Below are 57671 nucleotides of genomic sequence, written 5' to 3'. Positions count from 1 at the left end.
CGACCGTGTTTGCCGCCGGCGCCGCGCAAGCCGGTGTTGTCGATTTGGGCATCGGTGGCGCCAATTTGTATTCCCTCAGTAACTTCAGCGCGTCCGGAAGCGATGTCGAAGGCGGCGTGCTGGTGGCCGGCAATCTGACGGCATCGAACTATTCGGTCAATGACAAGAACAAGGATGCCTACGTCACGCATGGCAACACCGGCTATGCGCTGGTGGTTGGCGGCAACCTGAACTACAGCTCCGGCTCGATCAAGAACGGCAATTACTATGTGGGCGGCAGCACGACGACGAGCAGCGTGGGCCTGAACACGGCTAGCAAGACCACGGTGTCGCCCGTGTCGTTCGCCACGACATCGGCGCAGCTGAAAAACACCTCGACCTCGCTGGCCAACGTGGCAGCGACGGGCAGCAGCTCGGTGGCCTATGGCGGCATGACCCTGAAGGGCGGCACGGGCAATGTGCAAGTGTTCGACCTGACTTCCGCGGCGCTGGGCTCGGTGAACAACTTCAAGTTCAGCAATCTGCACACGAACGACACCCTGATCCTCAATATCAGCGGCACGAATGTGAACCTGTCCGGTGGCTACGGCGATTTCAGCAAATACAATGTGCTGTACAACTTCTATGAAGCGCAAACCATCACCTTGAACGGCGTGGGCCTGTACGGCAGCGTCCTGGCGCCGCTGGCGACCCTGGCCGGCGGTAATGGCCAGATCAACGGCAGCGTCGTGGTGGGGAACTGGGCCTCGAACATCCAGGTCAATGCGAACCATTATTTCAATGCCACCAATGTGTCCGGTTATGTGTCGGCCGTGCCGGAACCGGAAACCTATGCGATGCTGCTGGCAGGCCTGGGCATGATCGGCTTCATGGCGCGCCGCCGCAAGAACAAGACGGCTGCATAGGCGTTCGCGCTGTTCAGAAAACCGCCTGTCGAGGCGGTTTTTTTTCGTCCGCTGGCGGCATGGCCACCGCCGCCAGCACCATGTGCGCGATCAGGGCTTCCGCATCCTCATAGTCCTTGCGCGTGAGCTGCTTGCGTTCCAGCACCAGGGCCATCTGCGCCGAAAAATCCGCATACGATTGGGTCATGGCCCAGATGGCGAACATCAGGTGCGTGGCGTTGACGGGCGCGATCCGGCCGGCGGCGATCCACGCTTCGAAGACGGCGATATCCTTGCGCAGCAGGGGCACGACCCGGTCGCGTATCTGCGCGCCGTACAGGGGCGCGCCATTGATCACTTCCAGCGCATACACGCGCGAGGCCCATGGCTGTTCGCGCGAAAAACGCAGCTTGGCGCCGATATACGCGCGCAGCACGTCGCGCGGCTCGTCGTGTTCATTGGCCAGCATGTCCATGCGCGCCAGCCAGTCGTCTAGCACGTCGTCGAGCACGCGCTGGTACAGCAGCTGCTTGGACGGGAAGTAATACATCAGGTTTTGCTTCGACAGGCCGGCTCGCTCGGCGATGGTGGCGATCGAGGCGCCCTCATAGCCGCATTCCGCGAACGCGCGCACGGCTTGCTCCAGGATGTCCGCTTCCAGGCGATCGCGGTTTTGCAAACGCCGGCCGCCGGCATTTTTCACGGAAAGGGCAGGGGATTTGTCGCTGGCCATGGCGGTTTCTTTAGCGTGGGCGTATCGATTGCAGGAATGCCTGCAGCACGGGGGTATCGGTGTAGGCCACGTTGAAGCGGAACCACACCGTCTCGGGCGCGCGCAGCATGAAAAATTCGTTCGGCGACAGCAGGATGCCCGCCTTCAAGGCCATGTCGGCGATGACCTTGCCATTCCATTCCGGCGTTTGCACGTCGGGCCAGCCTGCGCTGACGAACATGCCGCCGCGGGGCCGCGCCACGGGCGCCATGCCCGTTTGCGCCAGGCAGTCGATGCTGCGCTCGCGGGCCGCATCGAGTTGCGCCACGAGCCGTTCGACCATGCGCTTGTAGGGCCGCGCGGAGATGGCGTGGTAGACGGCGCGCTCGTTGATTTCCGACGTCGTCAGTCCCGCCAGCATTTTGACGCGCACCAGTTCGGCCACCAGCGGCGGCGAGGCGCAAATCGATCCCACGCGCAGCACGGGCGACAGAGTCTTGGAAAAACTGCCCACGCGGATCACGCGGCGCAAGCCGTCCATCGCCGCCAGCGACGCTTCGCCGCGCGCCGCCAGTTCGCGGTAGATATCGTCTTCCACCAGCCAGAAATCGAATTGTTCGGCCAGCGCCAGCAGGCGGTGCGCCTGCGCCTGGCTCAGGGAAGTACCGAGCGGATTTTGCAGCACCGTGTTGACGAACATGAGCTTCGGCTGGGTGCGCGCGGCTTCAACGGCCAGCGCATCGAGATCGAGGCCCGCTTCGCCGCGGTGGACGCCCACGGGGATGCAGCCATGGTGGCGTATCAGCGACTGCAGGTTGCTGTAGCCGGGGTCTTCCACCAGCACCGTGTCGCCCGGCTTGGTCAGGCTGCGCAGGATCAAGTCAAAAGCATGCGTGGCGCCGTGCGTCAGCAGGACCTGGTCCGGCTCGACCTGGAACAGCTCTTCCGACAGGCTGCTTGCCAGGTGCTGGCGCAGCGAGGGAAAGCCGAGAGGGTGGCCATAGCCGCGCAGGCGGCTGGCGGGAATGCGCATGGCCTGGCGCACGGCGTCGAGCACGGTCGCTTCGCCATACATCTCGGGCGGCAGCCAGCCCGCCCCCACGGGCAGCGCGTCGGACACGCCCGAATACAGGTCCGGCGTGAGGGCGTCGATGGCCGTGGGGCTGGCATGCACAGCCAATTGCGGCGAGGCGGCGATATCGTGGCGCGCGACGAAATAGCCGGAACCGCGTCGCGACGACAGCAAACCGAGGTTGACCAGGCGGTCATACGATTCGACGACGGTAAACGTCGACACGCCATTGCAGCGGGCGAACTGGCGCACGGACGGCATGCGCGTGCCGATGCGCAGGGCACGGCTGCCCACCATGACGCTGATGGCGATGACGATCTGCTCGACCAGGCCGCCCTTCTTCTGGCGGTCGATGTCCAGCACGGGCCAGCCGCTTGCTTGCTCGGGGGCATCGTCTGTGCTGTCGCTGTGCTTCACGGTGGCTCCTTATGCTGCCTTGCACAAAACTGTAGTGTTTTTCCGACCTGTACGGTTGGGATACTTTGCCGTTTGTGTATCTGTGCCATTGGGGATGGCCTGTCTATTATTACATCAGCTTTTTGCCAACTGGTAAATTATTTTACGCTTCGTCAAAAACGATCCTGGCCCCGCGCCAGCCCATTCCAAGGAGAAGGTCATGAACGAAACAAGGCCGGAATCGATGTCGGCATTCTGGATGCCGTTTACGAACAACCGCGATTTCAAGGCCAACCCGCGCCTGCTGGTATCGGCCGAAGGCATGTATTACAAGGATGTCGATGGCAACGCCATCCTCGATGGCACGGCAGGCCTGTGGTGCGTGCCGTGCGGCCATGCGCAGCCGAAAATCGTCGGCGCCATCCGCGAGATGGTGGGCCAGCTCGACTTCGCTCCCACCTTCCAGATGGGCCATCCGGCCGCCTTCGACCTGGCGGAAAAACTGATGGACTACACGGGCCACAAGTTCGGCCACGTGTTTTATACGAACTCCGGCTCCGAAGCCGTCGACACGGCGTTGAAGATCGTGCTGGCCTATCACAGGGCGCGCGGCGAGGGCGCCCGCACGCGCCTGATCGGCCGCGAACGCGGTTACCACGGCGTGGGCTTCGGCGGCATTTCCGTGGGCGGCATCGGCGGCAACCGCAAGACCTTCGGCCCCCTGCTGCCCGGCGTGGACCACCTGCCGCACACGCATAACCTCGACAAGAATGCCTACACGGTGGGCGAGCCCGAATACGGCACCCATCTGGCCGATGAACTGGAACGCATCGTCGCGCTGCACGACGCGTCGACGATCGCCGCCGTCATCGTCGAACCGGTGGCCGGTTCCACGGGCGTGCTGATCCCGCCGAAAGGCTATCTGAAACGCTTGCGCGAACTGTGCACCAAGCACGGCATCCTGTTGATTTTCGATGAAGTGATCACGGGTTTCGGCCGCATGACGACGCCGTTCGCCGCCGATTATTTCGACGTCGAGCCGGACCTGATGACGACGGCGAAGGGCCTGACCAACGGCATGGTGCCGATGGGGGCAGTGTTCAGCAAAAAATACATCCACGATGCCTTCATGGATGCGCCACCGGGCATCGAACTGTTCCACGGCTATACGTATTCCGGCCACCCGCTGGCCTGCGCCGCCTCGCTGGCCACCTTGCAGGTGTTCGAGGAGCAGGACATCCTGGGCCACGCGAAAGCGATGCAGGCGTACTGGAGCGACGCCGTGCACTCGCTGAAAGGCTTGCCGCACGTGATCGACCTGCGCAGCATCGGCCTGATCGCCGGCATCGAACTCGATCCCATCGCCGGCAAGCCGGGCACGCGCGCCTTCAGCGCCTTCAAGCAAGCCTTCGCCGACGGTGTGCTGATACGCACGACGGGCGACATCATCGCGCTGTCGCCGCCGCTGGTGCTGGAAAAACAGCATGTCGACGAGCTGTTCGGCAAGCTGGCCACGGTGCTGAAGAACCTTGATTAAGCCCCGGGGTCAGACCCGCCGGGTCTGACCCCAGAATTTGCCCTTGGGGTAAAGAGAGGAAATAACGTGAACCAAATTAACACACAGCTCGACACCATCACCCACTACATCAACGGCGCCAAAATCGACACCCAAAGCGGCCGCTACGGCGACGTCTACAACCCGGCCCTGGGCGAGCCTGTGGCGCGCGTGGCGCTGGGCACCGTGGAAGACGTGGACGCGGCCGTGCAGGCGGCGGCCACCGCCTTTCCCTCGTGGTCGGCCACGCCGCCGCTGACGCGCGCCAGGGTCCTGTTCCGCTACCTGCAGCTGTGCCAGCAGCACACGGACGAATTTGCCGCCATGCTCACGCGCGAGCATGGCAAGACCTTTGCCGATGCCCAGGGCGAGGTGGCGCGCGGCATCGAGATGGTGGAATTTGCCGTCGGCATACCGCAATTGCTGAAGGGCGAATTCACGGACCAGATTTCGCGCGGCATCGACGCCTGGTCCATGCGCCAGGCTCTCGGCGTGGTGGCCGGCATCACGCCGTTTAACTTTCCCGTGATGGTGCCGATGTGGATGTTCCCGGTGGCGATTGCCTGCGGCAATACCTTCGTCTTGAAACCGTCCGAGCGCGATCCGTCCGCGTCGCTGCTGCACGCGAAATTGCTCAAGGATGCAGGTTTACCCGACGGTGTCTTCAACGTGGTACAGGGAGACAAGGTGACGGTCGACGCCTTGCTCGACCACCCCGTGGTGCAGGCGATCAGCTTTGTCGGCTCGACGCCGATCGCCGAATACATCTATGCGCGCGGCAGCGCCAGCGGCAAGCGCGTGCAAGCCCTGGGCGGCGCGAAAAACCACATGGTGGTGATGCCCGACGCGGACATGGAGATGACGGTCGACGCGCTGATCGGCGCGGCCTACGGATCGGCGGGCGAGCGCTGCATGGCCATCTCCGTCGTCGTGGCCGTGGGCGACGCGGGCGACAAGTTGATCGATGCACTGGCAACGCGCACGGCCGCACTGAAAGTGCGCGACGGTATGGAAGATGGTGCGGAAATGGGACCGGTCGTGTCGCTGGCGGCCAAGCAGCGCATCGAAAAACTGATCGCCTCGGGCGTGGAGCAGGGCGCGACTTTGGTGGTCGATGGCCGCAACCACGTGGTGCCGGGCCGCGAGAACGGTTTCTTTGTCGGAGGCACCTTGTTCGACCATGTGACGCGCGACATGAGCATCTACAAGGAAGAAATTTTCGGCCCCGTGCTGTGCGTGCTGCGGTGTCCTGACGTGGTGCAGGCGGTGGAGCTGATCAACGCCAACGAGTATGGCAACGGCGTGGCCATCTACACGCGCGACGGCGGCGTGGCGCGCGAATTCGTGCGCCAGATCCAGGTCGGCATGGTGGGCGTCAACATCCCCTTGCCCGTGCCGATGGCCTTCAACAGTTTCGGCGGCTGGAAGCGCAGCATGTTCGGCGACCACCACGCGTATGGCCCCGAAGGCGTGCGTTTCTACACGCGCCACAAGGCCGTGATGCAGCGCTGGCCGAACACGGCAAGCGCTGGTGTGGAATTTGCTTTTCCCCAGATGAAGTAAGGGTTTCAGACGACAAATTGGCCGCACAGAAAAAGAGGAATACGCGATGATCGAGTCCTTGAGTTATTTACCGCATCCCGCCCTGCCCAACGAGGAATTGGCTGGCCATTTCACGGACCTGGCGCCGCCCCTGACGGCGCGCCAGGCCGTCATCGAAAGCGCCCGCTGCCTGTATTGCTACGACGCGCCGTGCAGCCGCATCTGTCCGTCGGAAATCGACGTGGCCAGCTTCATCCGCAATATCCACGACAAGAACATCAACGGCGCCGCCGCCGGCATCCTGAAACAGAACATCCTGGGCGGCAGCTGCGCCCGCGTATGCCCGACGGAAATCCTGTGCGAAGACGTCTGCGTGCGCAATCACGACGCCGAAGGCCAGCCCGTCAAGATCGGCCTCTTGCAGCGCTACGCCGTCGACCACATGCACTTTGCCAGCCACCCGTTCAAACGGGCGGCAAGCACGGGCAAGACTATCGCCATCGTCGGCGCGGGTCCGGCCGGCCTGTCGTGCGCACACCGCCTGGCCATGCTGGGCCACGACGTGGTGATCTTTGAGAAGGAAGACAAGGCGGGCGGCCTGAATGAATACGGCATCGCCAAGTACAAGCTGACGGACGATTTCGCGCAAAAGGAAATCGACTTCCTGCTCGATATCGGCGGCATCGCCATCCGATGTCCCCAGGCGCTGGGTGAAAACGTGCAGCTGCGCGACTTGCATGCGCAGTACGACGCCGTCTTCTTGGGCTTGGGCCTGGGCGCCAGCCGCAAACTGGGCTTGACGGGCGAGGACGCACCGGGCTTGCTGGCGGCCGTCGATTACATCGCCGCGTTGCGCCAGGCGGACGACCTGGCCGCGCTGCCCGTGCCGAAACGCGCCATCGTCATTGGCGCCGGCAATACGGCCATCGACATGGCCGTCCAGATTCAAAGGCTGGGCGCCGAGGAAGTCACCCTGGTCTACCGGCGCGGTTTCGACGCCATGACGGCCACCCATCATGAACAGGAGATCGCCAAGGCGAACCAGGTGCGCATGCTGACGTGGGCCCAGCCGCAGCAGGTGCTGCTCGATACTGCCGGCAAGGTGGCCGGCATGCGTTTCGAGAAAACGCGCATGCAGGGCACGCGCCTGGCGGGCACGGGCGAAACGTTCGACGTGGCGGCCGACGCCATCTTCAAGGCCATCGGCCAGAGCCTCGACACCGAGGTGCTGATTGACCCGATGGCGTCGTTGCTGAAACGCGAAGGCGACAAGATCGCCGTCGACGCGGGTTTCCGCACGGTGCTGCCGGGGATCTACGCGGGCGGCGACTGCGTGGCGCCGGGACAGGACTTGACGGTGCAGGCCGTCCAGCATGGCAAGCTGGCCGCACTGGCCATCCATTCCGATCTGTTCAATAAAGTGGAGGCTGCATAATGGCTGATCTCAGCATCGAATTTTGCGGCATCAAGGCGCCGAATCCCTTCTGGCTGGCGTCCGCACCGCCGACCGACAAGGCGTATAACGTGGTGCGCGCCTTCGAGGCGGGGTGGGGTGGCGTCGTGTGGAAAACGCTGGGTGAAGACCCTGCCGCCGTCAACGTCTCGTCGCGCTATTCCGCCCTGTACGGCAAGAACCGCGAAGTGGTGGGCTTCAATAATATCGAGCTGATTACCGACCGCTCTCTGGAGATCAACCTGCGCGAAATCACGCAGGTAAAAAAGGACTGGCCCGACCGCGCCATGATCGTCTCCCTGATGCTGCCTTGCGAAGAGCATTACTGGGCCGACATCCTGCCCAAGGTCGAGGCGACGGGGGCGGATGGCATCGAGCTCAATTTCGGCTGCCCGCACGGCATGCCGGAGCGCGGCATGGGCGCGGCCGTGGGCCAGGTGCCCGAGTACGTGCAGATGGTGACCGCCTGGTGCAAGAAACACAGCCGACTGCCCGTCATCGTCAAGCTCACGCCCAACATCACGGACGTGCGCATGCCGGCGCGCGCGGCCAAGGCGGGCGGCGCGGACGCCGTCTCGCTGATCAACACCATCAATTCCATCACCTCGCTGGACCTGGACCGCATGGTGGCCTTACCCATCGTGGGCGGCGCCAGCACGCACGGCGGCTATTGCGGGGCCGCCGTGAAACCCATCGCGCTGAACATGGTGGCGGAAATCGCCCGCGATCCGCAGACGCGGGGCTTGCCCATTTCCGGCATCGGCGGCATCGGCAACTGGCGCGACGCGGCCGAATTCCTCGCCCTGGGCGCCGGCTGCGTGCAGGTGTGCACGGCCGCCATGCTGCATGGTTTTCGCATCGTCGACGAGATGAAGGATGGCCTGTCGCGCTGGATGGACGAGAAGGGCTATGCACGCATCAGCGATTTTTCCGGCAAGGCCGTGGCCAACACGACGGACTGGAAATACCTGGACATGAATTACCAGGTGATCGCGCACATCAACCAGGATGACTGCATCAAATGCGGCAAGTGCTACGTGGCTTGCGAAGACACCTCGCACCAGTCGATTGCGCAGTTGATCGACGCCGCCGGCACGCGCACATATGAAGTGATCAAGGAGGAATGCGTGGGCTGCAACCTGTGCGAAATCACCTGTCCGGTGCAGGGCTGCATCACGATGGTGCCGCAGGCCACGGGCAAGCCGTACATGAACTGGACGCAGGATCCGCGCAACCCCAGGGCATTGGCGGAATCGGTATAGGGCACGTTTTTTGCGTACGCATATTTTATAAACAGTTGCCCAACTTTGCAGTAAGCTAGGCCGCAGCCGTTTTTAAAACGCCCAACCTCCCAACCGATGGAGCAACCCTGTGAACCACGACTATTCAGGCAACACGCAACTCTGGAATGAAGACCTGGCGCCCACCACGGCGGCGCAGCGCACCTGGCGCTGGTATCACTTCGCCGCGCTGTGGGTGGGCATGGTGATGTGCATTCCCGCCTACACCCTGTCGGCCAGCCTGATCGACAGCGGCATGTCCGGCTACCAGGCCGTGCTCACGGTATTTCTCGCCAACGCCATCGTGCTCCTGCCGATGCTGCTGATCGGCCATGCGGGCACCAAGTACGGCATCCCGTATGCCGTGCTGGCGCGCGCCTCGTTCGGCACCATGGGCGCGCGCCTGCCGGCCCTGATGCGCGCCATCGTCGCCTGCGGCTGGTACGGCATCCAGACCTGGTTCGGCGGGCAGATGATTTACACGCTGATGGGCGTGCTGATGGGGCATGAGCTGGGCGGCGAGAAGATCGCTGGCCTGGGCATCAACGGCAGCCAGCTGCTGTGCTTCCTGGCCTTCTGGGCCATCCAGTTCTATTACATCCTGCATGGCATGGAATCGATCCGCAAGCTGGAAACCTATACGGCACCCCTGAAAATCCTGATCTGCTTCGTGCTGCTGTACTGGGTGCACAGCAAGGCCGGCGGCGTGGCCAGCCTGCTGGACCAGCCATCGCAATTCATCCCCGGCGGTAAGAAGGCGGGCCAGTTCTGGAGCGTCTTCTGGCCGTCGCTCACCGCCATGGTGGGTTTCTGGGCCACCTTGGCATTGAACATTCCCGACTTCACGCGCTTTGCCAAGACGCAGCGCGACCAGATCGTGGGCCAGTCGGTCGGTTTGCCCGTGCCGATGGGTTTGCTGGCCATGCTGGCCGTGATCGTCACTGCCGGTTCGGTCGTCATGTACGGCAAGGCCATCTGGGACCCCGTCGACCTGGCCAGCCGCATGACGGGCGCCGCCGTGCTGATCGCCCTGATCATCCTCCTGATCGACACGGTCAGCGTCAACCTGGCGGCCAACCTGGTGGGGCCTGCGTACGACTTTTCCTCGCTGGCGCCGAAGCAGATTTCATACAAGATGGGCGGCTACATCACGGCCTTCATCGCCATCGTCATGATGCCGTGGAAGGTGCTCGAGTCGACACAGGGCTATATCTTCACGTGGCTGATCGGCTACTCGGCCCTGCTGGGCCCCATCGCCGGCATCCTCATCGTCGACTATTACTTTGTGCGCAAGACGCAGCTCGACGTCAGGCAGTTGTACCGCGACGACGGCGTCTACTCGTATGGCAATGGCTGGAACATGGCGGCGCTGATCGCATTTGTCATCGCCGTGCTGCCGAATATCCCGGGCTTTCTGAATGCGGCCTTTCCCACGGCGTTTCCCGGCGTGGGCGAAGGCTTCAAAACCATCTATACCTACGCCTGGTTCGTGGGCGTGGCCATCGCCGCAGTCGTCTACGGCGTCATGATGAAGGGCAAGGTAGCTGCGCTCGTACAGCAGGCGCCCCAGTCCTGATCTTTTCGAGAAGGAGACAAGATGACTACACTGATACGTGGCGGTACCGTCGTCAACGCCGACCGCGCGTTTCGCGCCGATGTGCTGATCGAGGGCGACACGATCGCCGCCGTCGGCGAGAACCTGCCCGTGCCGGCTGGCGCCACCGTGATCGACGCGGGCGGCCTGTACGTGATGCCGGGCGGGATAGATACGCACACGCACATGAACCTCCCTTTCATGGGCACGGTGACGTCCGACGATTTTTTCACGGGCACGGCGGCGGGCCTGGCCGGCGGCACCACCACCATCATGGACTTCGTCATTCCCGCGCCGAAGCAGTCGCTGATCGAGGCGTATCACCAGTGGCGCGCGTGGTCGGCCAAGGCGGCTGGCGACTATACCTTCCACGTGGCGATCACCTGGTGGAGCGAGCAGGTACATGAAGAGATGGGAGTGCTGGTGCGCGAGCATGGCGTGAACAGCTTCAAGCACTTCATGGCCTATAAAAACGCCATCATGGCCGACGATGAAACCTTGGTGAAAAGCTTTACCCGCTCGCTGGAACTGGGGGCGCTGCCCACCGTCCATGCGGAAAACGGCGAACTGGTTTTCCAGTTGCAGCAAGCCCTGCTCAAAAAAGGCATCACCGGGCCGCAGGCGCACCCGCTGTCGCGCCCTCCCGCCGTGGAAGCGGAGGCGGCCAACCGCGCCATCGCGATCGCCAACGTTTTGAATACCCCCGTGTACATCGTGCACGTCTCGTGCGCGGAGTCGCTCGACGCCATCACGCGCGCGCGCGCCAACGGGCAACGCGTATATGGCGAAGCGCTGGCGGGCCACCTGGTGATCGACGACAGCGTCTACCAGAGCGACGATTTCGACTACGTGGCGGGCCACGTCATGAGCCCGCCGTTCCGCGGCAAGCACCATCAATCGGCCCTGTGGCACGGCCTGCAAAGCGGCAACCTGCACACGACGGCCACCGATCACTGCACCTTTTGCGCCGAGCAGAAGGCGGCCGGCAAGAACGACTTTACGCGCATCCCGAACGGCTGCGGCGGCGTCGAGGAACGCATGGCCGTGGTGTGGGATGCTGGCGTCAATTCGGGCATGCTCACCCCCTCAGAATTCGTCAAGGTGTCATCGACCAATGCGGCGCAGATCTTCAATATGTATCCACGCAAGGGCGTCATCGCCGCAGGCAGCGATGCCGATATCGTGCTGTGGGACCCGCAAGGCACGCGCACCATTTCCGCCGCCACCCAGTTCGCCAAGGGAGGCTTCAATGTCTTCGAAGGTCGCACCGTGCGCGGCATCCCCAGCACCACGATTGCCGCCGGCAAGGTGGTGTTCCACCAGGGCGAACTGATGGCCGTCGAAGGGGCGGGGCGCTATATCGAACGCCCCGCCTTTTCCGCCACGACCGCATAAGGAGTTGACGATGGATGCATTGCGTATCAATGGCGAGCGCCTGTGGGCAGCGCTGATGGAGCTGGCGCGGATTGGCGCGACGGCGAAGGGCGGCGTCAAGCGCCTGGCCCTGACGGATCTCGACAAGGAAGGCCGCGACCTGGTGGTAGGCTGGGGCCGGGAGGCGGGCATGAGCATCACGATCGACCAGATCGGCAATGTGTTCATGCGCCGCGACGGCATGGACAATACCTTGCCGCCCGTGATGACGGGCAGCCACATCGACACGCAACCCACGGGCGGCAAGTTCGATGGCAATTACGGCGTGCTGGCGGGCCTGGAAGTGGTGCGTACCCTGAACGATCTGAAGATCAAGACGCAGGCACCGATCGAAGTGGCCTTCTGGACCAACGAGGAAGGCTCGCGCTTCGTGCCCGTGATGATGGGCTCGGGCGTGTTTTGCGGCGCCTTTTCGCTGGAGACCGCGTATGCGGCCAGGGACACGGAAGGCAAGACCGTGGGCGAGGAGCTGGCGCGCATCGGATACAAGGGCGAGCAGGTGCCGGGCGACCATCCGATCGGCGCCTATTTTGAAACGCATATCGAACAGGGCCCCGTGCTGGAAGACGCGGACAAGGTTATCGGCGTGGTGCCGGCCGTGATGGGGCTGTCTTGGTACGACTGCGTGGTGACGGGCATGGAAGCGCATGCGGGTCCCACGCCCATGGGTTTGCGCAAGGATGCGCTGCAGGTAGCCACCACCATCATGCAGGAAGTGGTGGCGATTGCCAACCGCTACCCGCCGTACGGGCGCGGTACGGTGGGCATGGTGCAGGTATTCCCGAACAGCCGCAACGTGATCCCCGGCGAGGTCAAATTCAGCATCGACCTGCGCAACGTGAACGACGAACTGCTCAACACCATGCATGGCGAGATCACGACCTTCATCGACGCCACACGCGAAAAAACAGGCTTGGGCATTTCACTGGAAAGGGTGTCCTACTATCCGCCATGCCCGTTTCACCCCGACTGTGTGGGCGCCGTGCGCAACGCCACGGCCAAACTCGGCTACTCGGTGATGGATGTGGTGTCCGGTGCCGGCCACGATGCCATCTACGCGGCCAGGCTGGCGCCGGCCGGCATGATCTTCGTGCCATGCAAGGACGGCATCAGCCACAATGAAATCGAAGACGCCAGGCCCGAGCACCTGGAAGCGGGCTGCAATGTGCTGCTGCACGCGATGCTGGAGCGGGCCGTGACCGTGTAGCCACGACCGCTATCCCTGCGGCTTGGGCTGGAAGTTGCGCAAAAACGCCAGCAGCGCGCGCGCCGCGATGTCGGCGTCGTCGGCCGTCATGGTTTCCAGCGGGTTGTGGCTGATGCCGCCATTGCCGCAGCGGGTAAACAGCATGGCCACGTCGGTGATGGCGGCCATGGCCATGGCGTCGTGGCCGGCGCCCGACAGCAGCGCATACGGTTCGATGCCGACGGATTCCACGGCTTGCGCCAGCTGCGCCATCAGCCACGGCGCGCACGGCGCCGCGCGCGCTGACAGCAGCAGTTCCAGCTGGTAGTCGATCTGGCGCCGCGCGCAGATGGCGGCGATGCCATCCAGAATGTCGTCGACGGCAGCCTGGCGCACGGCGTCAACGGCCGCGCGGATATCGAGCGACAGGATGCAGGCGCCGGCGATCACGTTGACGGAGCCGTTGGGCACCTGCAGCTGGCCCACGGTGCCCACCAGCGCTTCGCCCTGGCTGCAGCGCCGTTCCACCAGCAGGATGATTTCCGCGGCCGCGCTGGCCGCATCCTTGCGCATGGTCATGGGCGTGGTGCCCGCATGGCTGGCCACGCCCCCAAGACTGACCAGGTAGCGCGAGCTGCCGGCGATCGCCGTGACGATGCCCAGCGGCAGGTCGCGTTCGAGCAGCACGGGGCCCTGTTCGATGTGCACTTCCACATAGCCGAGCAAGTCTTCGGGAGCGCGCGCGATGGCGCCGATGGCGCTCGCCTCGTGGCCGGCGGCGGCCAGCGCGTCGCGCATGCTCACGCCGTCCGCATCCAGCTGCTCCAGCAGCGACACGTCGAACTTGCCTGTCACGGCCGTGCTGCCCAAAAACGTGCTCTTGAAGCGCACGCCTTCCTCTTCGGCGAAACCGACGACCTCGAAATGAAATGGCAGTTTTTCGCCCCGTTCGTGCAGGTGGCGCACGACGGCGATCGGCAGCACGATGCCCAGCCGGCCATCGTACTTGCCGCCGTTGCGCACGGTGTCGTAGTGCGATCCCGTCATCAGGGTCTTCGCGCCCGGTGCGTCGGACAGATAGCGGCCGACGACATTGCCGACGGCGTCGATGTGCACCTGCATGCCCGCGTCCCGCATCCAGTCGGCCAGCTGCGCGGCCGTTTTGCGGTGCGCCGGCGTCAGATAGGCGCAGGTCAGGTTGTAATCGCTGTCGCTCCAGCCGGCCAGCGTTTCCGCCTGCTGCATGATGGCGGGGCCGAAGTCCAGGCGCACGTCGAGCAGGTCGTTCAGGCGCAGTTCGGCGATGCGCTTGATCTGCCGCAGCGATTCGGCCAGTTCATCGGCGCGCCGGTTTTTCAGGCGCCGCGCAAACGTGGCGATGATGTCCTGGCGCGTCAGGCCCTCGCCCGTCGGACCCTTGACGGCCAGGATGAAGGGAAAGCCGAACTTGGCGTTGTATTCGCTGTTGAGGCGCTGCAGGGTGGCGAATTCATCAGGGCTGCACAGGTTCAGGCCCGACTTGGCCTGTTCGCGCGTCGATTCCGCCGTCAGCTGCCCGGCGATGGCGGCCTTGCCGGCCAGTTCCGGGTGGGCGCGTATCAGTCCCAGCTGCTCTTCGGGCGAGGCTTGCGCCAGCACGCGCTGCAGCTCCGTCTTGAGGGCCGTCAGGCTGGCAAACGGCCGGGCGGCGGCCGCGCGCTGGGCGATCCAGGGCGAGTGTTCGTAGATGCCATGCAGGTGCGCGATAAAATCGGCCTGGCTGCCGGCGTTCAGGTCTGAAAGGGTGGTCATGGTTTTCCGATCATGCAAGCGGTGATGATAGCGCCCCGTTCCTGCCTCCATTATATGCGCGCGTTGATAGCGGCTATCGCTGCACCAGCGCCTTGGCCGCTGCGCTGACCTGGTCGCGCAGCCATTTGTGTTCGGGCGCCTGGTGCACGCGCTGGTGCCACAGCTGGTAAAAGCGCATCGGCGGGAATTTCAAGGGCACGGTATACGTTTTCAGCGGCAGCGTCTTTTCATAGAAGCGCATGAATTGCCGGCCCGTGGTGAGCACCAGGTCAGTCTGCGTCAGCATGTAGGGGATCAGGCCGAAATACGCCGACTCCACCACCACGTTGCGCTGCAGGTTTTGCCGTTCGAGGAAGGAATCGATCACGCCGTGGTAGCCGGGCATCATCTGCGACGGTGCCACGTGGGGCAGGCTCAGGTAGTCGTCGAGCGTCATGGCGTCGCTGGCCGTACGGCGCGCATAGGCGTTTTCCGCATGCATGGCGCAGATGATGGGGTCTTCGAACAGCTTCGAGATGTGCAGGTGCGCGGGCGGCTCGTCCCAGTTGGCGATCACCAGGTCCAGGCCACCGTCGGAGAGCTGGCGGATATGGTCGATGCCCGGCCCCAGGCTGTGCAGCACGACGCGGCTTTTCGGCGAGCCGCGGCGCAGCAGGGCCACCACGTTGGGCAGGAACTGGCTGTCCAGGTAGTCGGGCGCGGCGATATGGAAGGTGCGCGCCTCTTCCTGCGCCACGAACGGCGTCTTCTTGACGAACAGGCTTTCCGTCTGGTCGAGGATGCGCTTGGCCGGATTGAGCAGGCTTTCGCCATGCTGGGTCGGCACCATGCCGCGCGCGCCGCGCACGAGCAGCGGGTCGCCCGTCAATTCGCGCAGCTTGCGCAAGGAGGCGGAAATCGAAGGCTGCGGCTGATTGAGTTTCAGGGCCACGCGCGAGACATTCTTTTCCACCAGCAGCAGGTAGAGGATGCGGATCAGGTGCAGGTCGAGGTGTTGCGGCAGGCTGGACATGTGGCGGCGGCTCTGTTGTATATCGATTTGAATATGTCAAATATACGATATTTTTCATGTGATGGGCGGTAAATCCGTTTATCTTGTGTAGATTGGCACGAATATGGGTTCGGTCTGACTAGAGGAAATTTATGGAAGTATTTGCCTATCTGATTCCGTACGGCCTTGAGTGGCTGAACCTGATCGCCCGCTGGCTGCACGTCATCACGGGCATCGCCTGGATCGGTGCTTCCTTTTATTTCGTCTGGCTCGACAATTCAATACGTCCACCCGCGCCCGGCTCCGAGCTGGCGAAGAAGGGCGTGTCGGGAGAATTGTGGGCCGTGCATGGCGGCGGCTTCTACAACCCGCAAAAATACCTGGTGGCGCCGACCGAACTGCCGAAGGAACTGCATTGGTTCAAGTGGGAAGCGTATTCCACCTGGCTGTCCGGCTTTGCGCTGCTCACCATCGCGTATTACTTCAATGCCCAGGCCATGATGATCGACAAGGCCGTGGCCGATATCTCCAGCGGCCAGGCCGTCGGCATCGGCATCGCCACCCTCGTCATCGGCTGGACCGTGTACGACCTGCTGTGCCGCTCGAAGCTGGCGCAATATGAACTGTGGTTCGGCGTGACGGTGTTCGCGCTGATCGTCGGCGCCGCGTACGTGCTCACGCATTTGCTCAGCGGGCGCGCCGCCTACATCCACGTGGGCGCCATGATCGGCACCATCATGGTGGCCAATGTGCTGATGCTGATCATTCCCGGCCAGCGCAAGATGGTCGAGGCCATGGCCGCCGGCAAGCTGCCCGATCCCAAACATGGCCTGAAAGCCAAGCAGCGCAGCGTGCATAACAATTATTTTACGTTACCGGTGCTGTTCATCATGATCAGCAACCACTACGCGATGACTTACCGTAACGATCACGCGTGGCTGGTGCTGGCGCTGATCATGGCGGCCGGCGTCTTCTTCCGCCACTTCTTCAACCTGCGCCACAAGGGAAGAGTCGAGTGGCGTTATCCTGCCTTCGGCGTGGCCCTGCTGGTGGCCGTGGCCGTGGCCATCGCGCCGAAAGCGCCCGTGGCCCTGGCGGCCGCGCCGGCGGCGGACCCGGCGGCGCAGTTCAAGAGCGTGCACGCCATCATCGCCCAGCGCTGCGCCACCTGCCATTCGGCCCAGCCCACGCAGCCGGGCTTCGCCACGGCGCCGGCCGGCATGATGCTGGATAATGAGACGCAAATCCGCCAGCACGCGGCGCAAATCTACAAGCAGGCCATCGAGCTGAAAGCCATGCCGATCGGGAACCTGACCAATATGACGGAGGCCGAGCGCAGCGAACTGGGCGCCTGGCTGCAACAGACCATGCAAGGAGCAAAATGACGACGCACGCAGAAAAAATCACGGCCTGGATCGACGAGCACTTCGACGAGGAGATCGCCTTTTTACAGAAGGTGGTGCAGCAGCCGACGGATACCCCGCCCGGCAATAACGCGCCCCATGCGGATCTGGTGGCGCAGCTGCTGCAGGCGTATGGCTGGAACGCGGAAAAGCACGCCGTGCCGGCGGACCAGGTCGAGGCGTACGGCATGCAGAGCATCACCAACCTGATCGTGCGCCGCCCGTATGCGGCAGGCGGGCCGACCGTGGCCCTGAATGCGCATGGCGACGTGGTGCCGCCCGGCGACAACTGGACGTATCCGCCGTACGGCGGCCAGATCGACGGCGGCTATATCTACGGCCGCGCGACGGCCGTGTCGAAAGGCGATTTCGCCACCTATGTGTTTGCCGCGCGCGCGCTCGAAGCGCTGGGCATTCCCCTGAAGGGGCAGCTGGAACTGCATTTTACCTACGACGAGGAATTCGGCGGCTTGCTGGGGCCGGGCTGGCTGCTGGAACAGCAGCTGACGAAGCCCGATTTCGTCATCGCCGCCGGTTTCAGCTACGGCATCGTCACGGCGCACAACGCCTGCCTGCAGCTGGAAATCACCGTGCACGGCAAGTCGGGCCACGGCTCGATGCCGGAGACGGGCCACGATGCGCTGCAGGCGGCCAACAAGATCCTCAACGCCATCTATGGCCAGCTGCCGGAGCTGAAAAAGATCAAATCGAACGTGGCCGGCATCGACTCGCCCACCATGCTGGTGGGACGCATCGACGGCGGCACGAACACGAATGTGGTGCCGGGCAAGGTCGTCATGAAGATGGACCGCCGCATGATTCCCGAAGAAGATCCGTTGGCGGTGGAAGCGCAGGTGCGCGCGCTGATCGAAGACGCGGTGCGCGGCGAGCCTGGCATCCGCATCGAGATCCGCCGCCTGCTGCTGTCGCATGCGCTGCGGCCCTTGCCCGGCTCCGAGCAGCTGGTCGGCAGCCTGCAAAAGAATGCGCAAGCCATCCTTGGCGAGACGATACCCGCCGTCGGCACGCCGCTGTATGCGGATGCGCGCCTATATGGCGAACGGGGCATCCCCGCCGTGCTGTATGGCGCCGGCCCGCGCACGGTGCCCGAGTCGAACGCGAAGAAGGCCGACGAGCGCCTGGCGCTCGATGATTTGCGCAAGGCCAGCAAGATCGTCGCCTTGACCTTGCTCGACTTCCTGGGCGAGAAATAGACCGGGCGCTTTGGCTTACAATGGGGCGGACACTCAACCTGTGAAGAAGAGCCCCATTGAATACCCGTTTTCTCGAAGCGTTTGTCTGGGCTGCGCGGCTGGGCAGCTTTCGCACGGCGGCCGACAAGCTGCACATCACGCAGGCAGCCATCTCGAACCGCATCGCCTCGCTGGAGCAGGACTTCGGCACGCGATTGTTCGACCGCGACGCGCGTGACATCCGCCTGACCTTCGCCGGGCGCAACCTGCTTGTGTACGCCGAGCGCATGCTGGAACTGTGCCGCGACATGTATGCGGCCAATTCCTCGCCCGCGCAGATCACGGGCGAAGTGCGCATCGGCGTCATCGAAACCATCGTGCATACCTGGCTGATCCCGTTCCTGCAGCGCGTGCAGGAGCGCTATCCGGGCATCGAGATTCAATTGACGTCGGAATCGACGCGCCGCCTGCACGAACAGCTGCAGCAGGGCGAACTCGATATCGCGCTGCAGACGGACATGCTGACGGGCGACCATATCCGCAGCACGGGCAGCGGCGCCATCGCCATGGGCTGGGCCGGCAGGGCCGCCGACTGGCCCGACACGGGCGTGCCGTTCACGGTGGCGCAACTGGCGCAGCATCCGATCATCACCATGAACCGCGGTTCGCAGCCGCATTCCGCCTTGAAGGCGCTGTGCCAGGACGAGGGCGTGCAGCTGGGCCGTGTCCACTGCGTCAGCTCGATTTCCGCCATCGTGCGCCTGGTCAAAGCGGGCTTCGGCATCGCCGTGCTGCCGCTGGCGCCCCTGCGCGAGGAAATCGAGCAAGGCAATATCGCGCTGATTCTCTGCGCCAGCAGCCTGGCGCCGCAGCGCATCGTCATCAGTTACAGCGAAGACATCACGACGGAAGCGATTCAATTGGTCGCCATGCTGGCATGCGAGGAGGCGGCCAGGTTCACGCTGGCGCTGGGCGAGGAATATGGTGCCGGGTGATGTCGGCTTACGCTGATGCTAAGCCGACCTACGATGCATATTAGTCGGGTAGGTAGGATTAGCGGCGGGACGCCGCGTAATCCGACAACATTGTTGGCCCCACCCACAAGAAAAACTTATCAGTCGCGTTCAGAATAACCCGTTTGCCAAGTGATGGCGTGCCACCTATTCTGGGTTGGCACTCCACTTACAACGCAAACGGAACCCTCATGACGACGTCCACCACCTTGCCCGGCATCCTGTTCGTCTGGACCAGCGCCGACCCGGAACACGAGCTTGATTTCAACCGCTGGTATGACCGCGAGCACGTGGAAGAGCGCGTGCGCATTCCCGGCTTCGTCAGCGGCACGCGCTACCAGAGCGTGCGCGGTCCCCGCAAATACCTGGGCCTGTACCGCACCGTGTCGCTCGCCGCCTTCCAGACGCCCGATTACTTCAAGGCCTTCGGCCAGCAGACGCCTTGGTCGCAGACGAATCTGCAGCGCATGGTCGACCCGATGCGCCGTGTCTGTGCCATCGAGGCGGAAACGGGCATGGGCACGGGCGCCTGGCTGGCCGTGCTGCGTATGGGCGCGCCGGCCATCGGCCAGGACGCGCAAGCGGTGGCCGGCTTGGCCACGCTGGGAACGACGCTGCTGCAGATCGACGGCGTCATTGCCACGCGCTTGCTCACGCCCGACGCCAGCCTGTCCGGCCCCCTGCCGGCGGAACGGACGGAGGCCCGCGTGCTCGATCCGATCTTCCTGATCGACGCATCGTCCGAAAGCGCCGCCATGGCGGCCGCGAATGCCGCCAGCGCGGCGCTGGGCCTGGACGCCGAACAGGCAGCCATCCTGCAGCTGTCCTGGCAGCTGCGCGAGGTGGACCTGCACGCTGCCTGACGCGCCGCAAGCGCATCTTGCCGGCACCGATAACACGAGACACGGGCCACGGCGCAGGGCAAAGCATCCTGCGCCGGGCCTGCAATAAAACTGACGAGAGAGGTAGGCTATGACCACATATACGAACGCCGCGCATCCGGCAGCCCAGGCACCGGGCGAGAAGGCCACGACGGCCAAGACGGGCCGCCTGGCCACGGCCAGCATGGTCGGCACGACCCTGGAATGGTATGACTTCACCGTCTACAACACCATGGCCGCGCTGATCTTCAATCACCTGTTCTTTCCTTCCTTCGATCCGCTGACGGGCACCATCCTGGCCTTTTCCACATATGCGGTCGGCTATATTTCGCGCCCCATCGGCGGCGTGATCTTCGGCCATTTGGGCGACAAGCTGGGACGCCGCTGGGTGCTGGTGGTGACCCTGATGCTGATGGGCGTGACGACGGGCTTGATGGGCCTCTTGCCCACGTACGCGACGGCCGGCATCTGGAGCCCCGTCCTGCTGGTGGCGCTGCGTTTCGTGCAGGGCATCGCTTTGGGCGGCGAATGGGCCGGTGCCGTGCTGATCTCCGTCGAACACGGTGCGCCGGACAAGCGTGGCCGCAACGCCTCGTGGACGCAGGTGGGGCCGTCGTTCGGCACCTTGCTGGCAACGGGCTGCATCGGCCTGATCACCTATCTGCTGCCGCATGAAGCGTTCATGGACTGGGGCTGGCGCATGCCGTTCATCGCCAGCCTGCTGCTGGTGGCGTTTGGCATGTGGATACGCAGCGGCATCGAGGAAACACCGCTGTTCAAGGAGCTCGACCAGCAGGATGCCAAGGCGGAAGCGCCGATCGGCGACGTGCTGCGCCTCTACTGGCGCCGTCTGCTGATCGCCGGCGGCGTGCGCATCGGCTCGGACGTGCTGTATGCGCTGGTGGTGGTGTTCACCCTGACGTATGTGACGACGGTGCTGCTTTTGTCATCGACCCTGGCGCTCACCGCCATCATGATCGGCACGGCTTGCAATGCGCTGTCGGTGCCGCTGTTTGGCGCCCTGTCGGACAAGATCGGCCGCCGCCCCGTGTATGCGCTGGGCGCAGCGCTGGGTCTCGTGTGGGCGTTTGCCTTCTTCACCTTGTTAGACACGGCCAGCCCGGCCGCCATCGTCACGGCCGTCGTCGTGGGCCTGGTCATCCACGCCATCATGTATGGCCCGCAAGCGGCCTTCGTCATCGAGCAATTCCCGACCAAGGTGCGCTATGCGGGTTCCTCGCTGGCCTATACCCTGGCCGGCGTCATCGGCGGCGGCTTCGCGCCGCTCGTCATCGCCAGCCTGTATCGCTCGTACAACAGCACCATGGCCGTCTCGCTGTACGTGGCGGCGGCCTTGCTGATCACCGGCGCGGCAGTTTTTGCCGCACGCGAAACGGGCCGCGGCCCCCTGGAGGAATAAAATCATGACGACATTGCATTTTCAACTGGCCGGCCACGGCCCCGTCACCTTCGACATCGATCACTTGATCATCGCCGGCTGGACGGGCCGCGACATGGCGATGGTGGAACACCACATCGCCGAGCTGGAAGCGATCGGCGTGGCGCGCCCGAAAAGCGTGCCCACGTTTTACCGCGTAGCGGCAGCACTGCTGTCGAGCGACGCGGCCATCGAAGTGCCGGGCGGCGATTCCTCGGGCGAAGCGGAATTCGTGCTGTTTTCCACGGAATACGGCCTGCTGGTGGGCATCGGTTCCGACCACACGGACCGCAAGGTGGAAAGCTACGGCGTGACGGTATCGAAGCAGATGTGCGGCAAGCCCGTGGGCGGCACCCTGTGGCGTTATGCCGACGTGGCCGGCCACTGGGACCAGCTGCAGATGCGCTCCTGGCGCGAGCGCGCCGGCGTGCCGGCCCTGTACCAGGACGGCCCCGTGACGCGCATGCTGTCGCCGGAAGACCTGATCCTGCGCTACACGGGGCAAGCGACGCTGCCGGTGGGCAGCGCCATGTTCTGCGGCACGCAGCCTGTCATCGGCGAGATGGGCCATGGCGACGCGTTTGAGCTGGAACTGTATGATCCAGCCTTGCAGCGCCGCCTGCAGCACCGCTATGCCGTGCAAACCCTGCCCGTGGAAGGATAAGAGAATGACCGAACTGACCAAGACCATCCGCGAACTGGCGGCCGACCTGGCCGCTGGCCGCATCACCAGCGCGGCACTGACGGAGCGGATGCTGGCGCGCGCCGAGGCGCACCGGGCGCAGGGCGGCCATGCCTATGTCAGCCTTGATGGCGAACAGGCCCTGGCCGAGGCCCGTGCCAGCGATGCGGCGCGCGCCGCCGGCATCATTGCCTCGCCGCTGGCCGGCATCCCCATTTCGATCAAGGACCTGTTCGACGTCAAGGGGCAAACCAGCAGTGCCGCCTCGCTGGCGCTGGCCGACGCGCCGCCCGCCGTGGCCGATGCGCTTGCCGTGGCGCGCCTGCGCGCAGCCGGCGCCGTTCTGCTGGGCCGCACCAACATGAGCGAATTCGCGTTTTCCGGCCTGGGCTTGAATCCCCATTACGGCACGCCGCGCAATCCGCACGACGGCGCGCGAGTGGCCGGCGGCTCCACCTCGGGCGGCGCCGTCACCGTGGCCTTGGACATGGCGGCCGGCGCGCTGGGCACGGATACGGGCGGCTCGATCCGCATTCCATCGGCTTTTTGCGGCCTGACGGGCTTCAAACCGACGGCGGCGACTGTGTCGCTGGCCGGCACGGTGCCCTTGTCGCGCTCCCTCGATTCGGCCGGCCCCATCGCCCGCAGCGTCGATTGCTGCGCCATTTTGTATGCAGCGCTGTCGGGCCATGATATCGGCGCGCAGGCGCCGGCACTGAAAGGCTTGCGCTTCGGCTTTACCCTGGACTACGTCGGTACGCACGTGGCGCCGCAGGTGCAGCAGGCTTTCGACGCCGCGCTGGACAAGCTGCGGCAAGCCGGCGCCCTGGTGGAACAGTTCGATTTCCCCGAATTGCTGGAGCTGCCGACGATCAATGGCGGCGGCGGCCTGGTGGCGGCGGAAGCGTGGCACTGGCACAGGGCGTTACTGGAAGAGAAGGGCGCGCAGTACGACCAGCGCGTGGCGGCGCGCATCCGCCGCGGCCAGCAGCAGGGCGCGTTTGACTACATCGACTTGCTCGATGCGCGCGCGCGCCTGATCGCCATCGCCCGGCGGCGCCTGGCGCCGTTCGATGCCTGGCTGATGCCCAGCGTGGCCATTCTGGCGCCGCAGGTCGCGCCGCTGGAAGCGGATGACGCCACCTTCTTTGCCACGAACGGCCTGGTGCTGCGCAACGCCAGCGTCATCAACTTCCTAGACGGCTGCGCGCTGTCGCTGCCTTGCCATGCCGACGGCGAGCTGCCCGTGGGGCTGGGCATCTGCGGCCTGGCCGGCGCCGACGATACAGTGTTGCAAATCGGCCGCGCCGTGGAGGCGTTGTTGCGGGGGAGTGGAAAAGAATAGTGCCGTAATGCAGGAAAATGCCAATTCTGTCATGATGGCTGGCATTGACATGGGATAGTCGCGCTGCGGGCGCCGGCAAACTTCACACTGTGCACCGATACGACCTGATTAGCTGTCATGACTGCGGCGTGCTGTACCGCAAACGTCCGCTGCGTCCACGCGAAAAGGCGCGCTGCATCCGTTGCCGCTCGGTGCTGTATCGCGCCGCGCCAGGCCGGGGCGCCTCGGCCGAATTGAGCAAGGTGGTGGCGCTCACCCTGGGCGCCGCCTTTGTCTTCCTGATTGCCCAGTTTTTCCCTATCGTCGAACTCGACGTCAATGGCCTCACTTCCAGCGCCACCTTGCTCGGCTCCATCTGCGTGCTGTGGTACGAGCAGATGCACATCGTGGCGACGATGGTCTTCCTGTTTACCATCCTCTTTCCCGCCATCGAACTCGGTTCGCTGCTGTATGTGGCGCTGGGCTTGCGCGGCGGCGTCAAGGTGCCCGGATTTAACCGCGTGCTGCGCGCCGTGCAGACGGCGCGCGAATGGGGCATGACGGAGGTGCTGATGATCGGCATCCTGATCACCGTTGTCAAGATGACCAGCCTGGCCACGGTGCTGCCGCAACCGGGCTTGTTCGCGTTTGGCGCGCTCACCGTGCTGCTGGCCATCGTCGTCTCGTTCGACCCCAAGGCCCTGTGGAACCTGGGCGACGACCTGACCCGGCAAGCGCTGCCCGGCATCCGCTACAAGGCTTTCGCGCCCGGTGAAAAGGTGGTGCCCTGCCATGCCTGCGGCCTGGTGGCGCCGCCCGTGGGCACGGGCAGGCACCTGGCGTGCGTGCGCTGCGGCACGGCCCTGCACGTGCGCAAGCCGGACAGCATCAACCGCACCTGGGCCTTGCTGATCGCCGCCATGATCCTCTACATTCCCGCCAACCTGCTGCCCGTGATGGTGACGCAATCGCTGTTCGGCGCGCAGGACGACACCATCATGAGCGGCGTCGTGCTGTTCTGGACCAGCGGCTCGAAGGGCCTGGCCATCATCATTTTCATCGCCAGCGTGGTCGTGCCCATGCTCAAGCTGGGCGTGCTGGCGCTGCTGGCGTTTACGGCGCAGCGGCGTTCGCGCTGGCGGCCGCGCCAGCGCACCATCTTGTACCGCATGGTCGAATTCATCGGCCGCTGGTCCATGCTCGACATCTTTGTCGTCACCCTGACGGTGGCGCTGGTGCGCTTCAAGTCGCTGGCCGTGATCACGGCGGGACCCGGCGCGCTGGCCTTCGGCGCCGTGGTGGTGCTGACCATGCTGGCGGCGATGCAGTTCGACCCGCGCCTGATCTGGGACCCCGTCGACGGGCAGGTGCCTGGCGAGGAAGAGCCCGTGGTGGTGGCAAATACCGGAAACAATACAGTGATTGGAGAACAGCATGTCTGACAAAGAAGCGGGCGGTCTTGCCGAAACGGGTGGCCAGGGCATCCCCCCGTTGCCGGAACCCGATGTGGAACAGGGCAGCCGCTGGCTGCCGTCGCTGGTATGGCTCATTCCGCTGCTGGCCGCGCTGATCGGCGCCGGCCTGGCCGCCAAGTCCATCCTCGACCAGGGACCCACGGTGACGGTCAGCTTCAAGAGCGCCGAAGGCCTGGAGCCGGGCAAGACCAAGGTCAAATACAAGGATGTCGACATCGGCCAGGTGCGCGCCATCACCCTGGGCGACGACTTGAGCAAGGTACTCGTGACGATCGACATGAGCAAGGAAGCGCGCCGCTTCGCCACCGCCGATTCGCGCTTCTGGGTGGTGCGCCCGCAGATCGGCGCCAGCGGCGTGACGGGCCTGGGCACCTTGCTGTCGGGCGCCTACATCGGCGTCGACACGGGCAAGTCGGAGCAGAAGAAGGAGAGCTTCATCGGCATGGAGAGTCCGCCCGCCGTGGCAGGGGACCAGAAGGGCAAGCTGTACACCCTGCATGCGGACAGCCTCGGCTCCGTCGACGTGGGCTCGCCCCTGTTCTTCCACCGCCTGAGGGTGGGCAAGGTGGTCAGCTTCGCGCTGGACAAGGATGGCAACGGCATCACCATGTCGGTCTTCGTGAATGCGCCGTACGACCAGTTCGTCGGCAAGGATGCGCGCTGGTGGCATGCCAGCGGCGTTGACGTGCGCCTCGATTCCAACGGCTTCAAATTGAATACGCAATCGCTGGCTGCCATGCTGGTGGGCGGCATCGCCTTCGAGGCGGAAAACGGCCGCAAGCCCGTCGAACCGGCGCCGGCCGGCACCAATTACCGCCTGGCGGCCGACGAGGCGAGCGCCATGCGCGAGCCCGATGGCGAGGCGATCACCACCGTGTTCTATTTCGACCAGTCCCTGCGCGGTTTGCAGCCCGGCGCCACGGTCGATTTCCGCGGCATCGTGCTGGGCGAGGTGCGCTCGGTGGGCATCGAGTTCGACCCCGTGAAGAAGAACTTCCGCATGCCCGTCACCGTCAACCTGTACCCGGCCCGCCTGGGCATGCGCTTCAAGGCCGCCGTCGACGATGAGGAAGGCTCGGCCGGCCACCAGCTGCTCGAACGCATGGTCAGCCGCGGCTTGCGCGCGCAGCTACGCACGGGCAACCTGCTGACCAGCCAGTTGTATATCGCGCTGGACTTCTTCCCGAAAGCGCCGAAGGTGGCGCTCGATCCGAACAGGTATCCGCTGGAAGTGCCGACCGTGCCGAACACCCTCGATGAATTGCAGACGCAGATCGCCAGCATCGCCCGCAAGCTCGATCAGGTACCGTATGCGGAGATCGGCAATAACCTGAACGCCACGATCAGGCAGGCCAATACCCTGTTCAAGCAGCTCGATGGCCAGGTGGTGCCGGAAATGCGCGATACCCTGACGGCGGCGAAACAGACCTTCGGCACGGCCGAACAGGTGCTGCAAAAGGATTCGCCGCTGCAGTCGGACGTGCGCCAGGCCTTGCAGCAGCTGACGCAAACCCTGCAATCGCTCAATGCCCTGTCCGATTACCTGGAACGCCACCCCGAGTCCCTGATCCGCGGTAAAAAAGGAGATGAAAAAAAATGATGAAGCCGATGTTTGCCGCGCTGCTGGCGGCCAGCCTGCTGGCTGCCTGCTCCACGCCCCAGCCCGAGCATTTCTATACGCTCAGCGGCGGCGCCGACGCGCAGCCGGCCAAGCCCGTGAAATACTATGTCGAGGTGCTGGCCGTCAGCGTGCCGCAGCAGGTGAGCCGCAACCAGTTTGTCGTGACGGCGCCGTCGGGCCGCATCGAATTGCTGGAGCAACAGCGCTGGGCGGGGCCGCTGGCCGGCGAGATCGGACAGGCCTTGTCGACGGCCGTGACGAACGACCTGGGCGCCATCGACGTGTTCCGCACGCCGCATCCGGACAATCTGCCCGTGTACCGCATCAGCACCAATGTGCAGCGTTTCGAGTCCGTGATGGGCCAGTATGCGCTGATCGATGCCGTGTGGAGCGTGCGCCAGCTGGCCAGCGGCAAGGTGGTCACTTGCCGTACGATCGCCAATGAAAAGGTGGGCGCCGGCTATGATGAACTGGTGCTCGGTCACCGCCGCGCCGTGAATCGCATCGCCGCCGATGCGGCCAGCGTCGTGCGTGCTTTTGACAACGGCAGCGCCGCCTGCCCGGCCGCCTGAGCCCCTTTCCGCTACCCAGTCCCGGCGGCCGCTGGTAAAATGCGGCCATGGGAATGACCTTGTTCACGCGCCGCTTTGCCGCCTGGATCGCCTGTTTCGCGATCCTGCTGGCGGCGCTCGCGCCATCGATTTCCCGGGCCGTCGCCAACGCCAAGCAGGAATCCGGCTCCGGCTGGGCGGAAATCTGCTCGGTGGCCGGCATCCGTTTTGTGCAGCTTGATCAGGCCGATGACGGCGCCGCCGATGGCAAGTCCGGCGGCAAGGCCATGCAGATGGAGCATTGCGCCTTCTGTTCCACGCATGCGGGTTCCGTCGGCCTGCCGCCGGCCAGTCCAGTGCTGCCGCTGCTTGTGGCCAGCGGCACGGCCATCTTCCCGGCCCTGTACTACCAGTCCCCGTCTCCGCTGTTCATCTGGTCCACCGCGCAGTCGCGCGCGCCGCCCGGTCTCATTTAAGTTTTTGCATTTTCAATGCTGGCGCTGTCCACCTTGCGGTGTGACGCCCCGCATCCGCACACTTAAACGAGAATCACATGAACAAGAAATTATTGATGCTGGCGGCAGCCATCGCCCTGGCCTATCCCTGCGCGCAGGCGCAGCAACTTGACCACGCCATCGACACGGTCGTCGTTTCCGGCTCGCGCGCGCAATCGTGGCTGTCCGAGACGCCGCAGGCGATCGGCGTCGTCAATGCCAAAACCCTGGAGCGCGACAAGCCCAGGACCATGGGCGATATCCTCAACCGCATCGCCGGCGTGTACTGGAATGACCTGGGCAACGAGCAGCACAGCATGAGCATCCGCCAGCCCATCGGCACGAATGCCGTCTACCAGTACCTGGAAGACGGCATACCCATCCGCCCGCTGGGCGTCTTCAACCACAACTCGCTCAACGAGATGAACATGGCGGGCGCCAGCGGCGTGGAAGTGGTGAAGGGCGCCGCCTCGTCGCTGTACGGCAGCAATGCCGTGGGCGGTGCCGTGAATTTCCTCACGGCCGGCGCCAGCGCCACGCCGACGGCAAGCGCGGGCGTGCGGCGCGACAACGTGGGCGGTTTCACCCGCTACGACACGGCCGCCAGCGATACCTGGGGGCCGCTGGGACTGCGCTTTTCCCATTACAGTTCGCGCCGTTCGCGCGACAACTGGCAAGAGTACAGCTATGGCGACAAGGATTCGTTCTCACTGCGCGCCGACTATGCGCTCGGCCCCGCGTCGCAGCTGCGCGCCACCCTCGTGCATACGGATCTCGATGCGGCCATGACGGGCAGCCTGTTCGAGAACGATTACCGCAGCAATCCCGGCAAGAGTCTCAATACCTTCACCTACCGCAAGGACAAGACCACGCGCATGAACCTGGCATGGGAGGGCGCGACGACGGCCAATGGCACGAGCACCGTCACCGTGTTTACACGCAAGAACGACCACGGGCAGCTTCCCGCGTATTCCATCGGCAGCTGCGCGGGCATGCTGTGCAAGGGCGTCATCAACAACAACCATGTCGATTCGCTGGGGCTGGACGTGAAACACCAGCAGGAATTCGCGTGGCTGCGTTCGCGCCTGGTCGCCGGCGTGTACGTGGACAAGAGCGACAATCCCTTTGTCAGCGATAACCTGTCCATCGTGCGCGATGCGGCCACGGGCCGCTATCTGCGATACACGCTGGCCAATGCCAGCAATCCGCAGGGCGTGCGCGACTACCAGACGGACATCTTGAACACGGCCGTCTTCGCGCAGTGGGAATTTTCTCCGCTGGCGGGCACGCGCGTGGTGCTGGGCGGACGCTCGGACGCCATCCGCTACGACTATCATAACAATCTGGCGCCCGGCGGCAGCGTCAATTACGGCGCGCCCGACGAGTCGCGCAGCTTTTCGCACATGAGCCCGAAGCTGGGCGCCACCTACGCCATCGGCCATGCGGGCAGCGTATATGCGAACGTCAGCCAGGGCTTTACCCCGCCCGAGGTCAGCCAGCTGTATGGCAAGACGGGCATCGCCGACTTGCAGCCGTCCGTCTACAACAACTATGAACTGGGCTTGCGCTGGGCCTTTTTGCAAGGCCGCTTGAAACTCGACACGGCCCTGTACCGGCTCGACGGGCGCGACACCATCGTCAGCTACACGCTTTCGCCGGGCAACAGCGAAAACCGCAATGCGGGCCGCACGCGCAGCGAAGGCCTGGAGCTGGGCCTGAACTACGACAGCGGCCCGTTCGACGCGCGCTTCGCCACGGCCATCGCGCGCCACCGCTACCTGCGCTACCAGGTTTCCAGTACCCTCGATTACAGCGGCCGCACCATGCCGCAGGCGCCGCGTGACATCACCTCGTTCGAGATCGGCTACAAGCCCGTGACGGGCGCGCGTATCGCACTCGAAGCCGTGCATCAGGGCCGCTACTGGATGAACAACGCCAACACGGTGGAGTATGGCGGCCACGCGCTGCTGAACCTGCGCGCCAGCTACCGGCTCGCGCGCGGGCTGGAAGCGTGGGCGCAGGTGCGCAATATGGCCGATAAGCGCTATGCCGATTCGGCCGGCAGCAGCTATGCGGGCACGGGCAGCTATGCGCCGAACAGCCAGAACCAGTACACGCCCGGTGCGCCGCGCAGCGTGATGCTGGGTCTGGGCTATACCTTCAACGCACTGTGAGGATGGCCATGGACGATCACACCTTTCTCATCGCACGGCGCAAAAGCCTGTACTGGCGCATCCATTTCTGGGCCGCGCTGATCGCCTCGCCGTTTGCGCTGGTGGCCACCCTGACGGGCATTTTGTATGTGTTCACGCCGCAGATCGAGGCGCGGCTGTACCAGCACCTCGACCATGTGGCGCCGCAAGCGTCCATGCTGCCGCTCGATGCCGCCGTGGCGGCAGCGGAGCGGGCGGCCCCGCATGGCTGGACGGTGCAGCACGTGGTGCCGCCGTTTCAGCAGGACGACGCGGTGCAGGTGGCGTTCGCGCCGCCCGGCGGCGCGCCCGATGAACATGCGGGCCATGGCGGACATGTCGCACCGGTCAAGCCGAAGTTCGGCCTGCCCGCGCAAGCCGTGATCGTCTACGTGAATCCGTATGACGCGCGCGTGCTGGGCAGCCTGGCCAGCAGCGAACGTTTCGGCAACTGGGCGAAAAAGCTGCATTCGCGCCTGCTGCAAAACGATGGCTGGCGCTGGATGATCGAGCTGGCCGCCAGCTGGCTGATGGTGATGCTGGTGACGGGCGTGGTGCTGTGGTGGCCGCGCGGCGCGCAATCGGGCTTGCCGAAGCGGGGCGCGCAAGGCCGCAACGGCTGGCGCCAGTGGCATGCTTTTCTCGGCGTGGCGCTCGGCATCGTCAGTGTCGTGATCCTGACGACAGGATTGACGTGGAGCCAGCAGGCGGGCGGGCGCATCCGCACGCTGCGCGACGTCAGCGGCCAGGCGCCGCCGCCCGTGCCGCGCGGCCTGCACTCAAGCGAAGAGGGCGCTCCGCTCGACTGGCAGGATGCGTGGCAAGTGGCGCGCAGTCACGCGCCCGCCATCGCCGTGCAGCTGACGGCGCCGGCCAGTCAGGACGATGTGTGGCGCGCCACCATGGCCGACCGCAGCCAGCCCACCTTGCGCTTCGACCTGCAATTCGACGCCTACAGCGGCAAGCCTTTGTACTATGCGGGCTGGGACGCGCAGACGGCGTTCGGCAAGGCCACCGCCATCGGCATCCCGTTCCACCGCGGTGAATTCGGCTGGTGGAACCAGGCCTTGCTGCTGCTGTTCGGCGCCAGCGTGCTGTTTTCGCTGGTGTCGGGCTGGGTGATGTTCTTCAAGCGGCGCCTGCCAGGCTCGCTGGGCTTGCCCAAGCTGCTGCCGGGCGCCTGGACCTCGCCGTCCGCGCTGGCCTGGCTGGTGGCTGCCGGCATGTGCGCGTTGATGCCGCTGCTGCTCGTGTCGGGCGGCATGCTGGTGCTGCTGGAATTGGGGTTGGCAAAATGTGGGCCGCGTGTCGGCCGCATGTGGCTGCGCTAGAATAAGGGACGCGGCCAGGCTCGTTGCCAAGGGCCGCGCCTTTGTAATGGCTGAACCATGGTATTCATCGATTTTTCCGCCTTGTCCGCACTGGCCGCCGCGTCGGCCGGTGTCACGCAAAAATGCAGTTGCTGCACCGTTCCGCTCGATGCCTGGCAGCGGCTGCCCACGTCGCTGGAACTTGACCGTTTCGAGGAGGTCGGCACCTTGCGCGCAGATCCGTACGAGGAACCGACGTTTGACGAGTACCACCCGCACGGCACGCGCTACGACAGCGTCGACGCGCCCATCGCGCCGCGCTTTTATCCCGCGAACCTGAGCCAGGTGGCCCGCTGCCTGAACTGCGGCCGCCACTACCTGCGCTACAACGAGGCGGGCGGCTATTTCACGGAGCTGCGCATCCGCGCGCTGCGCCCGGAATTGCTGGCCGATGCACCACTGTCAAAGTGAGGGCTACAGGCTTTCCTTGACGTGCGCGATGCCGTGTTCATCGTAGATCGAGTACACGGCAGCGAGAAGGTTTTCCAGTTCCGGCGAGCGGTCCATATGCCGCATGCTGAATAAAATGGGCGAGAACGCATGCTTGTCGTCCAGCTTGCGGTACACGACGTTCCGGTGATGCATGGCCTGCACGCTTTCCGGCACGATGGAAATGCCCTGGCCGGCCGCCACCAGTCCCATGGAAATCTGCAGCTCGCGCACTTCCGTGACGGGACCGGGTGTGACATTGCCTTCGCTGAACATGGCCAGTACCTGGTCGGCAAAGCTGGGGCGCGGCGCTTTCGGATACACGAGCAGGGTCTCGTGGATCAGGTCTGTCAGGCGCAAGCCGCCTTCCCCCTTGGCCAGCCGGTGGCCGGGCGGCAGGGCCACCACGAGCCGCTCTTCGCGCAGCAGGATGCGGCGGATGCTGGGGTCCTCGCTTTTCAAGCGTCCGAAACCCACGTCGATGCGGCCTTCCTTCAGGGCCTTCAACTGCTGCACCGTCGTCATTTCATGCAGGGTCACGTCGACCTCGGGATGGCGTTCGCAAAAGCGGTGCACGATGTCGGGCAACTCCCCATACAGCGTCGAGGCGACGAAGCCGATCGACAGGGTGCGTTCCAGCTTGCCCACGCGCTGCGTCATCGCCTGCAGGTCGCGCACCTGGTCGAGCAGGGGCCGCGCATGGGCGAGGAAAAACTCGCCCGCTTCCGTCAGCCGCAAGGGCCGCGAACCTTTTTCGATCAGCGCCACGCCCAAGGTTTCTTCCAGCTGCTGCATCTGCCGGCTCAGCGGCGGCTGCGCGATATGCAGGCGCGCGGCGGCCCGCGTGAAGTTCCTTTCCTCTGCGACCGCAACGAAGTAGCGCAAATGCCGTAATTCCATCTTCATACCTTTCAGGTATAGGTTTGATACCAACTCGGTGTTGGACGTGGGGGCATTCGGGGAATATCGTGTCACCACTCCACAGAATTATACGGAATAAATATGATTCAAAATATCGAGACCTACCTGGTCGATGTGCCAACCATTCGCCCGCACCGGATGTCCGTCGCCACCATGAATACGCAAACCCTGGTGCTGGTGCGGCTGCGCTGCGCCGACGGCATCACGGGCTGGGGCGAGGCGACCACCATCGGCGGCTTGAGCTACGGCGGCGAAAGCCCGGAAAGCATCAAGACGAATATCGATACCTATATCGCACCGCTGCTGGTCGGCATGGAAGCGAGCGAAGTGGCCAAGGCCATGGCCCGTGTGCGCAAGGTCATCCAGGGCAACCGCTTCGCCAAGTGCGCGATCGAGACGGCGCTGCTCGATGCGCAGGCGCGCCGCCTGAACGTACCGCTGTCGGAATTGCTGGGCGGCCGCGTGCGCGATGCGCTGCCCGTGGCCTGGGTGCTGGCCAGCGGCGACACGGCGCGCGATATCGCCGAAGGGGAAAAGATGCTGGACCTGCGCCGCCACCGCATCTTCAAGCTGAAGATCGGCCTGCGCGACGTGATGGACGACGTGGCCCATGTGCTGGAGATCAAGCGGGTGCTGGGCGAACGGGCCAGCGTGCGGGTCGACGTCAACCAGGCCTGGAGCGAGACGGACGCCGTGCGCGGCATCGCCGCGCTGGAAGCGGGCGGCATCGACCTGATCGAACAACCGGTGAAGGCGGGCAACCGCGCCGCGCTGGCGCGCCTGAAGCAGCGCTTCGACGTGGCCATCATGGCCGACGAAGCCTTGCACGGCCCCGCCGATGCGCTGGCGCTGGCGCAGGCCGATGCGGCCGACGTGTTTGCCGTCAAAATCACCCAGTCGGGCGGCTTGCTGCCCGCGCTGGAAGTGGCCACCGTGGCGCGCCTGGCCGGCGTGGGCCTGTACGGCGGCACCATGCTCGAAGGCGGCGTCGGCACGGCCGCCACGGCCCACGTGTGCTCCACGTTTGCTGAACTGGCCTGGGGCACGGAATTGTTCGGGCCTTTGCTGCTGACGCAGGAAGTTTTGCGCGAACCGCTCGTGTACCGCGACTTCATGCTGCAGGTGCCGACGGGCCCGGGTTTGGGCGTCGAGATCGATATGGACAAGCTGCGTTCCATGCAACGCCAATAAGGAGAAACCATGTTATTCCATGTACGCATGAACGTGAACCTGCCGTTGAGCATGCCCGCCGAGCAGGCGGCGCAGCTCAAGCAAACGGAAAAGGAACTGGCGCAGCGCCTGCAGCACGAGGGCAAATGGCGCCACCTGTGGCGCATCGCCGGCCAGTACGCCAACGTCAGCGTCTTCGACGTGGACAGCGTGGACGAGCTGCATAATTTGCTCACCTCGCTGCCGCTGTTCCCCTACATGCAGATCGACGTGATGCCGCTGTGCCGCCATCCTTCGTCGGTGCGCGGCGACGATTCCTGAGGAGACATGCAATGACGCAGATAGGCAACGACACTGCCGGGAAAACGTGCGAGGTCGACGGTATCGGCCTGCACTACCGCACGGATGGCGAGCGCGGCAAGCCCTGCCTCGTCCTGTCGAATTCCCTCGGCACGGATCTGTCCATGTGGGATGCGCAGGCGGCCGCGCTGGCCGGCGACTTTTTTGTCGTGCGTTACGATACGCGCGGCCATGGCCAGTCCGCCAGCGCCGGCGCGCCGTTCGACATCGGGCGCCTGGGCCTGGACGTGGTGGCGCTGCTCGACCACCTCGATATCGCGCGTGCCGCCTTCTGCGGCATTTCCATGGGCGGCTTGATTGGCCAGTGGCTGGGCATACACGAGCCGCGGCGCTTGACGCAGCTCGTGCTGGCAAATACGGCGGCGCGCATCGGCGGCGCCGCGCCGTGGCAGCTGCGGGCGGAACAGGTGCGCCGCGACGGCATGGCCGCGGTGGCCGATGGCGCCGCCGCGCGCTGGTTCACGCCCCAGTTTATCGCGCGCGAAGCGGACACGGTGGCGCGCATGGTGGCCACCTTGCGCAGCCAGGATGCCGGTGGCTACGCGGCCTGCTGCGACGTGCTGGCCCAGACGGACCTGCACGCCGGCGTCGGCACGATCAGCGTGCCCACCCTGATCATTGCGGGCGAGCACGATCCCGTGACCACCGTCGACGACGGGCGCTGGCTGCAGCGGCAGATCGCGGGTGCCCGCCTGGCAAGCGTGCCCGCCTCGCATATCTCGAACGTCGAAGCGGCGGACTTGTTTGCGGCGCAGTTGCGGACCTTTTTGTTGTGAGGCTTGCTGTACCGTATAGGTATGGCAGGAATTTGACTTTCCCCTGAGCACCGCCACCGGCTCGTCCGGCATGCGGCAGGGGAAGCTTTCTTGAAAAATAATAATAAGAAAAGCAGACTTGGAGTAGACGGATGGAAAACAGATTGATCATCATCGCTGCGATCACGGTGGGCTATTTCGCCCTCATGTCGTACATTACCTACAGCGTGCGCAAGCATGCCAACAGCGCCGAGGGCATGACGGCGGGCGGGCGCAATTATCCCGCTTACCTGATCGGCGCGCTGTTATTGTCGGAATTCATCGGCAGTTCGGTCAGCATCGGCACGGCCCAGAAGGGCTATGAACTGGGCATTTCCGCCGCCTGGAATCTGGTGGCGCTGTCGCTGGGCTTCTTGCTGCTGGCCATCGTGCTGGTCAAGAAATACAAGGAAAGCGGGCAGTCGACGATTTCCGGCATCCTGGCGCAAACGTATGGCGAGCCCGTGCGCTATGCGGCGTCCATCCTTACCATCGTCGCGCTGAGCATCGTTGCCGTGGCCCTGTATGCGAGCGGCGGCGCCGTGCTGGCGGCCGTGCTGCACATCAACAAGACGGTGGCCATCTTGCTGGTGGGCGCCATCACCGTGATCTATGTCAGCCTGGGCGGCATGCGCTCGGTCGTGTACACGAATTTTGCCCACTCCATCGTCAAGTATCTGGGTGTGATCCTGGCGCTCGCGTATGCGCTGGAAGCCTCCGGCGGCATCGGTGCGCTGCAGGCGCAGCTGCCCGCCAAGATGTTCAACTGGGTCGAGATCGGCTGGGGCCAGATCATCGCCTGGATGATCGGCGGCATCGGTTCCATCTTCGCCACGCAATACGTGATCCAGGCCCTGGTCAGCACGGACAACCCGGCCGTGGCCAAGCGCGCCTGCTATTACGTGTCCTCGCTGATGATCCCGTTCGGCCTGATGGCGGCCCTGATCGGCATGTGCAGCGCCGTGCTGTATCCGGGCATGAAGTCGATCGACGCCTTTCCGACATTGATCGCCCACATGCCCGCGTTTTCCGCCAGCATCATGATCGTCGGCCTGGCCGGCGCCCTGTTCGGCGGCATTTCCGCCACCACCCTGGCATCGGCTACCCTGGCCATGAAGGATTTTTATGATCCCTGGTACAACAAGGCGAAGAACGATGCGAAATCGCTGATGTTCCTGCGCATCGCCATCGTCGTGGCCGGCCTGCTGCCGCTGGTGCTGGCGCTGTATGCGGAAAAACTGCTGATGATCGCCTTCCTCGGCAAGGCCCTGCGCGCCACCCTGGCCGTGCTGGTGCTGATGGCCTTCTATGCGCCGAAATTCGGCACGCCGCGCGGCGCCTTCGTCGGCGTGATCGTTTCCGTGATCGCCACCATCGGCTGGTTCCTGGCGGGCAATCCGTATGGCGTGGACAGTTCCTACCTGGCGCTGGCCGGCCCGCTGCTGACCATGGGCATCAGCCACCTGTTCAAGCCGGCGCACGCTGTGGCGAAGCCGGCATCGTCGTCGCGCCTCTAGGTCAGACCAGTCCCGTCATGTAATAGAGGGCAATGACGAGGAACACGGCCACCGTCTTGATGACGGTGATGCCGAAAATATCGCGGTAGGACTGGCGGTGCGTGAGGCCCGTGACGGCCAGCAGGGTGATCACGGCGCCATTGTGCGGCAAGGTATCCATGCCGCCGCTGGCCATGGCCACCACGCGGTGCATGACTTCGAGCGGGATATGCGCCTGTTGCGCGGCCTGGATAAAACTGTCCGACATGGCCGCCAGCGCAATGCTCATGCCGCCCGAGGCCGAGCCCGTGATGCCGGCAAGGGTCGTGACGGAGACGGCCGCGTTGACGAGGGGATCGGGCACGCTGCGCAAGGTGTTGCTGACGGCAAGAAAGCCGGGCAGGGCGGCGATGACGCCGCCGAAACCGTATTCGGACGCCGTATTCATGGCCGCCAGCAGGGCGCCGCCCACAGCCGCCTTGGTGCCTTCGGCAAAAGCGGCGCGGATGCGCCCGAAGGCCGTTGCGCACACGAGCAAAATCCCCAGCAACAAGGCGCCTTCCACGGCCCAGATACCGGTCACGGAAGCGATCGACGTGGACACGGGCGCATGCAGGCCCGGCAGGGCCTCGGCGGTGAGCACGTAGCTGGCGCCATACCAGTGCGGGATCAGCTTGGTCAGCGCAAAGTTGGCCACGCCCACCAGCACCAGAGGCGCCACCGACAGCAGCGGATGGGGCAGGGCGCCCGCGTCGGCCGTGGCCTTTTCGGCCTCGGCCCCATAGCCTTCGCCCGTCGCCATGACGGAACGGCGGCGCCATTCCAGGAAGGCCAGCCCCATGATCACCGTCAGCACGGCGCCGATGGTGCCCAGCCATGGCGCGGCCCAGCCGGTCGTGTTGAAAAAAGTGGTGGGGATGATGTTCTGGATTTGCGGCGTGCCCGGTAAAGTATCCATGGTGAACGAGAACGCGCCCAAGGCGATGGCGCCCGGCATCAGCCGCTTGGGGATATTGCTCTGGCGGTACAGTTCCGCCGCAAACGGATACACGGCAAACACCACCACGAACAGCGACACGCCGCCATAAGTCAAGGCGGCGCACACGGCGACGATCACGGCATTCGCTCGCGCGCTGCCGATGTAGCGGATGGCGGCCATGACGATGGACTGGGAAAAACCGGACAGCTCGATGAGTTTGCCGAACACGGCACCGAGCAAAAAGACGGGGAAATACAGTTTGATGAAGCCCACCATCTTTTCCATGAAGATGCCGCTGAACACGGCCGGCACGGCCGACGGATCGGTGAGCAATACGGCACCGAGCGCGGCGACGGGCGCAAACAGGATCACGCTGTAGCCGCGGTAGGCGGCCAGCATCAGGAAGGCCAGTGCGGCCAGAACTATCAGGAAAGACATCAGACCGTACCCCTGTGCGATGGATGTGTTTAATTAATCAATTGTTCAATTAATATCACACTTCCCGGGCATTCGCCAACGCACGGGTCAAGAATTGCGCCCAGGCACCGATAGATGCCAACGACCAGCTATCCCACTGTCGCGTTGACCTTGCCGATGATCGAGCACCCGCACGCCGTCTGGCTGCGATGGACGGCCAGCGGAATACCTCCGGCGCTCAATCAGCGGGGGAGATTGCTTCCTTATTTGGACCAAACGGGACGTCTACCTTCCGGGACCTCCGCTTGAAAAAATGATTCAATCATACGTAAGGTATTGATGTCATATAAGGATTGGGTTCCTGCAAAATGCCGACCACCACAATCGATGGCGACCTGCCTGCCTTGCATCCAAAACCAATAATCTCGTATGAATGGCTCACACTTTATATGTCGAAGCTGACCGTCTCTGTAAATTGCAAGCTGGTTGGCGCCTGGTTCGGTATCTCCTTCCGCAATCCATGCATTTAGCACTAGCCAGGCAGCGCTACGCTTATCGGGTGACAAGGTTGCGCCTGCCACATCGCCGCTCTTGCTTATTCTTTCATCTCGGCCCTCTGCAGAGATGATATGAACATTTTTTTCGTTATCAATATAAACGTTCTTTAAGTAACTATGGAATGCATGACAGTTTGTTGTTGATAACATTAGAAATATGCATATGATTTTCTTCATCTGTCACTTCCTAAATACGTCGTCTCGATTTTAGCCATGCTTTGCCGCTGTGCCTCGGGGTAACTTTGACCGGTTCAGCTCTTTCGCAGTTATTACCACCCGAGGCCTCTCAATTCTTGCCCCAGTTCATGCAGGAAAATCAAGAACCGCACCACCACAATGAATGTTGCAGTAAAAAGCAGTCCATATTGTTCACCGATCGTGATTCTTCCTGATGTCCCTAGCTTGCCCCACGCCCAAATAAACAGGCACAGTGCGATGCACGCAAGCGGGATTTTCAGTGGTCTGTCGTTGAAATCAGGCACGCTGATGCCTGTGAATATCCCAATCAACTCAGTCGGGTGATCGATCAGGAGCAGGAAAAAGGCGAGGATCGGGAGAAATCCGATGAGCAGCCCAAGCAGATAGGCTTTCTTCTTACTTGCTGCTTGCTCTGGCAAATGATTCATCATGGCATTGACGCTTAGCTCAGTAATTGATCGTGTACGAGCGCAAACATGCGGTCAGTGTTCAGCAGTTTGCTTGAGTTGGCTGACGTCTCTCAGCACCTGTCCATACGATCGATACAAGTTGGCCGCCGGCAGGCGGCCTTGTTGCACCATGAGCGCATGTACTTGCTGCAGGCGATAGAAGGGGACGCGTGGATATTCATGATGCTCGATATGGTAATGGATTCGATGTGGTCCGACGAAAAAAGTTTGCCAACTGCGCCGTACGACGGTACGCGCACTGAATCGCTGATCTTCCGATGCCCGGTAGCCGGCATGCTCGGTGATCGCGCGTATGCGCCCGAACAACGGTAGCAAGGTCAGTGCTGGCAAGATCCAAAGCCCGAAATACAGCGCTGCATGTCCCGCCGCCGCGAGCAGGCCGATCATCACACCCTGCACCGCAACGATGCTGGCGATTGCGTAGAACCTCATGCAGTGGCCGGCAGACTTGTGCGGATTGCGGCCACGCTGCCTGGTGCGCACCAGATTGCGCGCGCTGAGGAAGTAGCCAATGCCGGTGGCATCTTTGAACAAGCGCCACACCAATTCCCTACGCGTCACGGGGTAGTCGTCGATGCCGAATATGGTGGCGACCGGATCGTCGGGCACCATCGGCGCGCGGTGATGCTGCAAGTGCCCGCTACGATAGAAATCCATCACCAGCAGCAGTGGTGCTGCAGCGAACAGCTGGCCTGCGATGTCGTTCAGGCGCCGATACGACAGCAGGGTGCCGTGAGCGCTTTCATGCATCAGCACGGCTAGCGCGAGCTGGGTGCGGGCGATCAGGATCGCGCTCAGCAGGAACACCAGCGGATGGGGAAAGCGGATAGCCGCGACGAAGCAGGCAGCAATCAGCGCCCAGTCAAGCGCGACGGCGAGTAGTGCGCGCGGATTGCTGATCGTTGTGAGATACGCCGGCAATGGGGGCCTCATGATGGATCCCTCATTGGTGGACAGACCGCGCGGCCAGCTGGTACAGCACCGCTACCCAGCTTTGCAGGCGTGCGCGGGCTACCGCGTGGCCGTCTGGCGCAGGCAAAGTGGGGGCGCTTTGTAGCAGATCGGCGCACGCGCTGCACAGGTCTTGGGCGAACGTTGCCGCGTCGCCGCGCCAGACGACGATGCGATGTGCCAGCCCCAACGCCGCCGCGCGCGCCGCGTTGATTTTCTGCTCCGGCTGCTCGGTTAGCACCAGCACGATGGGCCGACCGTAGACCAGCGCCACCGACAACGCCGCCATGCCGGGTGCCGAGACGATCAGGTTGCTGGTGGCAGCTTGCCGCACCCAATCGGCGTCCTGCGCCTGCCATAGCGCGCGTCCGGCATAGCCCTCGCCGACCAGCGTTGCGTGCATGCCGGCCAGGCCCAAGCCGGTTTCGACGCCATCGGCCAGGCAGGGGTCGCGGAAATGGGGATTGAGGTAGACGGCTGCGCACGCCTGCGGGCGCGGCACTGTGGCGTCAGGCAGTGAGGCCACAACGACCGGAGTCGGCAGCCGGAATGTGGCGCCGTCGCAAGTCGCCTCGTAGCTGAAGTCGTGCTCAATGCGCGCTACGCTGGCGTTGATCTGCCATCCGACGATGCGATGGAACAGGCGTGACAGGATAGCTGGCAGTCGCCCGGAAAAATTGTTTTGGACCGCCTGCCGCAAGCTGGCGCCGTAGATATGTACCACCTTGCCCCGCCATGCCGGCATGCAGCCCATGAACAGCAATGCCGGGTGAAAGGAGTCGTTGATGATTAAGTCCGCGCTGCGCAGAGCTAGGCGTAGTTGCATAATGTCGCGGCACATCCGCGACGGTCGGAACAGATAGTTGGCAATATTTGCGTCGGTTTCTGCGGACAGCATATTTTGCCGGGTGTCGAACTGGACTGCGTAGTGGCGTGACAGCACGTGCGCAGTGATGCCGAAGCCGGCCAGGAAAGCGAGCCCTTCGTCCGATGTGGTCAGTACATCGACATCGGCGCCGTATTCGCGTAACGCATGCGTGAGTAGTTGCGCGCGCATCAGATGGCCGCGGGCGTCGGCTGTTGCCAGATAGGTCACCTTGATGGTGTTCATGGACGTGCGGGCCACAGCCGCAACGCGGCGCCGGCCAGATACATGATGAGTGCGCTGGAGACGCCCCAGGCACGGTCGATGGCGCGAATCTCGTCGAGCAGCGATGCCAGGCTCCCGTGTTCGGACGGCAGCACCAGACGCGCCAGCGTATGCTGGCACAAGCGAACGTGGCGGTCTTCATCGCGCAGCACGTCAACCAACAGGGGATATAGCGGATGAACTGCGCCAATCAGCGCGCAATGGCGCCGCAGAACGCGGGTGAACGTCTGTTCGGCGCACAAGCCGATAGCGAACGCCGGGATGAGGTGGCCTGCGGAAAAGCGGGTGCCGTAGCGATGCGCGAGTGTGCGCCATTGCGCGATTTTGCGCAGGGTGAGCGCATCGGGCCGCGCGGACAAAGGCATCGGCGCTATCCCGCCCCGCGCCGTTAGCGCAGCCGAAAACAGCGAAGCATGACGCCGTTCGTCCGCTAGGTGCTTTTCCATTTGTCGCGCCAGCCAGGCCGGCGGCTGGCCCAGCAGGTCAGACTGCAGCGCGATTTCGCTGGACTCCTCGCCGATCAGGTAGATACGCAACAGCAGCCGTTCACCGGCCACGCTGGCATGCAGTTGGCGCAGGGCGGCACGCTTGATGCTGTCGACCCAGCGCGCCTGCATGGCCGGCAAGCCGCGTAGTGGCGGAGCTGCCAAGTGGGCCGACAGCGGCCATCCATCAGCGTGCAAGCGCATCGCCCGCCGCCAGTTGATTGCCCAGCACGAGCCCGATAAAGCTTTGCTGCAGGAAAGCCGCCGCCGCATCGCCGGCCCCGGCAAAGGCCTGTTGCTGGTCGCCGTAACGCAGGTAGCCTTGGCCGTGCACGGCGCCGATGGTCAGCTTGTCGCGCGCGGCGAAGCCACGCTTCATCAGCGGCTTGAGTAACGGCTGGTCGCTCAGGCCGTACAGGAACAGTTCGCGCTGGACCACGTGGTCGGGGATTTTGCCGGTCAGCGCTTCCAGCTCGAATGACCAAGTGCCGTGCGCCAGCAGGCCGTCGGCGTTGCCGGCGCTTGGCGGATCGCTGTGCAGCCGTGCGCGCATCACCGGCTTGGCTACCTTACCTGCACCGAGCGAGATGGTAATGTCGGGGGCGCCCGTGTTCGCGCCGCGGTTGTCACGTACCTGCACCAGGTGGCTGGACAGGCGCGCTGCCAGGGCGGGATCGGACACCAGCTTTGTGACTTGTTCGAACGATACCAGCACACGTCGGCCACTTGCTGCCGGCACGTCCACCAGATAGGGGTCGATGCGTACCGCGCTGAACGCTCCCTTGACCGGTGTATGTGCATGGCCGCTGACTGACCAGCCATCTCCGGATTTGCTCAGTATCAAGTGGACGCTGACCGGTACGCGGCGGCCCGCTTCGTCCAGTGCCGAGCCTTGCAACAGCACGTCGCCGACGATGGTCTTTTTGTCATAACTGCGGGCGTTGTTGAAGTGGATCTGGTGCGAGTTGGTATCGACTGCTGCCGTGGTGGCCTGGTCGTCGAGGCCGATGCGGTTGCACATCTCGGCGCGCATGATCACCTCGGGAAGCGGGCAGCCGCTGGTTGATGCAAAATAGTGAATGCCACGCCCCTCCAGGTCGCTGGCGCTGGCGCTACCGGTCAGCGCCAGCGCGCTCAGGGCTGCCCATTGTAAAGTGATGTAGTAACGGTGCAAGATCATGGCAGGGGTTCCCGTGGTGAACGTTCATGGTAGGACAGCGATTGTGCGTCGGCGCCCTCGGCGGCAGCGCTGTGGATACCCAGGCCCCGGCACAGTGCGCCAAGCATGTCCAGCCCCGAAAAAATCCCGATCAGGGCGACGGCCGACACCCAGCGCAGGCCGCGCACCGGCGCCGCATCCTGATGGTTGAGTGCGCGCAGGCTGTACCACAGCCGCGCCGTCAGCACGCAGAGCGGTCCGATAGGGCCGCTATGACTCAGCCATTGCATGGACCTTGGCAGATAGGTACGCACCAGGTGGGGCGTCAGGCCGACCGTGTCCTGTCCGCGTAGCCAGCGCAATTTGAGCAGCTCGAAGCGGGTATCGGGCAGCTTGTGCTCGGTGTGCGCCCGCGCCGCATAGTGCAGAGCCACACCTGCGGCTTGCAGGCGCAGGCCCAGCACCTGACAGTGCGCGCGGTACACGCCGTCGAGTGGTTGATAGCGGTACTGCGCGAACATTTTGCGCAAGAACACCACGTTGTTGGCGTAGAAGTTGCGCGTCGCGCGAGCTTGCAGCCGGCTGGGGAAGTACATGAAGTCAATCGTGGTGAGGGAGGTGCCTGCCACGGTGGGGGCGTAGCTGGTGCGGCCGGCCACCACTGCCGGTGGCACTGCGTCCGTCAGCGGCGCGATCAGCTGTTCAATCCAGTCTTGTTCGGGCTCGCAGTCTGCGTCGGCGAAGCAGACGTAGTCGCAACGGTCGGCATGGACGGCGTCGAAACCGTCGTTCTTGGCCTGGTAGTAACCGGTGCTGGCATTGATCCGCACGAAGTCGATGCTGCGGCCTGCCAGGCGCTCCGCGTTTGTACGAATGCGCTCGCACAAGCCGTCGTGCGTGACGACCACTTGCGCGAGTGCGCTCAGTGCTACGCTCTGTTGCGCCAGCAGGCCGATCACATGCAGCAGGCTGGCGCCAGCCGCATCCAAGCCGGCGCCGCCGCGCAGGTTATTCGTCTCCAATACCAGAGCGGTACGCGCGGCGACGTGTTCATGCGGCATATTGATTTCCATTGCCCAAACAAGACGAGGGCAGTTAATTGGTCAAATCTGCGCACCTTTGTGTGGCCAGCCCCTCAACTCTACCCGGATGAGGCTGCTAACAAAGCAAGCTGCAGGCGTACGGATTGTCTAGTCCGAGATGCCATTTTGCTTTGCTAGTTCCGAACCCATCTTGTTTTTGGACAATATCATCATTAGTTTTCCCCGGGACATTGATGGGATCAACTTATTGCCGTCATGCTGGCGAACGGGCGGGCCACGTTGAGTCAAGGAACGCCTGTCCTCACGGCCGTATTCTGATTCGAGCAGGCTGATGTGATGTTGCTTTATTAGCAATATTTGTCTCTGCGCTATCAGCTGAATTTTCATTACTGGCGCAGTGGTGATGGCGCCGCCGGTGCCTGTCACGCGGGTGCGCCCCTACCGTTTGTCGGCGGCCACCGCGAACCGATACTAGAAGTGGAAGCACCGAACAGCTACGCTCATTTGCCACTAACGGGCTAAAACTGACAAAGCCCAGCAGCTGTGGTTTTTAAGTTCTTGATTTGCAAAAAAATTTTGGTCGGGGTGAGAGGATTCGAACCTCCGGCCTCTGCGTCCCGAACGCAGCGCTCTACCAGGCTGAGCCACACCCCGCTTACTGTTATTACAGCAGATGGCGGGGCGGGTTTCAAGCGGCTGCGTCAAGGTCTATTTCTTTTCCTGCTGTGCCTTGTTGATGTCCGCTTCGCTGACCTTTTTCGCCGGCGCATTCGTCGCAGGCGAGCTTGGCGCCTTGCGCGTGGCGTTCGCTTGCGCCATGACGGCGGCGCAATCCGTGTCGGGGGCTTTGTCGACGTTGACCAGCGGCAGCAGGGCGGCCAGCGGGGTGACGACGGTGGCCAGGGCCACGGCGGCGCCGGCCTTTAATGCCAGCGGGCCTTTTTGCGGACCCACGTCCGGGTTCTTGAACGTGCCTTTCGCATACAGCGGCGTGCGCAGGGTGATGATGCGCGCGCCCTTGGTGCGGGGCCGCACGTCGAGGTCCAGGGTTTCTGTTGCCAGGTTGACGTTGCCCGTGATATTCACCACGGCCGTGTCCGTATCGAGCACGAAGCGGCGCACGTCGGCCTGGCCATTCGTGACGGCGAAATCGCTGGCCAGGCAGTTCAGATGGACTTGCTTGTCGCCAAAGATCTTCACGAAGACGGCGTTGGCCAGGTTCAGGCCGGCCAGTTCCAGCATGAACTGGCTGACGGAGCCTTCGCTGACGGTGGCCGCCAGTTCGCCATTCGCGCTGGCCAGCATGGCGGAAACGGAGTTGCCGTGGCCCGTCAGCGCCGCATCGCCATACACTTCACCGAAGCTCGCTTGCATCGATTGCAGCTTGGGAAACAGTTCGCGAATCTTGAGGTGGCGCGCCGCCACCTTGGCTTGCGCGGCGATGGTTTTTTGACGGCCGTCGAGCGTGATGTTCGAGGTGATGTCGCCGCCGGCCATGCCGAAGTTGAGCGGCGTCAAACTCAGCACCTTGTCTTTCATGCGGATGGTGGCGACGATATCGTTGAGTGGGATATCGTGCGTGCGCACCAGTTTCTTGCCCGTGAATTTCACGTCGGCGTCGAGCGCATCCCATTTCGCCGTATTGAACTGTTCCACCGGCAAGGCTTTATTGTCGGGCTGCACGGGCGCCTTGCCGCGCGCCTGTTTCTTGGCATTGCTGTCGGCGCCGATGGCGGGGCCCAGGTCTTCCAGGCGCAGCTGCTGCGACGTCACCTCGCCGCGCAGCAAGGGGCGGGGCTGGCGCGGCAGGTATTGCAAGGTGCCGGCCAGGTCGCTCTGTCCCACCGTGCCCTTGAAGTTCTGGTAGGTCCAGTTCCAGCTGGCACCGTCCTTCTTGCCCAGCAGGCGGCCTTTGGTGGCGTAGTCCGGCGTTTCCGGCAGCAGCACGCCCGTCAGCGGGTACAGATCGGCCATGCTGGCGCCTGCCAGGCTCAGCTGCAAATCGATGCCGGACAGCGAGCGCGGGTCCGTCAGGGTGCCATCGATGCTGGCCTTGTTCTTGCCCAGTACGGCATGCGCCTGCACGGGATACACGGTGTTATTGTCGGTCAATGACAGCACGGCGCCCGCCTTGCCGCCGCCCGTCACGGGCGCCTTGCGGTAGCTGCCGCCCAGGGTAAAGGCGATGCCGTATTTCTGCACGGGGACGTTGCCCTGCGCGTCGCCCGGCGTGGCGTCGGGCGCCGTCGAGCTGACCTTGGCTTGCACGTCGAGCGCGATGCCTTCGTCCAGGTAGCGGATGGCGCCGTCGGCGAAGGCCATGCGCTGGATTTCCACGTCCCATGCCGAAGGACCGTTATCCTTCAAGGTCCAGCTGTTGCTGCCGTCGGCGCGCCGCTGCAAGGCGATATTGGGTGCGTCGAGCGCCAGGTCTGTCAGCACCACGCGGTGCTGCAACAGGGGCAAGGGATGGATGGCCAGGTCGATGCGTTTCGCGCTGGCCAGTTGCGGGCCGGCTGTCGCCCAGTCCGGGTTGCTCATGCGCACATCGTGGGCGCTGATGACAGGCCGCGGCACGTAGCGGCGCCAGCCCGGTTCCGTTTTCAGGCCTTGCTTCCACGTCACCTGCAGGTCGCCGCCGATGACGAAGCTGCGGCCCGTGCTTTCCGACACTTTTTCGTTGATGTAGGGACGGGCGCGGTTCCAGTCGAAGGTCAGCACGAAGATGGCCACGATGGCGATGAGGGCAAGCAGGGCGGCGAGGCTCCAGCCGAGGATGTTGAGCGGGGTTGAGCGTGTCATGGGAATGCCGATCGCAGTGATTTTTCATCAAGGTAGACCGATAGGCCGGGACAGTCGGTGCGCTGGGTTACGTAAGACGCCGCGCTTGAAATGATTCAATAATTCGACTATTATTGAAATATGAAAAATGAAAAGTCAATAGCGAACCAGGCGACGCCGCTGACGAGCGCTTCCGCCATCGTGGCCCTGGCTGCGCTGGCGCAGGAATCGCGGCTGGCCGTATTCCGCCTTCTGGTGCAAGCGGGGCCGGAAGGCATGGCCGCGACGAAAATCGCCGACGCGCTGGCGATTGCGCCATCGTCGCTGTCATTTCACTTGAAAGAACTGGCGCACGCCAATCTGGTGACGGCGAACAAGGCAGGCCGTTCCATCATCTACGCGGCCAATTATGCGGGCATGAACGGCTTGCTCGCCTTCCTGACCGAGAACTGCTGCGCCGGCGCACCTTGCTGCGTCAGCGAACCCAATGTAAAGGACATCACACCATGACGATCACGATTTATCACAACACGGCATGCGGCACGTCGCGCAACACCCTGGCCCTGATCCGCAACACGGGCGTCGAGCCCGTCATCATCGATTACGTCAAGCATCCGCCTTCGCGCGAGGAACTGGTCGACCTGATCGAGCGTGCGGGCCTGTCCGTGCGCGCCGTCATGCGCGACAAGGGCGCCCTGTACGACGAGCTGGGCCTGGCCAATCCTGAGCTGAGCGATGCGGCCCTGCTGGACGCCATGCAAGCCCATCCTATTTTGATCAACCGCCCCATCGTCGTCACGGCACTGGGCGTGCGCCTGTGCCGGCCGTCGGAAAAGGTGCTGGAGATCCTGCCGCTGCCGCAGCAAGGGGCATTTGCCAAGGAAGATGGCCAGGCCGTGGTCGGCGCCGACGGCAAGCCGGTGAAATGAGCGGAGTATAAAAAACGGCGCCAGTGGCGCCGTTTTGTATTGCATATAAGTACAACGCGATCAGTGATTGCGGTCCACGGCAAACGAGCACAGTTGCAGCATCGATTGCTTGTAGATGCTGTCGGGCCAGCCGGCGATGGCATCGGCGGCGCGCTGGCCGGCGATTTCCGCCTGCTTGCGCGTGTAGTCGAGGGCGCCGCTGCTGGTGATGGCCGTCAGGACCGTATCGAAATGCTGTTCGTCGCCTTGCTCGATGCAGCTGCGCACCAGTTCGCGTTGTTCCGGCGTACCGTTTTCCATCAGCCAGATCAGCGGCATGGTGGGTTTGCCTTCGCGCAAGTCGTCGCCCACGTTCTTGCCGATTTCGGCGGCGTCGCCTGCATAGTCGAGCACGTCGTCGATCAGCTGGAAAGCCGTGCCCAGCGAGCGGCCGTATTCGGCAGCCGCTTCGATATCGTCTTCGCCGGCGCCGGCGATCAGGGCGCCCAGTTGCGCCGATGCTTCGAACAGCTTGGCTGTCTTCGAGCGGATGACGTTCAGGTAGCTTTCCTGCGTCACGTCCGGATCGTGCATGTTCAGCAATTGCAGCACTTCACCTTCGGCGATCACGTTGGTGGCGTCGGAGAGGATTTGCATGACGCGCATATTATTGAGCGACACCATCAGCTGGAACGAGCGCGAGTGCAGGAAGTCGCCCACCAGCACCGAAGCGGCATTGCCGAACAGGGCATTGGCCGTCTGGCGTCCGCGGCGCATCGACGATTCGTCGACGACGTCGTCGTGCAGCAGGGTGGCCGTGTGGATGAATTCAACCACGGCGGCCAGTTCATGGTGCGCCGTGCCGCGATAGGCGTGGGCATTGGCCACCAGCAAAATCAGCACGGGACGGATGCGTTTGCCCCCTGCGCTGATGATGTACTCAGCGATCTGGTTGATCAGAATGACATCGGAGTGCAGCTTTTGGCGGATCACCGTATTGACTGCATCCATATCGGCGGCAATCGTTTGCACGATGGTGTTTTGGTTAACGTGTTTGTTAGCGTCAGACAAGGCGAACCTGCATTAGATTGTGGGTGCCGCGATTATACGACAAGGCTTGCGCACGCGTGATGTTTGCCTATGGCTGTAAGGCAATTGTTTGATCTTGTTGGCACTGCCGCGCGTTTTCCTGTCTGCCTGGCGCGAGCCTGACATGATGGTCAGGTTGTCGACATACCACGATCGTCAAGCTTTGTGAATACTTTTTGACGCAATTTCTCAGTCCGTGTATAATCGCTGGTTCCCCCTGTTGTGTACGGCTTGCTTTGCGTGACAGTGGGACAAATTCTTTCAACATTTGATGAGGTTTCAAATCATGTACGCGGTCATAAAAACCGGTGGCAAACAATACAAAGTTGTCGCTGGCGAAAAACTTAAAGTAGAACAGATACCGGCAGACATTGGTTCCGAAATCACCATCGATCAAGTTCTCGCAGTAGGCGCGGGCGACAGCATCAAGTTTGGTGCTCCATTGGTCGAAGGTGCAACGGTACTGGTTACGGTTGTGGCGCATGGTCGCCATGATAAGGTCAAAATTTTCAAGATGCGTCGTCGTAAGCACTACCAAAAGCATCAAGGCCATCGCCAGAATTTTACCGAAATCCAAATCGTTTCGATCAACGGCTAATCGCCGCTGTTTGAATTAATCAGCTATCAAGGAGTCTTAAATGGCACATAAAAAAGGCGGCGGCACAACGCGAAACGGCCGTGATTCAGAATCAAAGCGTCTGGGCGTTAAAGTCTACGGCGGCCAAGCTATCAATGCTGGCGGCATCATCATTCGTCAACGCGGCACCCCAGTGCGCGCCGGCGAAGGCGTAGGCATGGGCAAGGACCATACGTTGTTCGCGCTGATCGCGGGCAAAGTGAAGTTCGTTGTCAAAGGTGCCGGCTCGAAGCAATTCGTGACCGTTGTACCAAACGAAGCAGTACCAGCGTAATTCATTGGCGGAGCGCCAGTTCGCTCCGCAATGATCGCATGATGTAAGGCGCAAGCCTTCAATCGAAAGGCTCTGCCCAAGGTAGAGCCTTTTTAGTTTTATGGCGGCAAAATTATGAAGTTTATCGACGAAGCAAAAATCGAAGTCATCGCGGGCGATGGCGGCAACGGCTGCGCCTCTTTCTGCCGTGAAAAATTCCGGCCTTTCGGCGGTCCCGATGGCGGCGATGGCGGCAAGGGCGGCACCATTTGGGCAGTCGCCGACCGCAATATCAACACGCTCGTCGATTTCCGCTTCTCCAAAATGCACAAGGCTCGCAATGGCGAGCCTGGCCGTGGCGCAGATTGCTATGGCAAGGGCGCCGATGACATCCACCTGCGCATGCCGGTTGGCACCTTGATCATCGACAACGCGAGCGGCGAAATCCTGGCCGATCTGACCGAACACGGCCAGACCGAAATGCTGGCCAAGGGCGGCGAAGGCGGCTGGGGCAATATTCACTTCAAGTCCTCGACCAACCGCGCACCGCGCCAAAAAGGCGAGGGCAAGGAAGGCGAACGCCGCGAATTGCGCCTGGAACTGAAAGTGCTGGCCGACGTGGGCCTGCTGGGCATGCCGAACGCCGGCAAATCGACGTTCATTTCGGCCGTCTCGAACGCGCGTCCGAAAATTGCCGATTATCCATTTACCACCCTGCACCCGAACCTGGGTGTGGTGCGCGTGTCGCACGAGAAGAGCTTTGTGATCGCCGATATTCCTGGCTTGATCGAAGGCGCTTCCGAAGGCGCTGGCCTGGGCCATCAATTCCTGCGCCACTTGCAGCGCACGGGTCTGCTGTTGCACATCGTCGACCTGGCGCCGTTTGAAACCAACGTCGATCCTGTCAAGGAAGCCAAGGCGCTGGTCAAGGAATTGAAGAAGTACGACGAGTCGCTGGTCGACAAGCCGCGCTGGCTGGTGCTGAACAAGCTCGACATGGTGCCGGAAGAAGAGCGCAAGAAGATCGTCAAGGACTTCCTCAAGCGTTTCGCCTGGAAAGGTCCCGTCTTCGAGATTTCCGCGCTGAACCATCAGGGTTGCCCGGAACTGGTCAATGCGATTTATCAACATCTGGAAGAGAAGAAACACAGCGAAAGCCGTGCCGAAGAAACGCAGATGACCGAAGAAGCACGCGGTATCTCGTCGATCGACCCGGATGATCCGCGTTTCAAGATCCTCGACTAAGCGCCTTACCCTGATGTCGGTACAGACGGTCGCTGCCGCGTTCGCACGCAAGCAAGCGTGGCAGCGCCGTGTATTGCATCTGATCGCGTATGCTTACGGGCTGAGCGCGGTCGCCTGTCTGCTGTTCGCCGATGAAATGGCGGCCGGCATGGGCATCTTCCTCAACGGCGTCGATGGCTACAGCCAGTTCTACGCTTCCCATGTCGGTGTCTGGGGCGCTACCGCGCTCCTGGCGCTGTTCGCGGCACGGCAGGGCGAACTGCCCGTCCTCGGCGATATCACTGCAATGTTGGTCCTGGCGCAGCCCGCCGGCCGCCTGTTCGCGGCCATCAGCTTCGGCTTGCCCCAGGGTTTTGTGTTGTTCATGTGCGCAATGGAGTTGACGGCGGGGCTGGCCTTGCTGCTGCTGCGTCCTGCGCGCTGACGTCTATTAAGTGAAGAGCGCCGCCCCATGGATTCCGTGATTCAAAAAGCTACCCGCATCATCATCAAAGTCGGCTCCTCGCTGGTCACCAATGATGGCCGCGGACTCGACCATGCTGCCATCGCGCGCTGGGCCGCGCAGATTTCCGGCTTGCGCGCCCTCGGCAAGGAAGTGGTGCTGGTGAGTTCCGGCGCCATCGCCGAAGGCATGCTGCGCCTCGGTTTCGAGCAGCGCCCCACCGATATCCACGAATTGCAGGCGTGCGCCGCCGTCGGCCAGATGGGCCTGGCGCAAATCTATGAAAGCAGCTTCCGCGCCCACAGCCTCGGCACGGCGCAAGTGCTGCTCACGCATGCCGACCTGGCCGACCGCGAACGCTACCTGAATGCCCGCTCCACCCTGACGACCTTGCTGCGCCTGGGCGTAGTGCCCATCATCAATGAAAACGATACCGTCGTCACCGATGAAATCAAGTTCGGCGACAACGATACCCTGGGCGCCCTGGTCGCCAACCTGATCGAGGCCGATGCGCTGGTCATTCTGACGGACCAGCACGGCCTGTTTTCGGCCGACCCGCGCAAGGACCCGAACGCCTGCCTGATCACGCAAGGCATCGCCGGTGATCCGGCCCTGGAAGCGATGGCCGGCGGTGCCGGCAGCAGCCTGGGGCGCGGCGGCATGCTGACGAAAATCCTCGCCGCCAAGCGCGCCGCCAAGTCCGGCGCCCATACCATCATCGCCTGGGGGCGCGACAGCGACGTGCTCAGCCGCCTGGCACAGGGCGAAGCGATCGGCACGCAGTTGCTGGCGCAAACGGGCCAATTGACGGCGCGTAAGCAGTGGATGGCCGATCATCTGCATACGGCCGGCGCCGTCGTGCTCGATGCGGGCGCCGTGCAAAAGCTGCGCCAGGAAGGCAAATCCTTGCTGCCGATCGGCGTGACGGGCGTGAACGGCGAATTTGGCCGCGGCGCCGTCATCACCTGCGTTGACGCGCACGGCGTGCCCGTGGCGCGCGGCCTGTCGAACTACACGAGCGGCGAAGCGCGCCGCATCATGCGCAAGCCGTCCACCGAGATCGAAGCGATACTCGGCTACATGGAAGGCCATGAGCTGATTCATCGCGACAATATGGTGTTGTTGTAGGTTGGATTAGCGGCGAACGCCGCGTAATCCGACGCCACCACCGGCCAACAAGGTCGTCGGATTACGGCGCCTTGCGCCTAATCCGACCTACGCAGCAACGACATCGGCCCTATTCGGGCCGTTGCTTTACGCCACGGCCGGCACCGGCGATTTTTCCTTGTAATCGCACAGGTCGGCGATCATGCAGTTCCAGCATTGCGGCTTGCGCGCCGTGCAGGTGTAGCGGCCGTGCAGGATGAGCCAGTGGTGGGCGTCGTGCAGGAATTCCTTGGGCACGAATTTGAGCAGCTTTTGCTCGACGATATCGACATTCTTGCCTGGCGCAATGCCGGTGCGGTTTGAGACGCGGAAGATATGCGTGTCGACCGCCATCGTCGGTTCGCCAAACGCCGTGTTCATGACCACATTGGCCGTCTTGCGGCCCACGCCGGGCAAGGCTTCCAGCGAAGCGCGGTCGCGCGGCACTTCGCCGCCGTGCTGATCCAGCAGGATCTGGCAGGTGGCGATGACATTCTTGGCCTTGGTGCGGAACAGGCCGATGGTGCGGATGTAGCTGGCCAGCTCGTCGACGCCCAGGGCCAGTATCTGGGCCGGCGTATTGGCGACCGGATACAGCAGGCGCGTGGCCTTGTTGACGGACACGTCGGTTGCCTGCGCCGACAGCAGCACGGCGATCAGCAGCTCGAACGGCGTCGTGTATTCGAGTTCCGTTTTCGGGGAAGGATTGGCGGCGCGGAAGCGCGTAAAGATTTCCAGGCGTTTGGCAGCGTTCATGCGTCTTTTTTCGGCGTGTTGGGGGCGGGCGGTTCGGTCTGGGTGCTGGCGGCGGCCTTGGCGCGCGCGCGCTCCATGGCGGCGGCGATGATGGCGCGCTTGCGCTCCTTTTCCGCCAGTTCATCTGGCGTGACCGGCACTTCCTGCGTCACTTCCTGCATCTTGGCGACGGCCTTGGCGGCCAGGCGCGCATCGTTGGCCTCGGCTTCGCGGTGCAGCCGCTGCATGCGGAAATCGTGGCGCGCGCGCGCGTCGTCCGCATCCATCTGGCTCCAGGCATCCCAGCCCGTGGCGTCACCGCTGACCGGGTACATGACGATGCAGTCGACGGGGCAAGGCGCCACGCACAGGTCGCAGCCCGTGCACAGGCTGGTCACTACCGTATGCATCTGCTTGGCGGCGCCGACAATGGCGTCCACGGGACAGGCCTGGATGCACAAGGTACAGCCGATACACAGCGATTCGTCGATATAGGCGACAGATCGCGGACGTTCGAGGCCGTTGACGGGATTGAGCGGAATAACTTTTTTGCCCAGCAAGCCGGCCAGGCGCACGATGCCCTGCGCGCCGCCCGGTGGGCACTGATTGATGTCGGCGCTGCCTGCGGCTATCGCTTCCGCATACGGGCGGCAGCCGTTGTAGCCGCATTTGGTGCATTGTGTTTGCGGCAGCAAGTCTTCGATCTGGTCGGCAAGTGAGGCAGGGGCAGGGTGCGGCACGGTCATCTTCCACGGTAAAACGTCATTATCGGCCATCTGGGCCGCGCACAAGTAAAAACCTGTTTTGTAGGAGGGGATAGCGGGTGCCAGGGCCAGCTGTTGCAGGCGCGCCGCAATCGTATTTTATTTCCCTTGGGAATGTCAAAGTGCAAATAAACAACTTTGCAATTCCTTTTTTTTGTGGGAGCATGATTTTCATCAAGCTACTAATCAAAAAGCCGACCGCCAGTCCTGTTGTCGCCCCCTGTGAGGCGTACCAGGTCATAGGAGCAAAACATGCGTTTCCTCCGGACAGTTGGTTTGCCCTTCTGTTTATTCATGCACTCCACACTTGCCCTTGCATACGGGCAGGCTGGCTCTCCCATGGCGGCGCCGGGCGCTGCCAGCTCGCGCATCGTCCGCTTCGCGGCGGAAGACTGGCCTCCCTTTATTTCCCGCAGCCTGCCTGCCGACGGCATGTCGGGCGCCATGGTCAGCGCCGTCTTCGAACGCATGGGCTATGTCGTCAAATATGAGTATTTTCCCTGGAAGCGCGCCATGCAGTTTGGCCTGGCCAGTCCCCGCTACGCCGGTTTCCTGGCCGTCTGGCGCACGCCCGAACGGGAAAAACTTTGTCATTTTTCTGTTCCGGTTGGTAACACGCAAGGTGTGCTGGCCTACCTGAAGGAGGATGGCGTGCCCGGCGCCGCCCTGACTGATCTGGGCAAGCTGCGCATCGGCACCGTGGCCGGTTATTCGAATGGGGAGCAATTCGACGGCATGGTGGCGCGCGGCGAGCTGAGGACGGAAGAGGGCTTGAACGACGCGACGAATCTGAAGAAACTGTTGATCAAGCGTTATCGCGTGATCGTCATCGAGCGCCATGTGCTGCAGCACTTGCTGATGGGACGCAACTTCAGCAAAGCTGAACGGGAGCGCATCGCCGTCATCGATACCGTCTTCAAGGAGCGCCCCGTGCATGTGTGCTTCCAGCGCGATGCCGAGGGGGCAGCCCGGCAAAAGCGCTTCAATGAGGCGGCGCGCGATATCGACACGGCCCGCCTCGAACGCGATTATTGGAAGCGGCTCGATTAGAGCCTGGCGGCGACGACAGCCCATCCCTGACACTGCGCGCCGTTGTTGTTCGTTGCCAAAACGAAATATCTAAATACGAAACCATTCGTTCTTGTTTGTTTGTCCATCCTTTAGTCTGCAGCCACTGTGTTGACGACTTTGAAAGGATGTTTTCGTATGCCGGAATTGATTCACAAGCAAGAGCCCGTCCCCCGTTTGCTGCAATTGGCGCACGCCGTCTCGTTGGCCGTGCTCGTGCTGGGAGCGCCTGGCGCGGCTCATGCGCAAGCGCCGCTGGACACCGTCATCGTCACGGGTGCGCGCGGCACGGGCCGCACAGTGGCCAACAGCGCCGCGCCGATCGACGTGATCAGCGCGCAGCAATTGCAGGCCACGGGCAAGTTGAACCTGCTCGACGCGCTCGATACGGCCTTGCCATCGTTTAACTTGCCGGCCCGCGTGCAGCCCGACCTGGGCAGCATCGTGCGCGCGGGCCAGTTGCGCAACCTGGACCCCTCGCATACCCTGGTGCTGGTCAACGGCAAGCGCCGGCATACGACGGCCATCGTCAATGAGGATGGTTTTCCCGGTTCCGTCGCCACCGACCTGGCCCTGATCCCCGCGGGTGCCATTGCCCGCGTGGAAATCCTGCGCGACGGCGCCTCCGCCATCTACGGTTCCGACGCCATCGCCGGCGTCATCAACATCATCCTGAAAGCGGATGACAAGGGCAGCTTCAGCACGCAGCTCGGTTCCACCTACGATGGCGACGGCACGAACGGTTCCGCGCGCATCGATGGCGGCACGCGCCTGGGCGAACACGGCTTTGCCCACTTCGGCGCCGAAGTCCAGCGCCAGGGCATTGCCGTGCGTAACTTCGGCTTGAATCCCGGCTACCTGTCGTATCCGGCCGTGCGCAACAGCGATGGCCAGCTGGTCAAACTGGGGCCGAACAACAGCTTGCCAGCCGGCGCTTCGCCGAACCCGGCCGAAGCGACGCGCAACAGCAATCCCTGGCGCAATACGGGCGTGCCGCAAAGCACGACCGCCTCGCTCAGCGCCAACCTCGGTTATGACGTGTCGAACGAGGTGCAACTGTACGGTTTCGGCACGTATGCGCACCGCAATGCCCGCTCGGCGCAGAATTTCCGTCTGCCCAATACCATTTTCAATAACAACAAGGGCTTGCTGGCCGTGTATCCCGACGGCTTCACGCCGTATGAAACGACGAACGAAAACGATTTTTCCTTGACGGGCGGCATCAAGGGCGAGACGGCCGGTTGGAGCTGGGATATCAGCAGCACCTATGGCCGCGACGATATCGACGTGGGCGTGGAAAACTCGGCCAACTACTCGCTGACCTATCCGGGCGGTAAGACGGATTTTGACATCGGCAATCAGCGCTACAGCCGCTCGACGACGAATGCGGACGCACGCCGTCCCGTGCAGCTGGGCTTGAGCGAGCCGGCCGATCTCAGCATCGGTCTCGAGTACTCGCATGAAACGCAGCAGCGCAGCCCGGGCGAACCCGCTTCCTGGCAGGGCAGCGGTTCGTCGGCATTGGCTGGCTACCTGCCCGTCGATGCGTCCGACACGGCGCGCCACAGCTATGCGGCGTACGTCGGCCTGGGCGCGAAGCTGGCGCCGCAATGGCTGCTCGACACGGCCTTGCGCGCCGAAAAATATTCCGATTTCGGCAGCAAGACGACGGGCCGTTTGTCCGCCCGTTATGACGTCACGCCCGCCGTGGCCGTGCGCGGCACCGTCAGCAATGGTTTCCATGCGCCTAGCCTGGTGACGCAATCGTATTCGAACACGTCGGACCATGCGGGCGTGCCCTACACCCTGGCACAGCCCAATTCCGTTGCCGCGCGGGCCCTGGGCGCGCAAGCGTTAAAACCTGAAAAATCGACGAATCTGTCGGCCGGGTTGACCTTCAACCCCACGCCGACCCTGCGCCTTGCCGTTGACGCGTATCAAATCAAGGTCAGCGACCGCCTGGGCGTGTCGTCGAATATCGGCATCGACCGCAGCTCGGGCATGGCGCTCGATGGCAGTGGCCGGCCGCTGACGGCGGCGCAAGCGGGCGTCATTGAAAACCTGCTGCGCTCGGCGGGTTTGACGGTGGGCAATGGCCTCGTCGCGCATTACTTTGCCAACGTGGGCGACACGCGCACGCGCGGCATCGACTTCACGGCCGAGGATGTGCTGCGCGTGGCCGACGGCAAGCTGCGCTGGACGGCGGCCGCGAACATCAACCATACCAGCCTGGTGGGCAAGGCGGACCTTCCCGCCGTGCTGCAAGGCTTGCCGAACATCGGCACCCTGAGCAAATCGGCCGAGTACGACTTGCTGTACCGCGCGCCGCGCGACAAGGAAATCATCACGCTGGCGTATGAAAAAGCCGGCTGGACATTCAATGTACGCGAGACGCGCTACGGCAAGCTCAAGCGCCTGAACGCCATTACGGGCGGCGACTACCAGCTGAAAGCGGCCTTCGTGACGGATGTCAGTGTCGGCTACGACATCAGCAAGC

52 protein-coding genes and 1 tRNA gene (2 of these 53 cut by a window edge) are annotated in these 57671 nt (G+C 63.3%); 35 read left to right on the top strand and 18 right to left on the bottom strand.

Going from position 1 to position 57671, the window contains the following annotated elements:
• A protein-coding gene (locus IGS60_RS26580; RefSeq protein ID WP_070291200.1) for a choice-of-anchor A family protein crosses the window boundary here: on the top strand, window positions 1-905 show its 3' portion. It extends 31 nt beyond the left edge of the window; the window shows 905 of its 936 coding nt (coding positions 32-936); its start codon lies beyond the left edge, outside the window; its stop codon occupies window positions 903-905.
• Window positions 906-918: 13 nt separating this feature from the next.
• Here the strand turns inward: IGS60_RS26580 and IGS60_RS26575 are convergent, their stop codons facing one another.
• Window positions 919-1617, bottom strand: a complete 699-nt coding sequence (locus IGS60_RS26575; RefSeq protein WP_230506666.1) for a TetR/AcrR family transcriptional regulator — start codon at window positions 1615-1617, stop codon at window positions 919-921.
• A gap of 10 nt (window positions 1618-1627) precedes the next feature.
• Window positions 1628-3085, bottom strand: a complete 1458-nt coding sequence (locus IGS60_RS26570; protein WP_230506665.1) for a PLP-dependent aminotransferase family protein — start codon at window positions 3083-3085, stop codon at window positions 1628-1630.
• Window positions 3086-3284: 199 nt separating this feature from the next.
• Here IGS60_RS26570 and IGS60_RS26565 point away from each other — a divergent pair, with 199 nt between their 5' ends.
• The 7 genes from IGS60_RS26565 to IGS60_RS26535 all read left to right on the top strand — a co-directional run bounded on the left by IGS60_RS26565 (window position 3285) and on the right by IGS60_RS26535 (window position 13129).
• The gene (locus IGS60_RS26565; RefSeq protein WP_230506664.1) at window positions 3285-4601 is read left to right on the top strand and encodes an aspartate aminotransferase family protein; all 1317 of its coding nucleotides are present in this window, start codon (window positions 3285-3287) and stop codon (window positions 4599-4601) included.
• A gap of 75 nt (window positions 4602-4676) precedes the next feature.
• The gene (locus IGS60_RS26560) at window positions 4677-6182 is read left to right on the top strand and encodes a CoA-acylating methylmalonate-semialdehyde dehydrogenase (RefSeq protein ID WP_230506690.1); all 1506 of its coding nucleotides are present in this window, start codon (window positions 4677-4679) and stop codon (window positions 6180-6182) included.
• Window positions 6183-6228: 46 nt separating this feature from the next.
• A complete protein-coding gene (locus tag IGS60_RS26555) occupies window positions 6229-7596 on the top strand; it encodes an NAD(P)-dependent oxidoreductase (RefSeq protein ID WP_230506663.1) in 1368 nt (455 codons plus the stop codon).
• Complete coding sequence (gene preA, locus IGS60_RS26550; protein ID WP_230506662.1) at window positions 7596-8876, top strand: NAD-dependent dihydropyrimidine dehydrogenase subunit PreA; 1281 nt, start codon at window positions 7596-7598, stop codon at window positions 8874-8876. The genes IGS60_RS26555 and preA overlap by 1 nt, the downstream gene beginning before the upstream one ends.
• A gap of 109 nt (window positions 8877-8985) precedes the next feature.
• Window positions 8986-10470: an NCS1 family nucleobase:cation symporter-1 gene (locus tag IGS60_RS26545; RefSeq protein WP_121668548.1), complete on the top strand. Its 1485-nt coding sequence runs from the start codon at window positions 8986-8988 to the stop codon at window positions 10468-10470.
• Window positions 10471-10491: 21 nt separating this feature from the next.
• Window positions 10492-11883, top strand: coding sequence for a dihydropyrimidinase (gene hydA, locus IGS60_RS26540; protein WP_230506661.1), 1392 nt, complete (start codon window positions 10492-10494; stop codon window positions 11881-11883).
• A 10-nt stretch (window positions 11884-11893) separates the two neighbouring features.
• Window positions 11894-13129, top strand: coding sequence for a Zn-dependent hydrolase (locus tag IGS60_RS26535; RefSeq protein ID WP_230506660.1), 1236 nt, complete (start codon window positions 11894-11896; stop codon window positions 13127-13129).
• A 9-nt stretch (window positions 13130-13138) separates the two neighbouring features.
• Here the strand turns inward: IGS60_RS26535 and IGS60_RS26530 are convergent, their stop codons facing one another.
• Together IGS60_RS26530 and IGS60_RS26525 are read right to left on the bottom strand one after the other, a co-directional pair.
• Window positions 13139-14899, bottom strand: a complete 1761-nt coding sequence (locus IGS60_RS26530; RefSeq protein ID WP_230506659.1) for an allantoate amidohydrolase — start codon at window positions 14897-14899, stop codon at window positions 13139-13141.
• Window positions 14900-14972: 73 nt separating this feature from the next.
• Complete coding sequence (locus IGS60_RS26525) at window positions 14973-15911, bottom strand: LysR family transcriptional regulator (protein ID WP_034754583.1); 939 nt, start codon at window positions 15909-15911, stop codon at window positions 14973-14975.
• A 131-nt stretch (window positions 15912-16042) separates the two neighbouring features.
• Between IGS60_RS26525 and IGS60_RS26520 the strand changes: the two genes are divergently transcribed.
• From IGS60_RS26520 to IGS60_RS26455, 14 genes are all read left to right on the top strand, one after another.
• A complete protein-coding gene (locus IGS60_RS26520) occupies window positions 16043-17275 on the top strand; it encodes a urate hydroxylase PuuD (protein ID WP_230506658.1) in 1233 nt (410 codons plus the stop codon).
• Window positions 17272-18507, top strand: a complete 1236-nt coding sequence (locus IGS60_RS26515) for a M20/M25/M40 family metallo-hydrolase (RefSeq protein ID WP_230506657.1) — start codon at window positions 17272-17274, stop codon at window positions 18505-18507. Before IGS60_RS26520 ends, IGS60_RS26515 begins: the two co-directional genes overlap by 4 nt.
• 56 nt (window positions 18508-18563) lie before the next feature.
• Window positions 18564-19481 carry a LysR family transcriptional regulator gene (locus IGS60_RS26510; protein WP_230506656.1) on the top strand — a complete coding sequence of 306 codons (918 nt, stop codon included), beginning with the start codon at window positions 18564-18566 and terminating at the stop codon, window positions 19479-19481.
• Window positions 19482-19690: 209 nt separating this feature from the next.
• A complete protein-coding gene (locus IGS60_RS26505; RefSeq protein ID WP_230506655.1) occupies window positions 19691-20362 on the top strand; it encodes a DUF4286 family protein in 672 nt (223 codons plus the stop codon).
• Between the two features lie 109 nt (window positions 20363-20471).
• Window positions 20472-21800 (top strand): MFS transporter, encoded by a 1329-nt coding sequence (locus IGS60_RS26500; RefSeq protein WP_230506654.1) that lies wholly within the window; start codon window positions 20472-20474, stop codon window positions 21798-21800.
• A gap of 4 nt (window positions 21801-21804) precedes the next feature.
• Window positions 21805-22482, top strand: coding sequence for a DUF2848 domain-containing protein (locus IGS60_RS26495; protein WP_230506653.1), 678 nt, complete (start codon window positions 21805-21807; stop codon window positions 22480-22482).
• A 4-nt stretch (window positions 22483-22486) separates the two neighbouring features.
• Entirely contained in the window at window positions 22487-23845 is a 1359-nt protein-coding gene (locus IGS60_RS26490) for an amidase (RefSeq protein ID WP_230506652.1), read from the top strand.
• An 89-nt stretch (window positions 23846-23934) separates the two neighbouring features.
• Window positions 23935-25266 (top strand): paraquat-inducible protein A, encoded by a 1332-nt coding sequence (locus IGS60_RS26485; RefSeq protein ID WP_230506651.1) that lies wholly within the window; start codon window positions 23935-23937, stop codon window positions 25264-25266.
• Window positions 25259-26899: an intermembrane transport protein PqiB gene (locus IGS60_RS26480; protein WP_230506650.1), complete on the top strand. Its 1641-nt coding sequence runs from the start codon at window positions 25259-25261 to the stop codon at window positions 26897-26899. The genes IGS60_RS26485 and IGS60_RS26480 overlap by 8 nt, the downstream gene beginning before the upstream one ends.
• Window positions 26896-27492: a membrane integrity-associated transporter subunit PqiC gene (locus IGS60_RS26475; protein WP_230506649.1), complete on the top strand. Its 597-nt coding sequence runs from the start codon at window positions 26896-26898 to the stop codon at window positions 27490-27492. The genes IGS60_RS26480 and IGS60_RS26475 overlap by 4 nt, the downstream gene beginning before the upstream one ends.
• Before the next feature lie 47 nt (window positions 27493-27539).
• Entirely contained in the window at window positions 27540-27947 is a 408-nt protein-coding gene (locus IGS60_RS26470) for a DUF2946 domain-containing protein (RefSeq protein ID WP_227742105.1), read from the top strand.
• A gap of 77 nt (window positions 27948-28024) precedes the next feature.
• A complete protein-coding gene (locus IGS60_RS26465) occupies window positions 28025-30139 on the top strand; it encodes a TonB-dependent receptor (protein ID WP_230506648.1) in 2115 nt (704 codons plus the stop codon).
• Between the two features lie 8 nt (window positions 30140-30147).
• On the top strand, window positions 30148-31488 hold the full coding sequence (locus IGS60_RS26460) for a PepSY domain-containing protein (RefSeq protein WP_230506647.1): 1341 nt from the start codon (window positions 30148-30150) through the stop codon (window positions 31486-31488).
• 57 nt (window positions 31489-31545) lie between these two features.
• Window positions 31546-31938 carry a hypothetical protein gene (locus IGS60_RS26455; protein WP_099410309.1) on the top strand — a complete coding sequence of 131 codons (393 nt, stop codon included), beginning with the start codon at window positions 31546-31548 and terminating at the stop codon, window positions 31936-31938.
• Between the two features lie 3 nt (window positions 31939-31941).
• On the opposite strand, the gene IGS60_RS26450 is transcribed toward IGS60_RS26455, so the two are convergent.
• On the bottom strand, window positions 31942-32856 hold the full coding sequence (locus IGS60_RS26450) for a LysR family transcriptional regulator (RefSeq protein WP_070291203.1): 915 nt from the start codon (window positions 32854-32856) through the stop codon (window positions 31942-31944).
• 102 nt (window positions 32857-32958) lie between these two features.
• Here IGS60_RS26450 and IGS60_RS26445 point away from each other — a divergent pair, with 102 nt between their 5' ends.
• The 4 genes from IGS60_RS26445 (at window position 32959) to IGS60_RS26430 (ending at window position 36718) form a co-directional block, all read left to right on the top strand.
• On the top strand, window positions 32959-34068 hold the full coding sequence (locus tag IGS60_RS26445; protein WP_230506646.1) for a muconate/chloromuconate family cycloisomerase: 1110 nt from the start codon (window positions 32959-32961) through the stop codon (window positions 34066-34068).
• A gap of 9 nt (window positions 34069-34077) precedes the next feature.
• Window positions 34078-34368, top strand: coding sequence for a muconolactone Delta-isomerase (gene catC, locus IGS60_RS26440; protein ID WP_128140472.1), 291 nt, complete (start codon window positions 34078-34080; stop codon window positions 34366-34368).
• Between the two features lie 11 nt (window positions 34369-34379).
• A complete protein-coding gene (gene pcaD, locus IGS60_RS26435) occupies window positions 34380-35183 on the top strand; it encodes a 3-oxoadipate enol-lactonase (protein ID WP_230506645.1) in 804 nt (267 codons plus the stop codon).
• Window positions 35184-35314: 131 nt separating this feature from the next.
• Window positions 35315-36718 (top strand): sodium:solute symporter family protein, encoded by a 1404-nt coding sequence (locus tag IGS60_RS26430; RefSeq protein WP_070219286.1) that lies wholly within the window; start codon window positions 35315-35317, stop codon window positions 36716-36718.
• 1 nt (window position 36719) lies between these two features.
• Here the strand turns inward: IGS60_RS26430 and IGS60_RS26425 are convergent, their stop codons facing one another.
• The 10 genes from IGS60_RS26425 to IGS60_RS26380 all read right to left on the bottom strand — a co-directional run bounded on the left by IGS60_RS26425 (window position 36720) and on the right by IGS60_RS26380 (window position 46908).
• Window positions 36720-38114: a GntP family permease gene (locus IGS60_RS26425; RefSeq protein ID WP_230506644.1), complete on the bottom strand. Its 1395-nt coding sequence runs from the start codon at window positions 38112-38114 to the stop codon at window positions 36720-36722.
• Between the two features lie 242 nt (window positions 38115-38356).
• Complete coding sequence (locus IGS60_RS26420; RefSeq protein WP_230506643.1) at window positions 38357-38827, bottom strand: hypothetical protein; 471 nt, start codon at window positions 38825-38827, stop codon at window positions 38357-38359.
• A 92-nt stretch (window positions 38828-38919) separates the two neighbouring features.
• On the bottom strand, window positions 38920-39279 hold the full coding sequence (locus tag IGS60_RS26415) for a hypothetical protein (RefSeq protein WP_230506642.1): 360 nt from the start codon (window positions 39277-39279) through the stop codon (window positions 38920-38922).
• A gap of 51 nt (window positions 39280-39330) precedes the next feature.
• The gene (locus tag IGS60_RS26410) at window positions 39331-40251 is read right to left on the bottom strand and encodes a fatty acid desaturase family protein (protein ID WP_230506641.1); all 921 of its coding nucleotides are present in this window, start codon (window positions 40249-40251) and stop codon (window positions 39331-39333) included.
• 10 nt (window positions 40252-40261) lie between these two features.
• Window positions 40262-41380, bottom strand: coding sequence for a hypothetical protein (locus IGS60_RS26405; RefSeq protein WP_230506640.1), 1119 nt, complete (start codon window positions 41378-41380; stop codon window positions 40262-40264).
• Window positions 41377-42036, bottom strand: a complete 660-nt coding sequence (locus tag IGS60_RS26400) for a hypothetical protein (RefSeq protein ID WP_306798522.1) — start codon at window positions 42034-42036, stop codon at window positions 41377-41379. The genes IGS60_RS26405 and IGS60_RS26400 overlap by 4 nt, the downstream gene beginning before the upstream one ends.
• A gap of 55 nt (window positions 42037-42091) precedes the next feature.
• Window positions 42092-43084 carry a hypothetical protein gene (locus IGS60_RS26395; RefSeq protein WP_230506638.1) on the bottom strand — a complete coding sequence of 331 codons (993 nt, stop codon included), beginning with the start codon at window positions 43082-43084 and terminating at the stop codon, window positions 42092-42094.
• Entirely contained in the window at window positions 43081-44124 is a 1044-nt protein-coding gene (locus IGS60_RS26390) for a glycosyltransferase family A protein (RefSeq protein WP_230506637.1), read from the bottom strand. Before IGS60_RS26390 ends, IGS60_RS26395 begins: the two co-directional genes overlap by 4 nt.
• A 559-nt stretch (window positions 44125-44683) precedes the next feature.
• A tRNA-Pro gene (locus tag IGS60_RS26385) sits at window positions 44684-44760 on the bottom strand.
• 54 nt (window positions 44761-44814) lie between these two features.
• Complete coding sequence (locus IGS60_RS26380; RefSeq protein WP_230506636.1) at window positions 44815-46908, bottom strand: AsmA family protein; 2094 nt, start codon at window positions 46906-46908, stop codon at window positions 44815-44817.
• Window positions 46909-47028: 120 nt separating this feature from the next.
• On the opposite strand from IGS60_RS26380, the gene IGS60_RS26375 reads away from it, so the two are divergent.
• The gene (locus tag IGS60_RS26375; RefSeq protein WP_175445220.1) at window positions 47029-47397 is read left to right on the top strand and encodes a helix-turn-helix transcriptional regulator; all 369 of its coding nucleotides are present in this window, start codon (window positions 47029-47031) and stop codon (window positions 47395-47397) included.
• Entirely contained in the window at window positions 47394-47816 is a 423-nt protein-coding gene (gene arsC / locus IGS60_RS26370; RefSeq protein WP_099410304.1) for an arsenate reductase (glutaredoxin), read from the top strand. Before IGS60_RS26375 ends, arsC begins: the two co-directional genes overlap by 4 nt.
• A gap of 60 nt (window positions 47817-47876) precedes the next feature.
• On the opposite strand, the gene ispB is transcribed toward arsC, so the two are convergent.
• Window positions 47877-48866 carry an octaprenyl diphosphate synthase gene (gene ispB / locus IGS60_RS26365; RefSeq protein ID WP_306798521.1) on the bottom strand — a complete coding sequence of 330 codons (990 nt, stop codon included), beginning with the start codon at window positions 48864-48866 and terminating at the stop codon, window positions 47877-47879.
• Between the two features lie 304 nt (window positions 48867-49170).
• Between ispB and rplU the strand changes: the two genes are divergently transcribed.
• The 5 genes from rplU (at window position 49171) to proB (ending at window position 52589) form a co-directional block, all read left to right on the top strand.
• Window positions 49171-49482 carry a 50S ribosomal protein L21 gene (gene rplU, locus IGS60_RS26360; RefSeq protein ID WP_034754730.1) on the top strand — a complete coding sequence of 104 codons (312 nt, stop codon included), beginning with the start codon at window positions 49171-49173 and terminating at the stop codon, window positions 49480-49482.
• Between the two features lie 40 nt (window positions 49483-49522).
• On the top strand, window positions 49523-49795 hold the full coding sequence (gene rpmA / locus IGS60_RS26355) for a 50S ribosomal protein L27 (protein WP_070219281.1): 273 nt from the start codon (window positions 49523-49525) through the stop codon (window positions 49793-49795).
• 114 nt (window positions 49796-49909) lie between these two features.
• Entirely contained in the window at window positions 49910-51019 is a 1110-nt protein-coding gene (gene obgE, locus IGS60_RS26350; protein WP_034754647.1) for a GTPase ObgE, read from the top strand.
• A gap of 13 nt (window positions 51020-51032) precedes the next feature.
• Window positions 51033-51443, top strand: coding sequence for a hypothetical protein (locus IGS60_RS26345; protein WP_070219280.1), 411 nt, complete (start codon window positions 51033-51035; stop codon window positions 51441-51443).
• 27 nt (window positions 51444-51470) lie between these two features.
• Window positions 51471-52589, top strand: coding sequence for a glutamate 5-kinase (gene proB, locus IGS60_RS26340; RefSeq protein ID WP_230506635.1), 1119 nt, complete (start codon window positions 51471-51473; stop codon window positions 52587-52589).
• Window positions 52590-52715: 126 nt separating this feature from the next.
• Here proB and nth read toward each other — a convergent pair whose 3' ends face one another.
• The gene (nth, locus tag IGS60_RS26335) at window positions 52716-53363 is read right to left on the bottom strand and encodes an endonuclease III (protein WP_230506634.1); all 648 of its coding nucleotides are present in this window, start codon (window positions 53361-53363) and stop codon (window positions 52716-52718) included.
• Window positions 53360-54118 carry an electron transport complex subunit RsxB gene (rsxB, locus tag IGS60_RS26330; RefSeq protein ID WP_230506633.1) on the bottom strand — a complete coding sequence of 253 codons (759 nt, stop codon included), beginning with the start codon at window positions 54116-54118 and terminating at the stop codon, window positions 53360-53362. The genes nth and rsxB overlap by 4 nt, the downstream gene beginning before the upstream one ends.
• A gap of 327 nt (window positions 54119-54445) precedes the next feature.
• Between rsxB and IGS60_RS26325 the strand changes: the two genes are divergently transcribed.
• Window positions 54446-55156 carry an ABC transporter substrate-binding protein gene (locus IGS60_RS26325; RefSeq protein WP_230506632.1) on the top strand — a complete coding sequence of 237 codons (711 nt, stop codon included), beginning with the start codon at window positions 54446-54448 and terminating at the stop codon, window positions 55154-55156.
• 156 nt (window positions 55157-55312) lie between these two features.
• Window positions 55313-57671, top strand: the 5' portion of a protein-coding gene (locus tag IGS60_RS26320; RefSeq protein WP_230506631.1) for a TonB-dependent siderophore receptor. Its footprint extends 173 nt past the window's final position; the window shows 2359 of its 2532 coding nt (coding positions 1-2359); it begins with the start codon at window positions 55313-55315; the stop codon falls past the right edge of the window.

It is taken from the genome of Janthinobacterium sp. FW305-128 (assembly GCF_020858135.1).
Lineage (GTDB): Bacteria > Pseudomonadota > Gammaproteobacteria > Burkholderiales > Burkholderiaceae_D > Janthinobacterium.
This window is presented reverse-complemented; position numbering and strand designations above follow the sequence as displayed.

Coding starts and splice junctions, on each gene's coding strand:
- IGS60_RS26565 (WP_230506664.1), top strand. CDS start 3,285: ATGAACGAAACAAGGCCGGAATCGATGTCGGCATTCTGGATGCCGTTT.
- IGS60_RS26400 (WP_306798522.1), bottom strand. CDS start 42,036: ATGCAGGCGCGCTGGGTCGACAGCATCAAGCGTGCCGCCCTGCGCCAA.
- IGS60_RS26425 (WP_230506644.1), bottom strand. CDS start 38,114: ATGTCTTTCCTGATAGTTCTGGCCGCACTGGCCTTCCTGATGCTGGCC.
- IGS60_RS26375 (WP_175445220.1), top strand. CDS start 47,029: ATGAAAAATGAAAAGTCAATAGCGAACCAGGCGACGCCGCTGACGAGC.
- IGS60_RS26555 (WP_230506663.1), top strand. CDS start 6,229: ATGATCGAGTCCTTGAGTTATTTACCGCATCCCGCCCTGCCCAACGAG.
- IGS60_RS26460 (WP_230506647.1), top strand. CDS start 30,148: ATGGACGATCACACCTTTCTCATCGCACGGCGCAAAAGCCTGTACTGG.
- pcaD (WP_230506645.1), top strand. CDS start 34,380: ATGACGCAGATAGGCAACGACACTGCCGGGAAAACGTGCGAGGTCGAC.
- IGS60_RS26380 (WP_230506636.1), bottom strand. CDS start 46,908: ATGACACGCTCAACCCCGCTCAACATCCTCGGCTGGAGCCTCGCCGCC.
- IGS60_RS26395 (WP_230506638.1), bottom strand. CDS start 43,084: ATGATCTTGCACCGTTACTACATCACTTTACAATGGGCAGCCCTGAGC.
- IGS60_RS26450 (WP_070291203.1), bottom strand. CDS start 32,856: ATGGAATTACGGCATTTGCGCTACTTCGTTGCGGTCGCAGAGGAAAGG.
- catC (WP_128140472.1), top strand. CDS start 34,078: ATGTTATTCCATGTACGCATGAACGTGAACCTGCCGTTGAGCATGCCC.
- IGS60_RS26515 (WP_230506657.1), top strand. CDS start 17,272: ATGACGACGCACGCAGAAAAAATCACGGCCTGGATCGACGAGCACTTC.
- rplU (WP_034754730.1), top strand. CDS start 49,171: ATGTACGCGGTCATAAAAACCGGTGGCAAACAATACAAAGTTGTCGCT.
- proB (WP_230506635.1), top strand. CDS start 51,471: ATGGATTCCGTGATTCAAAAAGCTACCCGCATCATCATCAAAGTCGGC.
- IGS60_RS26390 (WP_230506637.1), bottom strand. CDS start 44,124: ATGCCGCATGAACACGTCGCCGCGCGTACCGCTCTGGTATTGGAGACG.
- IGS60_RS26345 (WP_070219280.1), top strand. CDS start 51,033: ATGTCGGTACAGACGGTCGCTGCCGCGTTCGCACGCAAGCAAGCGTGG.
- IGS60_RS26470 (WP_227742105.1), top strand. CDS start 27,540: ATGGGAATGACCTTGTTCACGCGCCGCTTTGCCGCCTGGATCGCCTGT.
- IGS60_RS26465 (WP_230506648.1), top strand. CDS start 28,025: ATGAACAAGAAATTATTGATGCTGGCGGCAGCCATCGCCCTGGCCTAT.
- preA (WP_230506662.1), top strand. CDS start 7,596: ATGGCTGATCTCAGCATCGAATTTTGCGGCATCAAGGCGCCGAATCCC.
- nth (WP_230506634.1), bottom strand. CDS start 53,363: ATGAACGCTGCCAAACGCCTGGAAATCTTTACGCGCTTCCGCGCCGCC.
- rpmA (WP_070219281.1), top strand. CDS start 49,523: ATGGCACATAAAAAAGGCGGCGGCACAACGCGAAACGGCCGTGATTCA.
- IGS60_RS26525 (WP_034754583.1), bottom strand. CDS start 15,911: ATGTCCAGCCTGCCGCAACACCTCGACCTGCACCTGATCCGCATCCTC.
- hydA (WP_230506661.1), top strand. CDS start 10,492: ATGACTACACTGATACGTGGCGGTACCGTCGTCAACGCCGACCGCGCG.
- IGS60_RS26455 (WP_099410309.1), top strand. CDS start 31,546: ATGGTATTCATCGATTTTTCCGCCTTGTCCGCACTGGCCGCCGCGTCG.
- IGS60_RS26430 (WP_070219286.1), top strand. CDS start 35,315: ATGGAAAACAGATTGATCATCATCGCTGCGATCACGGTGGGCTATTTC.
- IGS60_RS26505 (WP_230506655.1), top strand. CDS start 19,691: ATGACGACGTCCACCACCTTGCCCGGCATCCTGTTCGTCTGGACCAGC.
- IGS60_RS26530 (WP_230506659.1), bottom strand. CDS start 14,899: ATGACCACCCTTTCAGACCTGAACGCCGGCAGCCAGGCCGATTTTATC.
- IGS60_RS26520 (WP_230506658.1), top strand. CDS start 16,043: ATGGAAGTATTTGCCTATCTGATTCCGTACGGCCTTGAGTGGCTGAAC.
- IGS60_RS26535 (WP_230506660.1), top strand. CDS start 11,894: ATGGATGCATTGCGTATCAATGGCGAGCGCCTGTGGGCAGCGCTGATG.
- IGS60_RS26480 (WP_230506650.1), top strand. CDS start 25,259: ATGTCTGACAAAGAAGCGGGCGGTCTTGCCGAAACGGGTGGCCAGGGC.
- IGS60_RS26445 (WP_230506646.1), top strand. CDS start 32,959: ATGATTCAAAATATCGAGACCTACCTGGTCGATGTGCCAACCATTCGC.
- rsxB (WP_230506633.1), bottom strand. CDS start 54,118: ATGGCCGATAATGACGTTTTACCGTGGAAGATGACCGTGCCGCACCCT.
- obgE (WP_034754647.1), top strand. CDS start 49,910: ATGAAGTTTATCGACGAAGCAAAAATCGAAGTCATCGCGGGCGATGGC.
- arsC (WP_099410304.1), top strand. CDS start 47,394: ATGACGATCACGATTTATCACAACACGGCATGCGGCACGTCGCGCAAC.
- IGS60_RS26415 (WP_230506642.1), bottom strand. CDS start 39,279: ATGATGAATCATTTGCCAGAGCAAGCAGCAAGTAAGAAGAAAGCCTAT.
- IGS60_RS26410 (WP_230506641.1), bottom strand. CDS start 40,251: ATGAGGCCCCCATTGCCGGCGTATCTCACAACGATCAGCAATCCGCGC.
- IGS60_RS26405 (WP_230506640.1), bottom strand. CDS start 41,380: ATGAACACCATCAAGGTGACCTATCTGGCAACAGCCGACGCCCGCGGC.
- IGS60_RS26420 (WP_230506643.1), bottom strand. CDS start 38,827: ATGAAGAAAATCATATGCATATTTCTAATGTTATCAACAACAAACTGT.
- IGS60_RS26495 (WP_230506653.1), top strand. CDS start 21,805: ATGACGACATTGCATTTTCAACTGGCCGGCCACGGCCCCGTCACCTTC.
- IGS60_RS26475 (WP_230506649.1), top strand. CDS start 26,896: ATGATGAAGCCGATGTTTGCCGCGCTGCTGGCGGCCAGCCTGCTGGCT.
- IGS60_RS26500 (WP_230506654.1), top strand. CDS start 20,472: ATGACCACATATACGAACGCCGCGCATCCGGCAGCCCAGGCACCGGGC.
- IGS60_RS26490 (WP_230506652.1), top strand. CDS start 22,487: ATGACCGAACTGACCAAGACCATCCGCGAACTGGCGGCCGACCTGGCC.
- IGS60_RS26575 (WP_230506666.1), bottom strand. CDS start 1,617: ATGGCCAGCGACAAATCCCCTGCCCTTTCCGTGAAAAATGCCGGCGGC.
- IGS60_RS26325 (WP_230506632.1), top strand. CDS start 54,446: ATGGCGGCGCCGGGCGCTGCCAGCTCGCGCATCGTCCGCTTCGCGGCG.